Here is a 47860-nt window from a genome sequence, read left to right on the forward strand (position 1 = left end):
GGGGCGGGGAGGGAGGGTCGCCGTGCCGTAGGCGGGGCCTGCGGCGGGTTGGTCGGGGGACGAGGGCGGGGTGTTCTCCGGCGGGAGAGGTGTGCTCATCGCGCGAGTATCGCAGAGCGGCGACGGCCTGCCGCGACATCGAGACGTCCCGTCTCAACACGCCCCTCCCCCTCCCGCGGGATGCCGTTCGGGCACGCCGGACACGGCGTGTCGCGGACCGGAGCGGCACCTCGCGGAGGGAGGACGGTGCGCCTCAGCGCAGCGACTCGAGCACGGCCTCCAGCTCGTCGACGGCGAAGTCGATCTCGGCAGCGGTGACCACGAGCGGCGGCGCCAGGCGGATCGTCGAGCCGTGCGTGTCCTTGGCCAGCACTCCGCGGGCCATCAGGGCCTCGCAGACGGCGCGGCCCGAGGCGAGCCCCGGGTCGATGTCGATTCCCGCCCAGAGTCCCGCGCCGCGGACGGCGACCACTCCCCGGCCGATGAGCGCCTCGAGGCGGGCGTGCAGCTGGGCGCCGCGCTCGCGGGCGAGGGCCTGGTACTCGCCGGTCTCTAGCATCTCGACGACTGCGAGGCCGACGGCGGCGGCGAGCGGGTTGCCGCCGAAGGTGGAGCCGTGCTGGCCCGGCTGCAGGACGCCGAGCACGTCGGCGTCCGCGACCACGGCCGAGACGGGGACGATGCCGCCGCCGAGCGCCTTGCCGAGCAGGTAGACGTCGGGGACGACTCCGACCAGGTCGCAGGCGAAGGTGGCGCCGGTGCGGCCGAGGCCGGACTGGATCTCGTCGGCGATGAAGAGGACGTTGCGGCGCGCGGTGATCTCGCGGACGGCCGGGAGATAGTCGGCCGGCGGCACGACGATGCCCGCCTCGCCCTGGATCGGCTCGATCAGCACCGCCACGGTGTCGTCGTCGATCGCGGCCTCGAGGGCTTCCGCGTCCCCGAACGGGACCGTGCGGAATCCGGGCGTGAACGGAGCGAAGCCGTCGCGCGCCTCCGCGTCGTCGCTGAACGAGATGATCGTGGTCGTGCGGCCGTGGAAGTTGCCCGCCGCGACGACGATGTTCGCCCGGCCCGGAGCGACGCCCTTGACCCGGTAGCCCCAGGCGCGGGCGACCTTGATGCCCGACTCGACCGCCTCCGCGCCCGTGTTCATCGGCAGGACCATGTCCTTGCCGGCGAGCGCGGCGAGCGCCGTGACGAACGGGCCGAGGCGGTCGTTGTGGAACGCGCGGCTGGTGAGGGTGACGCGTCCGAGCTGCTCGCGGGCCGCCTCCAGCAGCACCGGGTGCGAGTGGCCGAAGTTCACGGCGGAGTAGGCGGCGAGGCAGTCGAGGTAGCGGACGCCCTCGACGTCGGTGATCCAGGCGCCGTCGCCGGTGGCCGCGACGACGGGCAGCGGGTGGTAGTTGTGGGCGGCGTGCTCCTCCTCCGCGGCGATGAGGGCGGCGGAGCGGGCGGTGTCGGTGTCGGTGATGCTCATGTCGTTCCTCCTGAGGGGACGATCGACTCTCCAGGAGTCGTCGCACTCGGCGTCGAGTGCGACGGATCGTGGACAGTGGAGGGTGGGTCGGCGCTGCGCGTCGCCGACCACGGGGAGTGGGTCAGCGGCGCAGCTCGAGCGTGCAGCACTTCACGCCGCCGCCGCCGAGCAGCAGCTCGGACAGGTCGACGCCGATCGGGTTGTAGCCGCGCTCGCGCAGCTGGCGCTCGAAGCCCGTCGCGCGGGAGGCGATGACGACGTTGAGGCCGTCGGAGAAGGAGTTGAGCCCGAGCACGGACGCGTCCTCCTCCGAGACGAGGATCGCGTCGGGGTAGAGCTCGCGGAGGGTGCGGTTGCCCTCCTCGCTGAACGCGCTCGGAAGGTAGGCGATGTTCGTGTCGTCGAGCACGGCGATCGCGGTGTCGAGGTGGTAGAACGACGGGTTCACGAGCTCGAGCGTGACGACCTCGCGGCCGAAGACGCGGGCGACCTCGGCGTGCGAGTCGGAGGCGGAGCGGAAGCCCGTGCCGGCGAGGATCCGCTCGCCGACGAGGAGGAAGTCGCCCTCGCCCTCGTTGACCTCCTCGGGGACGCGGACGTCGAGGCCGGCCGAGCGGAACCAGTCCATGTACGCCGGGCCCTCGGGCTGGCGCTCGGGGTAGGTGAAGGAGGCACCGTAGGCGATGCCGTCGATCACGAATCCGCCGTTGGCCGCGTAGACCATATCCGGCAGTCCGGCCTCGGGCTCGATCAGCTCGATCGTGAAGCCGAGGTCGGCGTAGGTGTCGTAGAGGGTCTGCCACTGCCGGACGGCGAGGGAGGTGTCGGTGGGGACCTGCGGGTCCATCCACGGATTGATGCGGTAGACGACGGTGAAGTGCTCGGGACGGCACATCAGGATCGTCTTCGCGACGGCGGTTCGGGCGGGTGCCTCGGCGAGCACGGCGGTATCGGTCATTCGAGTCCTCCTGCGAAAGGATGCGGATGAGCGGACCGGGTCCAGTGGCTCCGTGCCCCGCGCATGACGCAGCGGGATGGAGCACGCTCGCGCCCAGTCTTGCACGCGCCGATCGTGCGGTTCTCGCCGTGGAGCGCACGGAACGCGCGTGAAAGGCGGGTCCGGCGCGGGAAACCGCCGCGGCTCTCGCGCGGGGTGCTGTGATGCCGTCGCGGCTCCTTTCTCTCGCCCTCAGGCAGGGGCCTTCGAAGGGAGGTCGTTGCGCCTCTCGGGGAGAAGGCCTTCTCCCTCTCGCCTGTCATCGCGCTGATGACATCTGTCGAATCCGTCGAATTCCGCCCTGAATGGGGGACTTAGTGCAGCGATAAGCGGCATGGGACGATCCCTCCGGCCCGACAGTCGTCGGCCTTCTCGCTCCGACGAATCCGGATGCTCTCCTCCATGCGAACGAAGACCCTCAGCGTCTCCCTTTTCCTCGCCCTGCTCCTCTCCCTCTTCGTCGCGACCCCGGCCCAGGCCGCGGGCTCGCCGACTGCGCCGACGAACGTGACCGTGACCGACAACGACTGCACCGATGCGGTCACCGTCTCCTGGACGCCGTCCGCGTCAGCGACGGCCGGATATCGGATCCACGTGTACGGCCGCTACACGAACTACTACGACCAGGAGAACTACGGGAATTACTATTCAGTGAGACTCGTTGAGACGGGGAAGACCGCGTCCACCACGATCGACATTCCTCGGGGTCAGGACGAGTACCTCTTCCAGGTATCCAGCGTCTCTGATCTCCGGGCCCCTTTCATCGGCGGCTCCGACGGCGTTGCGCTTGCTGCATCGTCCACTCAGAGCGCGCCGAGCGAGACCTCGTTCCTCCACTTCTGGGACGTCCCGGCCCCAGGGGATCTGCGGGTCGCGGCGGACCCGTCCGCCTACCTCGCTACCGCCCGGTGGGAGCGGCCGTCTGCTCGCGGCGAAACCTGCAACTTCGACGGATACCACTACACGATCGACGATCTGGAGTCGTCAGACGACCCCTCTGACGAAGACCGCTTCGACGGGCACCTCGCATCGACGGACACAGCGTTTAACTTCCCGTACCTGCCCATCCATCGCTATGTCTTCTGCGTCTGGGCCTCGTCAGTGAGTGAGAGGAGCTACGAGTCGGAGTACGGCACATACTCCGACTCCCCCGCGTCCTGCGCCACATTCGGAGCCGAGATCTCCGCACCGAACTCGCCCAGCGGACGTGACGCCTACTCCACTGGAACGTCCATCACGATCGAGTGGAACGCACCGTACTACGACGGCGGCAGCCCCATCACGGGCTACAGAGTCAGCCGCAACGGCACCGACGCGGCCGGCAGCGGCCCCTGGTCGACCGTCGTCTCGGCCGACCGCCGCTCGCAGACCTTCACGAACCTCCGGCCCAATACGTCCTACTCCTTCACCGTCCAGGCCATCAACGCGCTCGGCAGCAGTTCCCCGACGACCTTCGTCCAGACCGCCGACCCGTATGTAGCTCCGTCCGCCCCCACCCGCGTCACCGGCTCAACAAACGACAGCGAGCGATCCGCGACCATCTCGTGGACACCTCCAACCTGGCCCGGCAACCCGGGCGTCACCGGCTACCGCGTCTCGCGCAACGGCGTGGACAACGCGGGAGCCGGACCGTGGTCGACGACCGTTGCCGCCACAGCCCGTTCCTTCACGTTCACGCATCTCGCTGCGGGCGCGGCCTACACGATGAGCGTCAGCGCGATCAACGCCGGAGGCGAGAGCGAGGCCATCTCGACCGTCGTGCGCATCGGCGGCACCGCCCTCACCGCCGCGACTCCGACCGTCACCGGCACCGCCGCGGTCGGCTCGACGCTCACGGCGAGCGCCGGCACCTGGGGTCCCTCCCCCGTCGCCCTCGCCTACCAGTGGCGCGCGAACGGCACCGCGATCAGCGGGGCGACCGGCACCACATACCGTCCGGTCGCGGGCGACGCGGGCAGGGTGATCACCGTCGCCGTCACGGGCTCGAAGTCGGGCTACGTCTCGACCACGCGGGTCTCCTCCGGGACCGCTGCCGTGACCGGCGGCGCGATCACCGCCGCGACGCCGACCATCAGCGGCACGGTGAAGGTCGGCTCGACCCTCACCGCGAAGCCCGGCACCTGGGGCCCCTCCCCCGTCGCCCTCGCCTACCAGTGGAAGGCGAACGGCACCGCTCTGAGCGGGGCGACGTCCGCGACGTACACGCCGACCGGCGCCACTCTCGGGAAGACGATCACCGTGACGGTCACGGGGTCGAAGTCCGGATTCACCGCCGTGACGAAGACCTCCGCGAAGACGAGCGCCGTGGTGGCGGGAACCCTCTCCGCCGCGACCCCGGCGATCACCGGCACCGCGAAGGTCGGCTCCACCCTGACCGCCAAGCCGGGCACGTGGGGTCCCTCGCCGGTGGCCCTCACATACCAGTGGAAGGCGAACGGCACCGCGATCTCCGGGGCGACCTCCGCCACCTACAAGCCGACCAGCGCCACGGTGGGGAAGAAGATCACGGTGACCGTCACCGGCAAGAAGGCCGACTACACGACGGCGACGCGCACCTCCGCCGCCACCGCAGCGGTCGTCAAGTAGGGGATCCGACCCGGGCCGCCGGGGGAGCCTGCTCGCGCGGACTCCTCCGGCGGCCCCGGGAATCCACCACCATCGTCCCCCGGACGGGGGCCCATCCCGCCGACACCCGCCCTCGCCCGGAGGCGGGCGGCGGCTAGCATTCAGACACCGTGTCCGCCGCGGCCTCCCGCGGATCCTGCCGAAAGGCCCGCCGTGCCCGCACGCCCCCTCGCCGCGATCGGCGTCTCCGCTCTCCTGCTGGCCGGCCTCGCCGCCGGTCCGGCCGTCGCCGCCCCCGATCTCCCGGGCGCGAGCGCCGCGCAGGAGGCGGCCGCCGAGGTCGTCCTCTCCGGCACCATCGCGCTCCGCGACGCCGATGAGGAGCACCCCGCCCCCGAGAACCCGTACTTCTACGTCCAGGTCGAGGACGCCGAGGGGGACGTGGTCGCCCAGGCGAACACGGGCGCGGACTTCTCCCTCCCCGTTCCCGGCGGCGAGCCCCTCACCGTCCGCGCGAACCTGATCGGCAGCGACGACTGGTACCCGACCTGGTTCGGCGACACCCCGGTCGCCGAGGCCGCGAGGACGACCCGGGGGACCGACGAGTCCGTCGCCATCTCCCTCCTGCGCACCGCCGAGCTGTCCGGATCGATCACCGCCGACGCGGTCCCCGGCGTCTCCTCCCCCTCCTTCGACGTGCAGGCCTGGTGGGTCGACGGAGGGACGTACTCGCTGCTCGACACCGTCCCCGTCACCGGAGCCCCCGGCGCCGCCCGCGCGTGGGACACGGGCGACCTCGCCCTGCCCGCCGGCGACTACCTCCTGCGCCTCGTGGAGCCGGGGTACCCCGCCTACGACGACCAGTACTTCTCGCGCCTGGCCCGCCTCGACGAGCGCGCGGTCGTCACCGTGCCGCCGGGCGGCCGCAGCGGCATCGACTTCTTCCCGTCGGCCTACTCCTCCGACGTCGCCCGCCTCGCCGGGACCGACCGGTACGCGACCGCCGTCGCGGTGACCGCCTCCGGATTCGCCGACGGCGCCCCCGTCGTCTACCTCGCCAGCGGAGCGAACTGGCCGGACGCGCTGAGCGCCGGCCCCGCCGCCGCGAAGCAGGGCGGCGCCCTCCTGCTCACCGACCCGAGCGTCCTGCCCGCCGTGGTGGCGACCGAGCTGCGCCGCCTCGCCCCGCAGCGGATCGTCGTGGTCGGCAGCGCCCTCTCCGTGAGCGAGTCGGTGCTCCAGCAGGTGAGGGCCCTCGGGATCCCGACCGAGCGCATCGAGGGCGTCGACCGCTACGACACCTCGCGCCGGATCGTCGAGGACGCCTTCCCGGACGGCAGCTACGAGAACGTCTTCGTCGCGACCGGCACCAACTTCCCGGACGCCCTCTCGGTCGCGCCGATCGCCGGCCGCCGCGCCGAGCCCGTCCTCCTCGTCGACGGCGCCCGCTCGCGCCTCGACCAGCCGACCCGTGACACCCTCGCCGGACTCGACCCCTCCTCCGTGCAGCTGCTCGGCGGTGCGCCGTCGATCTCGACCGCCGTCGAGGCAGACCTGCGCGCCGCGAAGATCGCCGGCACCGTGTCGCGCATCGCCGGGACGGACCGCCACGACACCAGCCGACGCCTCAACGACGTCTTCCCGCCGTCCGAGCTGGGCGACACCGTCTACCTCGCCACCGCCACCGGCTTCGCCGACGCGCTGGCCGTGGGCCCGGTCGCCGCGAAGCAGGGCGCCCCGCTCTACCTCAGCGAGCCGACCTGCCTGCCGCGCAGCACCCGTGTGAAGATGCAGGGCCACGACCTCGATCAGGTGCTGCTCCTCGGCAGCCCCCTGACCCTGTCGGCGCAGGTGCGCTCGCTGTCCGCCTGCTGAGACCCGAGACGCACCGCACCAGCCCTGGAGATCCATGAGCGCCACCGCCGACCGTCCCCTCCTCGTCGGCATCGAGACCGGGGGCACGAAGGTCGTCGCGGCGGTCGCCGACGCCGCTGATCCCGAGCAGATCCTCGCGACGACGACCCTGCCGACCCGCGGGCCCGCCGAGACTCTCGCCGATCTGGCCGGCTTCGTCAGCGGCCACGGAGTCGACGGCACCGTCGCCGCGGTCGGCGTCGCCTCCTTCGGCCCGCTCGACATCGACCCCGGCTCCCCGACCTACGGGCACCTCACCTCCACGCCGAAGCTCGGCTGGGAGGGCACCGACGTCCTCGGCCCGATCGGCGCGGCCGCACCGGGCGCCCGGCTCGCGCTGGTCACCGACGTCAACGGAGCCGCCCTGGGCGAGGCCCGCTGCGGCGCCGGAGCCGGAGTCGACGACTTCGTCTATCTGACGGTCGGCACCGGAGTCGGGGGCGGCGTGATCGCGGGCGGACGGCTCCTCGCCGGCAGCGGCTGGCCCGAGGTCGCGCACCTGCTGCCCCGCCGCCACCCCGAGGACGGCTTCGCCGGCACCTGCCCCTTCCACGGCGACTGCCTCGAGGGCCTGGTCGCCGGTCCCGCGATCTCGGCGCGCTGGGGCGTCGACGGCTCCCGCCTCGGCCCCGAGGAGGCGGCCGCGAACCTCCGCTTCAGCTCCTACTACCTCGCGCAGCTCGTCACGACGCTCGCCTACGTCACGGGCGTGCGGCTCGCGGTCCTCGGCGGAGGCGTGTCGAAGACGCCCGGGCTCGTCCCCGCGGTCGAGGCCGAGGTCGAGCGGCTGATGGGCGCGCCCGGAGCGACGGGGACGGGCGGCGGGCGGATCCGCATCGTGCGCCCGGCCCTCGGCGACGAGTCCGGGGTGCGCGGGGCGATCTCGCTGGCGGAGTCCCTGCTCGCCTGAGCTCTACCCTCGTCCCATGAGCGACCGACCCGTCGACCCCTCCGCCCCCGACTCCGGTCGCGACGAGACGGTGGAGGAGCGATCCGACCGCAACTGGAACGAGATCCTGCAGGAGCTGCGGGTCGTGCAGACCGGCACGCAGATCCTGGGCGGCTTCCTGCTGACGCTGTGCTTCCAGCAGCGCTTCGCCGACCTCGCGCCGCCCGACGTGGCGCTCTACCTCGTGCTCGTCCTGCTCGCCGCGTGCGTCACGATCCTGGCGCTGGCGCCCGTCATCGCCCACCGGCTGCTGTTCCAGCGGCGGAGGAAGGCCGAGCTGGTGCGGTTCGGCAACCGGGTGGTCACGGTGTGCCTCGCGGCGGGATCGCTGCTGTTCGTCGGAGTCGTGGGCTTCGTGTTCGACGTCGTGCTGGGCGGGCCGGCGGGCCTCTGGGCGGGCGGAGGCGTGCTGCTGCTGCTCGCGGTGGTCTGGGCGACCGCGCCGATCCTCCTGCGGAGGCGCTGAGGGCGGCGGAGTCTGCCCGCCCCTCCCCCGCGAGTCAACGGGGTACCCGGGTCCGCCGCGCTCTTCCTACCGTGGCCGCGAGGCGCGCACCGCGCCGACGCGAGAGGAGCACCATGACCGACCGGACCGAGCAGCCGCAGGAGAACCCGCAGAACCACGACCACGTCGACGACGCGGGCGTCGACAAGCCCTCGCAGGCCGAGGGCGACGACACCGAGGGATCGGCCGGCTGATCGCCGCCTCGATCCCCGTCCTCCCCGCGGTCGACAGCAGCGCGGCCGTCCTCGCCGACGGCTACCTCTTCGGGACGCGGCGCTTCGACGACGTGGGCGCGGACGCGTTCCGCACCCGGATCCTCGGACGGCCCGTGATCATGGCGCGCGGCATCGAGGCGGCGCGCTTCTTCTACGAGGGCGGGCGCTTCGACCGCGAGGGCGCGCTGCCCGGCTCGGTGCTGCACCTCCTGCAGGACGAGGGCAGCGTGCAGACCCTCGAGGACGAGCCGCACCGGCGGCGGAAGCGCATGTTCCTGGATCTGGTGGAGACGCCCGAGCAGCGGTCGAGGCTGGTCTCGGCCTTCGCGCGGGAGTGGCAGGCGTCCGCCGCCCGGCTGACGGGCGAGCGGGTCCGCCTCCAGGACGTCGCCGCGGAGGTCCTGGGCCGCGCGGTCCTGTCGTGGGCCGGCATCGAGGCCGACGAGGAGGAGGTGCTGCGGCGCACGGACGAGCTCCGGGCGATGATCGACAACGCCGGGCGCTTCGGCCCGCCCAACTGGGCCGCGCGACTCCGCCGCCGCTCGACCGAGCGGTGGGCGCGCGGCCTGATCGAGGCGAACCGGACGGCCGGACCCTCCCCGACTCCCCTGCACCGGATCGCGCACGAGAAGGAGGACGGCGGCCTCCTCCCCGTCGAGGTCGCCGCGGTGGAGCTGATCAACCTGCTGCGGCCCACGGTCGCGGTGGGGCGCTTCGTGGTGCTGGCGGCGCTCGCGCTGCACCGGCATCCGGAGTGGCGGGAGCGGCTCGCCGACCAGGAGGAGCGCGTCGCGTTCGCGAACGAGGTGCGGCGCTTCTACCCGTTCTTCCCGATGGTCGGAGGAAGGGCCCGCCGGGAGCTGGACTTCCGCGGCGAGACGCTTCCCGCAGGGCAGTGGATGCTGCTCGACCTCTACGCGACGGACCACGGCTCGCACTGGGAGGCGCCGGGCCGCTTCGATCCGGAGCGGTTCCGGTCACCGGTCGACCGCAACGGCTTCATCGCCCAGGGCGGCGGGCACTACGGAGGCGACCACCGGTGCCCGGGCGAGCCGGCGACCGTCGACCTGCTGTCCGCGGCGCTGGAGCTCCTGGCCGCGGGGCACCCGTACGACGTCGAGGACGGGCAGGATCTGCGCGTGAGCCTGCAGAGCTTCCCGACCGGGCCGGAGGACGGCTTCGTGGTGAGGTTCCGCTAGGGGCGGGCGGGCTCGGCTCGCGGCCTCGGCGGGCGGCCTCGGCGGAAGCGGTCCTCCTCCACAGGCCGCGGTTCCGCGCGCTCTCCCCGGATCCGCTCGGGCACTCCCCGCCCGCCTCGCCCGACGAGCACGCTCGGGGGATGCAGAAGCCGAGTCAGTCCTCCGGAGCGTCGAGCTCCTCGAGCGCCCGCAGCGCCTCGCGGGCGCGCTCGAGCCGATCGGCCTCGGGCTCGTCCCACCATGCCGGTCCGCGCTCGCCCAGCCCGTGCTTGGCGAGCCCGACCCTCCTGCGCGCCAGCGCCTCCGCCTCCGCGTCCTCGTGCATCCTGGCCGAGCGCACTCCCGAGCGCCCGCGCCCGAGGTGCGAGGTGAGGCCGGCGACCACGTCCTCCGGCAGAGAGGGGTCGGTGCGCCGCCATCGGCGGCCCTTCACCACGAGCCAGCGCTCGTCGTCCTCGTCGCTCACTCCGTCACCGCCGCCTCGGGTTGAGCCGGTCACCGGTGCTCGTGAGGTCCACCTGATCCGGCAGGAGGAGCGCCTCGATCCGCCCCGCGGCGGAGAGCCGCAGCAGGTCGTCGACGAGGGCGCGCGAGCCGCCGATCAGCGTCGAGTCGAAGTCGACCTCGCTCGCGAGGTACCAGGCCCGGTCCTCCGGCCAGAGCGCGAGCGGAGTCTGCACGACGAGCCCGGAGGCGTCGGCGAAGCCCGCCGAGCGCGCCCACGCGGTGTCCTCGAGCACCCTGACGTCGAGCGAGAGCAGAGGCCCCTCCCGCCCCGGCAGCTCTACCGTCGCCGCGGCGGCGGTCTCGGGGTGCTCCCAGCCGGTCGGCCGGGTGTCGCTCATCCACTCGGGCAGCTCGTCCGAGGCGTCCGAGCGGGAGATCAGGACTCGCGACCCGCCGCTCAGCACGCCGAACCCCTCCCAGAACACGGCCAGGCAGTCCTCGGGAGCGCTCGTGTGCTCCGCGAGCACGGCGGCGACGGCCGCGAGCTCGTCGAGCGGGAGCACTCCGAGGCGGGGCTCCGCGTACTCGTCGGGATGCTCGCCGGTGAGCGAGTCCCACTGCGCGAGCGGATGCAGGAGCGTCCCCTCCCGCTCGGCGACCTCGCGCCACCGCCGGGGCGGGTCGTCGGAGGGGTGCAGGATCCGCACAACCGCCTCGAACAGCGGAGGGACGATCCCCTCGAAGCGCCCGAACGGTCCGAGAGCACTCAGCATCGGGTCCGCCCGCGCGGCGTCCCGCTCGGCGCGCAGGGGCGCGTCCCGGGGTGTCGGCTCGACCATCGGCCCAGGCTAGCGCTGGACGGTCGCTCCGCTCAGGGCGGAGAGGGCCCGCTGCGGTCCCGTCTCGCGGGCGAGGGCCTCGGCGAGCGCCGTCAGCCGTTCCCGGGCGGGAGCGTCGAGTGCGAGCATCCGCCGCGCAGCCTCCGCGAGCTCTCCCCCGGAGGCCGCATTGGGGTCGAGCACGGCGGCGAACCCGGCGTCCTCGAGCGCGGCCGCCCCCGCGAACTGGTCCGTCGAGAACGGCAGGACGACGAGCGGCACGCCCGCGGTCATCGCCTCCGTGACGCTGTTGTTGCCGCCGTGGCTGACCGCGAGCGCGGCCCGGCGCAGGAGCGCGACCTGCGGCAGGAAGCCGCGGACCAGCCAGCCCTCGGGGACCTCGCCCAGGGCCGAGCGCTCGGTCGCGCCGGAGGCGAGAGCCACGCGGACGGGCCTGCCCCCGACCTCGATACCGGCCAGGGCCTCGACGACCCGGGCGAGCACGTCGTCGCGCACCGAGAGGAAGCTGCCGAAGCTCACGTAGACGACCGGATCCTCGGACGCGGCGAGCCACTCCTCGACCTCCCCGTCATCGGGCTCCTCGCGGACGGCGGAGCCGAGGAACGCGTGCGGCGGCAGCTGAGCGGTGCGGGCCGAGTCGTGGAGCTCGCCCGGGTAGTTGAGCAGCAGGACGTCGCCGCTCTCGGCGAAGGCGTCGGCGCTGGGCGCCGCCCCGGGGTCGAGGGTGGTGAGGGCGGCGTTCCACTCCGCGGTGAAGGAGTCGCGCACACGCTCGCAGAGGGCGCGGAGCGCATCGAGGTCGTCCGGCTCCGGAGCGAAGGCGTCCGGCCAGACCGGGGGGAAGCCGTAGACCTCGCCGGGCACCGTGAGCGCGCTGGGGTGGCCGAGCACGACGTCGCCGTAGGGCACGCGGAGTGCCTTCAGCGCCACGCGCGCGGTGAAGGCGAGGTGGTCGACCACGATCGCGTCGGGCTGCACCTCGTCGAGGATCACGCGCAGGCGCGCGGCGACGCCGGCCGGATCCCAGAGCAGGTCGGTGAGCCGCTCCCGCGCCTGGTAGGCGAGGGTCGGGACCATCCCGCGCCGGGTGGCGTCGAAGAAGCCGCGGAGGGACGCGCCCTCGTCGGGCGCCTGCTCCTCCGCGCGGATCGTGCCCGGGTTGGAGCCGCGCCCCAGCCGGAGCGCGATGTGCTCGAATCCGAAGCCGTCGACGATGGAGCGCGTCGCGTCGCCGGTGGCCACGACGACGCGCTCGCCCGCCTCCTGCCACGCCGTGCCGAGGGTCGCCAGCGGCAGCAGGTGCGACGCGTAGTCGGGGCTGATGATCAGCAGGGTCACGAGGCCCCCAGCACGAGCGGCGAGCGGAGAGGACGCTCCTGGTCCGCGGTCGCGTGCGCGTAGACGCCCGAGAGGGCATGAGCCATGGCCTGCACCGTGTAGCGCTCGGCGACCATCGCACGCCCGCGGGCCGCGGCGTGCTCGCCGAGAGGCCCTCCTGCGAGATCCAGTGCGGCGGCGGCGCCGGCGGCGAGCGCCGCGGGGTCGGCGGTGTCGACCAGGAAGCCGGTCTCCCCCTCCTCGACGTAGGTCGCGGGCCCGCCTGTCGCCGGAGCGACGACGACCAGTCCTGCGGAGAGCGCCTCGAGGAGGGCGATGCCGAACTCCTCCTTGACGCTCGCGCAGACGTAGGCGCCTCCCGGAGCAGAGAGCCCCGGTCGGCCGTGCCGGATCGCGCCGAGCCAGCGGGCCACGGTCCCGTTCGGGCGGTGGCCGGCCAGGAGCAGCCCGTCGGACGCGACGGCGCGGATGCGGTCGAGCTGCTCGCGCTCGTCGGGACTCGGGTCGGCGAGGTCGCCGCCGACCAGGAGCAGGTTGGCGCGCTCCCGGAGCGAGGGGTCGGACGCCCAGGCCTCGGCGAGCGCCGCCATCCCCTTCACCCGGTGCAGGCGGCCCACGCTGAGCAGCAGCGGGAGGCCGCGGCGGTGCTCGGGCAGCTCCTCCAGCAGGAGGTCGAGCGAGGCCAGGTCCCCGCCCTCGTCCAGCGCGACCGGCTCACCGGCGGCGGAGGCCCGTGCGGCCGCCTCGCCGCGCTCGACCAGGCCGACGTCGATCCCCTCCGGGACGATCGTGTGCCGCTCCGGGTGCGCGGTGATGTCGACGCCGATCAGCTCGCGGATGGTCGCGGCCAGCTCCTCCCGCGGGAAGAGGACGGTGTGCGCGGCGTCGGCGGCCAGGCGCTGCACCAGGCGCACGCGGAACCAGAAGTGCTCGGCGGCGTCGCGCTCGCCGAAGTCCGCGCGGGTGAGGGCGCCGGAGGCGTCCAGGCCCGCGATCAGGGCGTGCGGGTCCGGAGCGAGGGTGAACACGACGGGGATCTCGAGCTCCCGGGCGACCGCGGCCGCTGCGAGGGATCCGACGTCCGCCATCCGCAGGTGCAGCACGTCGACCCGGCCGGCCGCGCGCAGGATCCGGCGGATGCCGCGCTCGGCGGCGATGCGACGGCTCCACGCCTGAGGCATGGCCACGGGCGGCCCCACGAACGGGACCGGAGCGAAGCCGTGGCCGGAGTCGGGCAGCTCGCCGAGCGCGCGCTCGGCCTCGGCCGGGGTCCCGCGCGAGAGCGTGAGCACCCGGTCGATGCCCTCCTGCTCGACGAGCGAGTCGCCCAGGCGCACCAGCAGGGTCGCGATGCCGCCGTTGTCGCCCGCGCCCACCCGCGTCAGGGTGCCGTCGATGTCGGCGTGGACGAAGAGCTGCGCGACCGTCGGCCCGGCCTCCACGGCCGGTGCGGGGGCGAGGTCGCCGAGGGCGAGCCGGGCGAGGGGCCCGATCGGCGCCGCCTCCTCGGCCAGGCCGGTGAGCAGGAGCTCGGCGTCGTCGGAGCCGCGCTCGCCGAGCGCGTCCGTCGCGGCGGCCCGCGCCTCCAGCCCCTCCGCGCGATCGGCGGCCACGTGCAGGAGGGTGCGCTCGGCGATCGTGCCGGGCACGAGGCCCAGGGTCTCGACGAGCCGTGCCCGGGCCGCCGCTTCGCGCTCGCCGAGCAGCGCGCCCTCGAGCGCGACGGCGACGAGGTCGGGGGTCGAAGAGGCCCAGAGCAGGACGGTGCGCTGCGCGAGCATGCCGGAGAAGCCGCCGTCGCGGACCAGGCGCAGCAGCGGTCCGAGCGCAGCGGGGCGGGGCAGGCGCCCGCCGAAGGCCCAGGCGGCGTGCTCGCGGAGGTACGGGCGCTCGTCCTCGAGCAGCATCAGCAGCGCGAGGTCGGCCTCCTCGTCGAAGACCTGCGCGAGCGAGTGCACGGCCGCGATCGCGGTGAGCTGGTCCGAGGGGTCCAGAGCTGCGCGGGTGAGCAGGCGCACCGCGCGGCCGCCGCCGTCGCTCACCGCGGCGACCGTCAGCTCATCCGCCATCCGGACGGCCTCGAGCAGAGTGGGAGCGGCGCGCACGGCGTCGAGAGCGGTCTGCGTGGCCATGGTTCACCTGGTCTGTCGGAGTGGAGAGTGCGACGGAGCGCGACTCCCGACCGCTGGAGCGGCCCAGGAGGAGCGGACCGGTACCGAGCATGCCGCCTGGGCGGCTGGGATTTCGCCACTTGCGTCGGATCTCCTCCCGCGGTACGGCCTCCTGTCAAGGGGGTGATGGCCGCAGTTCGTCTGCGCAACGCGCGAGGATCCTCAGCCGCGGGTCCACTCCAGGAGCCGCTCGACCGGCCAGGTGGTCACGATCCGCTCCTCCGGGACGCCGAGCCGCTCCGCCCGCTCGGCCCCGTAGTCGAGCAGGCCCAGCTGGCCCGGAGCGTGCGCGTCGCTGTCGATCGAGAACAGGCAGCCCTCCTCGAGCGCGACCGCGATCAGCTCGTCCGGCGGGTCCTCGCGCTCGGGGCGGGCGTTGATCTCGACCGCGGTGGAGTGGTCGGCGCACGCGCGGAACACGGCCCGGGCGTCGAAGGTCGACGGCGGGCGGGTGCCGCGCTCGCCCGACACCAGCCGCCCCGTGACGTGGCCGAGGACGTCGGTCCGCGGATCCGAGGCCGCCGCGACCAGCCGGGCGGTCATCTCGCGGGAGGGCAGCCGCAGCTTCGAGTGGGCGCTCGCGACGACCACGTCGAGGCGTTCCAGCAGCTCGTCCGTCTGGTCGAGCGCGCCGTCCTCGAGGACGTCCACCTCGATCCCGCTGAGCAGGCGCAGTGGCCCGGTGTCGAGGCCCGCGAGATGGGCGAGCTGCTCCTCCAGCCGCTCCGCGCTGAGACCGTGGGCGACACGGAGCCGCGGCGAGTGGTCGGTGAGCGCCAGGTATTCGTGGCCGAGCGCGCGGGCCGCGTCCGCCATCGCGAGGACGGGCGTCGCCCCGTCGGACCACTCGCTGTGGCTGTGGAGATCGCCGCGCAGCCGTCCCCGCAGCGCGCTCGCGGGTGGAGGAGCCGAGCCGCGCAGCTCCGCGAGGTAGTCGGGCACCCGGCCCGACCGCGCCTGCTCGATCACCGTGAACGTCGTGTCGCCGATCCCGGAGGCCCGCCGCACGAGGGCGAGGTCGTCCCGCTCGGCGGACGCCATCCCCTCCAGCACCGCGGCCGCGCGGCGGAACGCCTTCGCCCGGTAGCGGGAGGCCCGCTCCCGCTCGAGCAGTGCTGCGATCTCCTCGAGTGCCGCGATCGGGTCCATGCGCCCGGTCTACCACGGCGCCCGCCGCGGCCTCACCCCCTCGACGGCGGCCTCGGCTCCGGCCCCCGGCCTCATCCCGCCTCGGCCCCGCCCCGGTCCCGGCCCCTCGACGCTGGGAACCGGCCGAGCCCCGTTGCCGACCGCAGCGATCGAGATATATCGTGACTCTCGTCCACTCGCGATGTATCGCGTTTAAGAAAGGCACTGCGGTGCAGGAGGAGGAGCTCATGTCCCTCGAGAAATGGCTCGTACAGGCCGGTGAGACGAAGGTCATCGACCTCGACGTCGTCCGCTCGGTCAAGGTCGCCCTCGTCGGCGGCCAGATCGACGTCATCGCCCACGACGAGCCGACCGCTCGCGTGGAGGTCCACAGCGTCGACGGCCGCCCGCTCAAGGTCTCGATGGACGGCGACCGCCTCGAGATCGACCACGTCCAGCTCCGCTGGGACACCATCGTCGACGTCGTGAAGGGCCTCGGCCGCCGCGGCGACCGCGCCGACATCAGCCTCCTCGTCCCCCGCGGCGTCGACCTGAAGTTCGACACCGTCTCGGCCGACGGCCTGGTCTCGGGCCTCCACAGCGACGCCCGCGTCTCGACGGTCGGCGGCGACATCGTCGTCGACGGCCTGCACGGCGACATCGAGGTGAACACCGTCCACGGCGAGCTCTCGGTCCGCAGCCACACCGGCCGCGTCACCGCGCGCACCGTCTCCGGCGACGTCACCGCGACCGGCGAGCTCACCCGCTTCACCGTCGACGGCGTCTCGGGCAGCGTGTTCGTCGACGCCGAGGGCACCCCCGACCGGATCCAGGCCAACACCGTCAGCGGCGACCTCACGATCCGCGTCGACGAGGGCCTCGGCGCCCGCTACCGCATCAACACCGTCTCGGGCACGCTCCAGCTCGACGGCTCCGTCGTCAAGGGCACCTTCGGCCGGGGCTTCACCTCGACCACGGGCTCGCTCGACTCGAAGTGGGTCGACGTCGCCGCCAACTCCGTCTCGGGAGACGTGGTCGTCGTCCGCCGGTCCGTCGCCGCGTCCTCCGCCTCGGTGGGCGAGGGCTGGGGCTCTCCCGGCACCGGCCCCGCCGACGACCGCCGCCCGATGGACGGGAGCTCGCTGTGAGCCCCGTCTTCGCGCACGGCCGCCTGCGCCTCTACCTGCTCAACCTCCTCGCCGAGTCGCCGCGCCACGGCTACGAGCTGATCCAGGCGCTCAGCGAGCGCTTCGGCGGCACCTACGCGCCCAGCGCCGGTACGGTCTACCCGCGCCTCGCGAAGCTCGAGGAGGAGGGACTCGTCACGAAGGAGGCCGACGGCCGCAAGACCGTCTACTCCATCACCGACGCCGGCCGCGCCGAGCTCGCGAACCGCGCGACCGACCTGGGCGACATCGAGGAGGAGCTCACCGACTCCGTCCGCCGGCTCGCCGACGAGGTCCGCCTCGGCGTCGCGGAGGCGATGAAGAGCCTCCGCGCCGACCTGGCCAGCGCCGCGCGCGACTCGCGGGAGCCCGGACGCCGACCGGAGCACTCCGCCGAGGAGCCGCGCCCGCAGGACACGTCCGGCACCCCCTCCGAGCAGCCCGCGCCGGAGCAGGCCGCACCGGCCTCGCCCGACGCGCGCACCGCCTCGCGGATCGCCCTGCGCGACGCCGAGGTGCTGCTCACCGAGTTCCGCGACGAGCTGCGCGCGGAGCTGCGCACCGCCGCCTCCTCGGGATCCGTGACGACCGCGAGCGTCGACGCCCTGCGCGCCGCGCTCGACGAGGCCCGCGCCTCGGTCCGCTCCACCCTGGGCTGAGCCCGGACACCTCAGCGCCGGGAGGGCGGGGATCCCGCCCGGGGTCCCCGCCCTCCCGGCGCTACTGCCGCCCGACCGCCAGCGCCTCCTCCTCCACGTCGAGGAACGCCAGAGCGCTCACCACCGCCGGCTCCTGGTACCGCCCCTCGGAGCGCGCACGGAGCACCGCCTCCCGCTCGGCCGCGATCATCACGCGCCGGAGCCGGTTGTAGGCCTGCGGGAGCGGCTCCACGCCCTCGCCCTCCGGAGGGTTCTCCAGGGCGTCGGCGAGGAACGTCGCATTCCGCCGCAGCCGGTCGAGCACGCGGTCCTCCACTCCGTCCTGCGGCTCCGCGTCGAGCCGGGCGAGGCCGGCGGCCTGCGCCTCGGCGAGCAGCATCTGCTTCTCGACGTGCTCCTGCATCTCGTTCGGGGCCGGCAGCTTCAGGGCGCGGACGAGCCGCGGGAGCGCGAGCCCCTCGACGAGCGTCCCCGCCACCACGATGAAGGCGAGGAACTGCAGGAACGCGCGCTGCGGCGTCTCCGCGGGCAGGAGGAACGCGGCGGCGAGGGTGACCACGCCGCGGATGCCCGCGAACGACACCCCGATCGCGGTCGGCCAGGTCCACCCGCGCTGCTGCAGCCGGCGCGGACCGTGCCGGAACAGCAGCGTCGTCATGCACATCCAGGCCACGCGGCTCCCGACCAGCGCCGCGAGCACGGCCGCGCCGATGCCGACCGTCTGCCAGACCCCGATGCCCGAGTCGGCCGTCGCCTCCACCACCGACGAGAGGCTCAGCCCGATGAAGAGGAACACCGCGTTCTCGAGCAGGAACTGGATCGTCCGCCAGTTGAGCGACTCCGCGATCCGCGCCTGCGCCGACTGGATGACCGGCGCCCGGTAGCCCAGGTAGAGCCCCGCGACCACGACCGCCAGCACCCCGGAGCCGTGCAGCAGCTGCGCCGGGATGAACGCGACGTAGGGCGTCACCAGCGAGAGGCTCGTGTCCAGCACGGACGACTGCACCTGCTTGCGCACGAACCCGAGCAGCACGGCGATGCCGATCCCGACTCCGCCGCCCACTGCCACGGCCAGCACGAAGTCGAGCGCGATGCGCCCGGGAGTGACCGTGCTGACGATCGCCAGGAGGGAGGCGTTCAGCGCCACCAGTGCGGTCGCGTCGTTGAGGAGGCTCTCGCCCTCGAGCACCGTGAGCATGCGCCGCGGCAGGCGGAGCCGCCCCGCGATCGCCGTGACCGCCACCGCGTCCGTGGGCGCCACGATCGCGCCGAACGCGAGGGCCGCGGCGACCGTGATCGCCGGGACGACCATCCAGGCCACCGCGCCGACCACCGCGACCGTGAAGACGACGAGCCCGACCGACAGCAGGAGGATGCTGTCGCCGCGGGCGCGGACGTCGAGGACGGAGGTGCGGATCGCCGCCGCGTAGAGCAGCGGCGGCAGGATCCCGAACAGCACCACGTCCGGCTCGACCACCACCTCCGGGATCCCGGGGACGAAGGAGGCGAGGGCCCCGACGGCGACGAGCGCCACGGGAGCGGACCAGTTCACCCGCCCCGACAGCCCGGTGACCAGGACGGTCACCACCACGAACGAGACGATCCAGACGATCGCGACGACGGGCTCCTCCATCGCGTCACTCCTCCCGGGCGTCCGCGCGCCACGGCCCCATTGTGGCCGCCCGGAGAGCAGCCCGGACAGCCGCCGGGACGGTGCGGCTAGCGGCCGGCCTCGTGGATGTCGCGCGCCTTGGTGACCTTCGCCGGGTCCACCGGGTTCATGCCGAGCACGATCTTGCCGCGCGAGTGCCGCTTCTCGAGGTCGTCGAAGGCGTCCTGCACCTGGTCGAAGGGGTAGAAGCCCGAGACGAGCACCCGCAGCTTCTGCTCGCCGACGAGGCCGACCAGCTCGCCGAGGATCTCGGTGTCGCGCTGGGCGGTCTCGGCGTCGGGCCAGACGGCGCGCAGCTCGATCTCCTTGCGGTCGTCGCTGGAGTGGAAGCGGCCCGCCGCGATGCCGAGCTCGTCGGCGAGGGCGTCGTTCTCCCCGCCGAAGTTGTCGAGGAACACCGTGACCCCGCCGGGCGCCGCGGCCCGGATGCGGTCGGCGATCCCGTCGCCGTAGACCACCGGCTTCACGCCGATCTGGCGGAGGTAGTCGAAGTTGCGCTCGCCGCAGGTGCCGATCACCGTCGCGCCGCGGAGCTTCGCCAGCTGGATCTCGAGGCTGCCCACTCCTCCGGCCGCGGCGGAGACGAGGACGGTGTCGTCCGGTCCGACGTGCGTGGCCTCGAGCGCACGCCACGCGGTCACTCCGGCGAGGAACAGCGCGCCGCCGACCTCCCAGCTCACGGAGGCGGGCTTGGCGACGAGGTTGCGGCGCGGCACCACGACGTGGGTCGCGTGCGAGCCGACGAGCGCGTGGCCGACCACGTCGCTGCGGAGCTTGATGTCGGTGACGCCCTCGCCGAGGGCGACGACGACGCCCGAGAAGTCGGTGCCCTGGCGCATCGGGAAGGCCGCGGAGTGGTCGGAGTCGAACTGGCCCTGCCGGATGAACGCCTCCATGTGGTTCACCCCGGCGGAGAGCACCTCGACCAGCACCTCGCCCGCCCCGGGCTTCGGCCGCTCGACCTCGACGATCTCGAGGACGTCCGCGTCGCCGAAACGGCTGTACTGGACGACGCGGGCGGCGGTGGGGCTCAGACGGGACATGCGCTCATCATCCGCCCCCGCCGCCCGAAGCCCCCGACCCCCGAACGGGGGCGTGCGACTCAGGAGGGGTCGCTCGGGCAGTACAGCTGGGTGCGCGGACCGGAGCGGTCGATGACGTGCTCGGACATCGGCCGACCGCAGAGCGGGCACGCCTGCCCCGCGGGCGCCTCCTGCTCGGGCTGGTCGTACGGGCCGAGCGGCGGCGGGCCGATCCAGGGGAACAGCCGCGCGTTGAAGCGCTGGTAGAGGGAGCCGGTCTTCTTCCGCGTCATATCCTTAGTGTACTAACCATCAGGGCACGATGAGAGGATGACGCCGTGGAAACCGACCCGCTCGCCCTCCAGAACCAGGTCTGCTTCTCCCTCGCCGTCGCGGCGCGCACCGTCATCGGGCTGTACCGCCCCGTGCTCGAACCGCTCGGACTCACGCACCCGCAGTACCTCGTGATGCTCGCGCTCTGGGAGCGCAGCCCCCGCTCGCTCGCCGACCTCGGCTCCGCCCTCCGCCTCGAGCCGGCCACGCTCAGCCCGCTCGTGAAGCGCCTGGAGGCGAGCGGCCACGTCACGCGGGCCCGGAGCAGCGACGACGAGCGCCGCCTCGACGTCGCGCTGACCCCCTCCGGAGCGGCCCTCCGCGAGCAGGCCCTGCAGGTTCCTCCGCAGATCGTGGAGCGGCTCGACGTCCCCCTCGAGGAGCTCACCGCGCTCCGCGACAGCCTCACCGGCCTGATCGGAGCCGCGACCCGCGACGGCCGCTGACCCCCCGCTCGGGGCGCCGGCCGCGAGCACGCCGGCCGCCGCTCCCCGCCGCACCGGGAAACTCCCGGTCACAGCGCGGGATCAGCCTCCGCTCGGCCCGCTCCCGGCCGTCTTGACTGCCCCCTCGTACGGAGTAGTGTCATCGCTCGTGACACACGAGGGCCCCCCGTCCGCCGCGGACGGATCGTCGGCCGACGCGACCGAGCTGCGCACCGCCAAGCACTTCTTCATCGGCGAGCCGCTCCCCAGCGACAAGCTCGAGGGACAGCTGCTGCAGAAGCGGCTCGCGCTCCCCATCTTCGCCAGCGACCCGCTCTCCTCCGTGGCCTACGCGCCGCAGGAGCTGCTGATGATCCTGCTGCTCGGCGGACTCTCCTTCCTCACCTTCGCCCCCTGGGTGGCCGCGTGCGTGGTCGTCCTCCTCGTCGTGGTGGTGCTGAGCTACCGCCAGCTGATCCGGGCGTACCCGTCCGGCGGCGGCGACTACGAGGTCGCCCGCACCAACCTGGGCGAGACGGCGGGCCTCACGGTCGCCGCCGCCCTCCTCGTGGACTACGTGCTCACCGTGGCCGTGTCGGTCGCCTCCGGAGTCGACAACATCATCTCCGCAGTACCCGAGCTGGCGCCGCTGCGGGTCGAGCTGGCCATCCTCTTCGTGGTGCTGCTGGCGGCCGTGAACCTCCGCGGCGTCTCGGAGTCGAGCCGCGCCTTCGCCGTCCCGACGTACCTCTTCGTCGCGAGCGTCTTCGTCATGGTCGTCGTCGGCCTGGTCCGCACCGCCTTCGGCGACACCCCGGTCGCGGAGTCGGCGGGCTTCACCGTGCAGGGCGAGCAGCTCACGCAGGCGGCCGTCGTCCTCCTGCTGCTGCGCTCCTTCGCGAGCGGCTGCGCGGCGCTCACGGGCGTCGAGGCCATCTCGAACGGTGTGCCCGCGTTCCGCGCCCCGAAGGTCAAGAACGCCCAGCGCACCCTCGTCGCGATGGGCACGATCGCGATCGTGCTCTTCGTCGGCCTGACCGCCCTCGCCCTGCTCTCGAACGTCCACTACGCCGAGAACGCCTGCCACCTGGTGGGCTTCGCCGACTGCGCCACGACCCCGCAGCGCTCCGTGATCGCGCAGGTCGCCGCCGCCACGTTCGGCAACAACACGATCCTGTTCTTCATCATCCAGGCCGCGACGGCCGCCGTCCTGCTCCTCGCGGCGAACACCGCGTTCAACGGCTTCCCGCTGCTGGGCTCCGTGCTGGCCCGCGACGGCTACGCGCCCAAGTCGCTGAACACCCGCGGCGACCGCCTCATCTACTCCAACGGAGTGATCATCCTGGCGCTCGTCGCCGCGATCATCCTGCTCGTCTACCAGGCCTCGCTCACGAGCCTCGTGCAGCTGTACATCATCGGCGTCTTCGTCTCGTTCACGCTCGGGCAGTCGGGCATGGTCAAGCACTGGGTCCGGATGATCCGCAACGGCGAGGGCTCGCGCACCGTCTACACGAGCCTGGCCATCAACCTGTTCGGCGCGACGCTGACGTTCGCGGTGCTCGTCGTCGTCACGATCACGAAGTTCACCCACGGCGCCTGGCTCGTCTACCTGGTGATGCCGATCCTCGGCGTCCTGATGGCCGGCGTCTACCGCTACTACCGCGACGTCGAGAAGGAGATCGAGGTCGACCCGACCACGACCTTCGGCGCCAACGGCGACCACGCGATCGTGCTGGTGGGCCGGATGAACAAGCCCACGCTGAAGGCGCTCGACTACGCCATCGCGGCGCGGCACGAGACGCTGGAGGCGGTGCACTCCTCCATCGACGACGCGCAGACCGCGCAGCTGAAGGCCGACTGGGCGCAGATGGACATCGAGGTGCCGCTGCGCTGCGTGGCCTCTCCCTATCGCGACATTTCGTACCCGCTGATCAAGTACATCAAGGCCCACCGCCTCGAGCACGGCTCCGAGATCACGACGGTCTACATGCCGCAGTACATCGTCGGGCACTGGTGGGAGGCGTTCCTCCACAACCACAAGTCGCGGCGGATCCGCCAGAAGCTCCTGCTGGTGCACGGAGTGACGGTGGCGCTGGTGCCGTGGCTGCTCGACTCGTCCGAGCTCATCTACGGGCGCCGCTCCCGGCCGATCCCCGGCCAGACGCGCCGCGGCGAGCCGGTGCGCCCGGTGACCCGCCGCCCGATCCCGCCCGCGTCCTCGCTCCCCCAGGGAGCCGCCGGCGAGGGCGCTCCGCGCATCCCGCAGCGCCCGGCCGCGCAGAACCGGCCGCGCTCGAAGCGGCGCTGAGGCGGCGGGAGCTGCCGGCAGCGGCCCGGAAACGGGTAGAGGGCCCGCGGCGTGTGCCGCGAGCCCCCGATTTCCCCTTAGTGCCTTCCCCCGAAGGCGGCCCGCCCCAACGGGCCGTGTCCGACGCTATCGGTGGGCTATGCACCGGCGCATCCTCCTCGCGACGGATGCCCGTGCTCCCTTGAGACGACAGGCTCGTCCTCCGTCGTCTCAGACGACGGCCCCGCGCACCCCTCGGCCGGTGAGCCACCAGACCGCCGCGACGGCGACCGCGGCCGCCGCGCCGCCGCCCACGAGCAGGATCGCCGCCCGCACCACGTGGGCCCGGTAGGCGGCGTCGAGCGGATCGATGCCCGCCCCCGCCAGCATGATCCCGGCAGGCACCACCGCGGCCGCGAGCACCACGGCCGCGGCCGCGATGCGCACCGGCTGCCGGCCGTCGGAGCGGAGCTTCCGGGGACGGCGACCGACGTACCAGACCACCGCGCCGATCCCGAGCCCGAGCAGCCCGAGCACACCGCTCGCGTACTGCGCCCACCGGAAGCCGGGGAAGGGCCCGAGCTCCTGCTGCAGCAGCGGGATCGCCGAGACGAAGAGGCCGCCCCGGTGGGTGAAGCCGTCCCACATCACGTGGCTGGCGGCTCCGATGGCGATGCCGGCGGCCGCGAAGACGAGCACGCGGATCCACGCGGCGGCCCCGCGGGGCGGCGAGCGCCGGGGACGCAGGCGCGAGCGGACCAGCGCGGGCGCGAGGTCGCGCCAGGCCGGAGCGACGACCGCGCTCCACAGCGCGAGGCCGAGCATCCCGAGCAGCAGGTCGACGGTGACGACGCCGAGGAGGGAGTGGGTGGACTCGCGGGCGACGGCGATCGGGAGGTACATGCCGATGTCCGGGACCATCGCGCCGATGGCCACGGCCGCGGCGGGGATCCGGCCGTTCGAGAACGCGAGCGCGACGACGGCGTGGCTCGGCGTGAAGGGCATGACACGCACGCTATCCCGGCGACGCGACCGGCGAGTGTCCGCGTCGCGAAGCGCGCGTCACCGATCGCGGTCCGGCTCCTGCGCTCCACTCCGGCTCGTCGGCCTCCCGGGGCCGGCGGTCAGTCCGAGGAACGTGATCCCCAGGACGAGGAACACCGGCCAGACCGGATTCCCGAGGACCGCGAAGACCGCTCCCGCCGCGAGGAACAGCGGACCAGTGACCGCGTTCCAGCGCCGGGACGCCTCCTCCGACGACATCCGACCCGAACCCTTCCCGTCCTGTGCGCGCACCATCCCTCCACGCTAGATCGCCTCCGCGGGGCCCGCCTCCCCCGTCCGGCGGAGCCGCGCGCTCGGGGAGCTCCGAGCGCGGCGACCGTAGAATCGTCCGGAAGTCCGGCCCTCCGGGCCCAGCGGCGACGGATCGGAGCGGGTGTGCGGAAGGCGTTCGCGATCCTCCGCCTGGCCCTCGCCGGGCTGGGCGCGGTCGGACTCGTCGGCGACTTCTTCTACACCCTGGGCTTCCGCGCGTTCCAGATCGACAACTTCTTCGCCTACTTCACGACGCAGTCGAACATGGCCGGGGTCGTGGTGCTGGGCCTGTCCGGCCTGGTCGCCCTTGCGCGCGAGCGGGAGCCGCGCTGGCTCAGCACGGTGCGGGCGCTCGTGCTCACCTACATGGTCGTGTCGGGGATCGTCTTCGGGCTGATCGCGGTGGAGGCCAACAACCGCGGCGTGCGGGTCGACGTGCCCTGGTCGAGCGCGCTCCTGCACTTCGTGATCCCGACGCTCGCGATCCTCGACTGGATCCTCGGACCCGGCCGCCGCCCGGTCGCCTGGCGCGGGGCGCTGACCGTGCTCGGCTTCCCGATCGTCTGGGGCGTCATCACCCTGGTCCGCGGGGCCCTCATCGGCTGGTACCCGTACTTCTTCCTCGACCCCGGCCAGGTCGACGGCCCCGTGATGTTCGTGCTCTACGACGTGATCGTGCTGAGCCTGATCTCCGGCATCGCCGCGTTCGTCCTCGCGCTCAGCCGGGTGCGGCCGCTCGGGGCGGCGCACGCGTCGGAGTGGCGGGGGCCGCTGGCGCGGCTCCGCGAGCTCGTCAGCCGGGGACGACGGCGAACGGCTCGAGCGCCGTCTGCGCGAGGGTGACCAGCTCGTCGTCGCTGAGGTCCTGCAGCGAGAGGGCCTGATCCGCTCCGACCAGCCCGACGAGCACCGCCTCGCCGGTCGACGGCTGAAGATTGAGCCACTCGGTGATGCCCGCCTCGGAGCCGACGAGCGACCAGCGCGCGGGGGCGCCGGCGTCCCAGAACGCCTCGTCGAAGCGCAGCCACAGCGTCTCGACGACGCCGGAGCCGAGGGCCGCGACGGCCGCGCGCTGCGCGAACGGGAGCGGCGGGTCGAAGGCGATCGCGTCCGTCTGGAGCACCCCGATCGGCACGGTGACCAGCACCCGGTCGGCTGTGAACGACTCGCCGGTGCCCAGGCGGATGCTGACGCCGGTCTCCGTGTAGCCGATGCCGCTCACCACGGCGCGCAGCGAGACCTCGACGTCGGCGAGCAAGGTGTCGACCAGGGGCGCGAGCCCGTCGGTCAGCAGCGCGTCGCCGGAGTCGTCGCTCAGCTCCTCCGCGGTCATGGCGGCGGAGGCGTCTCCCAGTCCGTACCAGGAGGAGAGCTCCTCGGGAGCGGCGCCGGTGCGTAGTGCGGTCGTCCCGGCGAGGTGCGCCGCCACGCGGGCGGCGTCGCCGTCGCCGGAGCCCGGCTCGGCCTCGGCAGGGTCGGGCTCTCCGGAGCCGGCGAACGACTCGGCGAGCGCCAGGTCCTCCGGCTGCTCCGCTCCCCACTCGAGAGCACGGGTCAGGGCGTCAGCGCCCGTGGTGCCGGTGTCGAGGGCCGCGCCGTCGGCGTCGCTCGAGCGGACGTCGGCGAGGTCGACCGCGGTCGTGACGACGCCCGCGTCCGCGATGCTCTCGCGCAGGGCGGCTCCCGCGCCGGTGAGGGCCCAGGCTCCGGTCTCGACGGCGATCGGCCAGCCGTCCGGAGTCGCGGTGGCGATGCGGCCGCCGGTGCGCTCGCGCGCCTCGACCACGGTGACGTCGAAGCCCGCGTCGGACAGGCGCCGTGCGGCGACCGCTCCGGCGAGGCCGGCCCCGACGATCGCGATCCGCTCGCCCTCGTCGGCGACGGCGCTGATCTCGGCGGCCGCGCGGACCCCGGAGCTCCAGGCGCCCTGGAGCGTGCCGGGCGCCTCCGTGTCGGTGGCCTCGCCCGCGAGGAAGACGCGGTCGAGGACCGCGGTGCCCAGGTCGGTGCGGTGCTGCGGCGTCGCGCCGACGGGCAGGTACGAGACGGAGCCGAGCGCGTACGGATCCTCGGCCCAGGCGGAGCGCACGAAGGCGGCCGGCGCGGGGACGGCGGTGGTGCTCGGCGTGGGCACGGGGGCCTTCGTGACGGAGCGGGTCGGCGTCGGACGCGACGGCGTGCAGCCCGCGAGAGCCAGGAGCCCGACTCCCGTGGCGGCTCCCGAGAGGAAGAGGCGGCGTCCGATCGTCATCCCGGACATCCTACGTTCTCGGCGTTCGACCGGGGCGGCGCGGGCGGCGCGGTGCTGACGCCACCCGGGCACGCGGCCCGCTCAGAGGTGCGGGGTGACGGCGGGACGGCGAGCGGATAGCGTCGGGGCAGCGCGGACCGGTCCGCGGTGACGGGGGACGCGGCATGGACACGACACGGACGCGGACCGCGACGACGACGGCCGGGGCCCCTCCCCGCAGTCCTCCTCCGACACGGCTCCGTCGAGCAGACCCGGGCGGTGCTCGCCCGCCGGACGGCGCAGTGGGAACGGGACGACCTCAGCAGCTGGGTCGTCCGGCTGCGGAGTCCCGAGGGCGGCGCGGACGGTGCGATCGGGATCGGCGGATGCACCCTCCTCACCGACACGGCCTGGAACGTCGCGTTCACCGTCCATCCGGACCACTGGGGCAGGGGGTACGCCCAGGAGGTCGCCTCCGCAGGGATCGCTCGGGCGCGGCGGCTCCGGCCGGAGCTCCCCGTGACCGCGGTCGTCGCGGAACGGAACGAGCGATCGCACCGCACGGTCGCTCGACTCGGTCTCGAACGGAGGTGGGCGGGCCCCGACGCGCACAGCCCTGACCCCGCGGCTCGCATCGTGCTCTACTCCGACCGCCTCCTCTCCGAGGACGAGATCGGCCGCCTCACGAGCTGAACGCGCCGCGTGACGCTGATCGCCGCAGGCAGCAGCGGAGCCGAGACGCCTGCGCGAGACCGCGACGTCTCGTTCCGGTGCGCCTCCTGGCCATCCTTCTTCCCGGCGGCCGGCGCTGCGCGCGAGTGGGTGGCGGCGCAGAACTCGCGCCGACCCCTCTGGCGATCGCGCTCAGCGGCCGCCCGCGAGTCGGGGCAGGAAGGGCGCGGAGGTACTCGCCGGACGGAGCATTCGAAGCCCGTCACCGCGAGGGGCGTTAGCGTCGTCGGATGGCGAGCATCACGTACCCCGCGCCCCTTCGCGCCGGAGGCCGGGTGGAGGTGCCCGCGCCCTCGATGGGAGTCCCCGAGCACCTGCACGACCGGCTGCAGGACGCCGCGCGCCGACTCGGCTCGGCGGGATACGACGTCCGGGTCCGGCCGCACGCCCTCCTCGGCGGACTCGCTCCGGCGTCCGCCGCGGATCGGGCGGCCGACCTGCACGACGCCTTCCGGAGCGGGGACGCGGTCCTTCCTCCGTGGGGCGGCGAGCTCGCCGTCGAGCTGCTGGAGAGGCTCGACTGGCACGCCCTCGCGGAGGCCCGGCCCTGGTTCGTCGGCTGGTCGGACGTCTCGACGCTGCTCCTGCCCCTGACGACGACGACCGGGCTCGCGACGATCCACGGCGCCAATCTGATGGACGAGCCGTGGGAGCTGCCGGTCGGGTTCCACCGCTGGACGGAGGTCGCCGGACTCGAGCCCGGAGCCGCGTTCACGCAGCACGCCGCGCCGCGACGCCGGAGCCGTCCGTGGGGTGCGTGGGCGGACGAGCCGCTCGACCGCGATCGGGCCTACGAGGAGCCGACCCGCTGGCGCTCGCTCGACGGGTCCGCGGACGCGGCGATGTCCGGCCGCTTGATCGGCGGATGCCTCGAGACGGTGTCCCTGCTCGCGGGCACGCCCTACGGCGACGTGCCGGGCTTCGCTCGCCGGCACGCGCCGGAGGGCACCGTCGTCTACCTGGAGGCGGCCGGGTCCGACTCCGTCTCGGTGCTCCGGATGCTCACCTCGCTCCGGCTCGCGGGCTGGTTCGAGCAGACGGCCGGCGTCCTGATCGGCCGGACCGAGGGCGCCTGGCTGCCCGAGCTGAGCCAGGAGGACGCGGTGCGGCGGGCGCTCGGCGACCTCGGCGTGCCGGTGATCCTCGACGTCGACACCGGGCACCAGCCGCCGCAGATGCCCCTGGTCAACGGCGCGCTCGCAGAGATCGCGCTGAGCGGGCCGACCGCCTCGATCACGCAGCGGCTCGTGCCCTGACGGCGCGTGCGGAGAGATCCCGTCGAGCAGTGCCACCTCGCGGCACGGCCGCCGCCGCTCCCGGCCCTCCTCCGCCCGCCGAGCGCAAGGCCGAGCGGCGGGGAGGCGCCGAGTGGTAGACCTGGGGGCATGAGCAACGACATCCGCGCACTCGCCGAGGGCGAGAGCTACCTCGCCTTCTTCCAGGGCGGGCCGTTCGACGGCCAGACCGAGAACCGCGTCAGCACCGAGGGGGGCTACGAGAAGGAGGTCGACGTCTACGCCGCCGTCGACGGCCAGGAGACGCACCTCGTCTACAACGCCGTCTCCGCGAAGGAGGTCGGCGAGGCGGTCCACGTGACCTACTCGATCGACACGCCCGACTCCGACCCGATCGAGGACCCGGAGGACCGTGGCGGCGGCTTCCAGTAGTCCGCACCACCCTTCGGATGCCGCTCCGGCGTCGCGCTCAGCGCGGCCGGGGCGGCATCGGCATGTGAGGACGCGCCACTCCGGGGACGACGCCTCCCGCCGCTCCTAGGATGATGGTTCCTCACTGTCTCGGCCGATTCAGGTCCGCGTTCCTCGGGAGCCGCCGTGTCCGATCCGCTGATCCACCCGATGCCCCTCCGCGGCGACTCCGCCCGGCACTGGCTGCGGGCCCGCCACGCCGAGGCCGGGCCCGACCCCGCCCTCGCCGTCACTGGGCAGGAAGCGGCCGCCGAGGGCGTGCTCCTTCGCCGGATCTGGCACACGGCCGGCACGATCGACTTCCGCCCGAGCCCCCGCGCCGACCCGGGGTCGGTGGTGCTCCTGCTCCCGCTCGAGGGCGCGTTCACCGTCGCCAGTCGGGAGGAGCGCGAGTTCGTCGGCCGCGGCACCCTCGCGGTGCTGCCCGCCCGATCGGGAGCGACGATCAGCACGAGCGCTCCCAGCTCCCGGCTCGTCCTGGTCGTGCGGCCCTCGGGCGACGCGGATCCGCCCGCCGGCCTCACCGTGGTCTCCTCCCCCGCGGCACCGGTGCTGGTCGCCGCCGCGAACGCCGTGCTCGACGCCGGGCTGCCCCTGAGCGCTGGGCTGCACGCGGCGCTGCAGGGGCTCGCCGCGGCCGTCGTTGCGGACTGACGGGAGCTGTCAACCCTCCCCGCCCCGGCCATCCGCTCGCAGGGACGTCCTCGAACATCGAGTGACGCCGATCGTCGGCGCCGGAAGGAGCACTCGCCATGGCCGAGATCACCGCCCACCACGGACTCTTCAAGGACACGGACCTGCACGTCGACGACACCGGCGGATCGGGCCGCCCCGTGGTCCTCATCCACGGCTGGCCCCTCTCGGGCGAGTCGTGGAAGGAGCAGGTCCCCGCGTTCGCCGAGGCCGGCTACCGCGTCGTCACCTACGACCGCCGCGGCTTCGGGCGCAGCGACAAGCCGCTCACCGGCTACAGCTACGACACGCTCACCGAGGACCTGCACACCCTCCTCACCGAGCTCGACCTGCAGGACGTCACCCTGGTCGGCTTCTCGATGGGCGGCGGCGAGGTCGCCCGCTACTTCACGAAGTACGGCGCCGATCGCCTGCACAGCGTCGTCTTCGCCTCGGCCGTCCCGCCGTACCTGATGAAGACGGACGACAACCCGGACGGCCCGCTCGAGAAGGCGCAGGCCGCGCAGATGACCGCGGGCCTCACGAAGAGCGAGGACGACTTCTACGACCAGTTCACCACCGACTTCTTCTCGGTCGACGGCGTGCTGAAGGTGACGGAGGAGCAGCGCCAGGAGGCGATCGCTCTGGCGAAGCAGTCGGCCAAGCACGCCGCCCTCGCCTGCATGACGGCGTTCGCGACCACCGACTTCCGCGAGGACCTGCCCAACGTGTCGGTGCCCGCGCTCGTCATCCACGGCGACGGCGACGGCACGGTTCCGTTCGAGGGCTCCGGCGCCCGCACCCACGCGGCGATCCCCGGCTCCGAGCTGCACGTCGTCCACGGCGCCCCGCACGGAGTGACCGTGAGCCACCCGGAGGAGTGGAACCGCGTCGTCCTGGAGTTCCTCGCGAAGTAGCGGCGGCACTCCCGCATGCTGGTCGAGCAGCCCCGCAGGGGCGTATCGAGACCCGTCGCACGGACACGGATCTCGATACGCGCCCTGTGCGCTGCTCGATCAGCAGGAACCGGTCACCCACGCGTGATGCTCGCTCAGCAGGAGCCGGAGCCCCCGCGTCAGCCCTTCTCCGCGCCCTCGGTCGTGTTCATGATCCGCCGCTGGAAGACGAAGAACAGCACGGCCACCGGGATCGACATCAGCACCGCGGCCGCGAGCTGCAGCGGGTACTGGTTGCCGGTGCCCAGCTGCTGCCCGCTCTGGAGGCGGCGCTGCGCTGGCTCCGCGACGACGGCGACCCGGACGGCGACGGGTTCCTCGAGTACGTCGACACCACGGGGCACGGGCTCGCCAACCAGGGCTGGAAGGACTCGGGCGACTCGATCCAGTGGCGCGACGGCACGCTCGCCGAGGGTCCGATCGCGCTCTGCGAGGTGCAGGCCTACGCCCACGAGGCCATGGCAGGCGGAGCGGCGCTGCTCGAGCACCTCGGCCGCGACGGCTCGGAGTGGCGCGAGGCGGCGTCGACGCTGAAGGCGCGCTTCGCGGAGGCGTTCTGGATCGACGACGCCGACGGCGGCTACCCGGCGATCGCGCTCGACGCGGCCGGGCGCCCGGTCGACACGATCACCAGCAACCTCGGCCACCTCCTCGGCACCGGCATCCTCTCCCCCGAGCACGCCGCCCGGGTCGCCGAGCTGCTGGTCTCCCCCGGGCTCGACTCGGGCTTCGGCCTGCGCACCCTGGACACCGGCTCGGGCGGCTACTGGCCGCTGTCGTACCACGGCGGCTCCGTCTGGGCCCACGACACCGCGATCGCCGTCACCGGGCTCGCCCGGGAGGGCTTCGGGGCGGAGGCGACGACCCTCTCGCGCGGACTGATCGCCGCGGCCGAGAGCTTCGGCTACCGGATGCCCGAGCTGCACTCGGGCGACCCCGCCGCCGAGGTGCACGCGCCGGTGCCGTACCCGGCGGCCTGCCGACCGCAGGCCTGGTCGGCGGCCGCCTCCGTCGCCGTGCTGTCGGTGGCGCTGGGGCTCGCTCCCGGAGGCGACACCCTGGTCGTCGCGCCGCTCTCGCCCGCGCTCGCCGGGCGGATCCGCGTGGACGGGATCCGCTACCGCGGCTCGGTAGTGCCGGTGGACTGGGACGGCAGGATCTGAGGCGCCGCGCCGCTCAGGGCGGACCGGCTCAGATCAGGCCGGCTCAGGGCAGGCGCGCTCAGGGCAGACGCGCCACGACCGCGCGCGCGATGCGCCGGCCCGAGCGGTTCGCCCCGATGGTGGAGGCCGTCGGGCCGTAGCCGGCGAAGAAGACGCGCGGATCCGTCAGCGAGGCGCCGTCGGCGACCGCGATGCCGCCCTCGCGCTCGCGCAGCCCGAGTGGAGCGAGGTGGCGCAGCTCCGGCCGGAAGCCCGTCGCCCAGATGATCGCGTCGGCGCGCGTGAAGGAGCCGTCCGGCCAGCGCACGCCCTCCTCCTCGATCGACGAGAACATCCCCCGCTCGTGCAGGAGCCCGCGCTCGATCCCGGCGACCACCCGGCGGGTGCGCTGCACGCCCGTGCCGCCGACGATGCTCGGGAGGGGCAGCCCGGCGCGGGCGGCGCGGTCCTGCTCGGCCACCGCCTCCACCGCCGACTCCATCGCCAGCTGCTCGCCGTCGTGGTAGACCACCGGTCGCCGCGTCGCCCACGTCAGCGAGCGCGCCACCCGCTCGAGCTCCAGCAGGAAGCCGATCGCCGAGGTGCCGCCGCCGACCACGAGCACCTGCTTCCCGGCGAAGTCCTCGGCGCGGACGTACTCGGTCGGGTCGATCTGCACGCCGCGGAAGCGGTCGCGCCCGGGGTAGTGCGGGACGAAGGGCGATCCCCAGGTGCCGGTCGCGTTGACGAGCAGGCTCGCGCGCTCGACCGCGCGGTCGGACTCGACGACGAGCGGCGACCCCGTGTCGTGCGGCGTCGCACTCGTGACGCGCCGCACCGACTCCGGACGGCGGATCTCGAGACCGAGCTCCTCCTCGTAGCGACCGTAGTACTCGCGGACCACGTCCCGTGCCGGTCGCCGGTGATCGGCCGTGCGGAACGAGAACCCCATCCGCTCCATGCCCGGGAGATCGTGCACGCGGTGCGCGGAGCCGAGCCGCAGGGCCTCCCAGCGGAACTGCCAGGCCCCGCCGGGCTCCGGACCGCGGTCGAGGACGATCAGGTCGCGCCCGGGGACGAGGCCGAGACGGCGCAGGTAGTAGGCCACGGACAGACCCGCCTGGCCCGCGCCGATCACCACGACGGGACGCGGTGGGGCGACGCTGTCCACGGTGCTCCTGACGCGGTCGAGGATGGGCGGCCGTCCGGCAGATCGAGGCCCGGGGTGGCGTGTCCCCCGTCTGCTAAACTACCGCGTAGATTTCAACTTTCCCTGTCTGCTCTTTTCCCCAGCCGGCTCACTGCCCGTCTGGCCTGTCATCGTGAGGGGGTCACCCATGGGGCGCGGCCGTCAGAAGGCGAAGAACACCAAGATCGCCCGTGAGCTGAAGTCGTTCAGCCCGGCGGTCGATTACAGCGCGCTCGAGCGCGAGCTCAGCCACCCGGACGAGCCGGACTACTCGAAGTGGATCGACGCCGAGGACGACGGCGACGACACGGACCTCGTCGAGGAGCCGCACCAGAAGCGTGCGTGACTCCTCCCGTGAATCGGGGCCGCTCCCTCGGGGCGGCCCCGTTTCGCGTGCGGACGGGATCCGGCGGGTGAGGAACCCGACCTGGAGTGCAGGTCGCTCGGCTGAGCACGTTCTCCCGCTTTCCGCCACTGAGTGCAGAATGTCGGTGCCCCCTGGGACACTGACCGGATGAGCACTTCCCCGCCCGCAAGGCTGCCCGTGTGGCAGTCGGAGCGTCGCGGGAACGACCTCGACGAGGCGCGCGACTTCTACGCCGGCTCGTACAACGGCTCCGGCTTCCGGGCCGAGCGCTCGGTCGTGCCGTTCGCGTTCCGCTACACGACGACCGGGCCCGGGCCTGTGAGCCTCCACTCCGCCTCCTTCCTCGGCCGGGTGCGCGGCACGGTGGCCCCGAGCGACGTCTACGTCGCCCTCTGGCTGACCGCGGGGCGCGCCTCCCTCGACCTGGGGCGCGACGAGCACCGCCTCGTCGTCGGACGCCCGGCCATGTTCCCGAGCGGCCGGCCCTTCGGCTTCGAGGCCCTCGAGTACCGCGACGCGCTCGTGCACTTCGAGGCCGCCCACCTCGAGGCGATCGCCGCCGAGCTGCACAGCACCGAGCCCGGCCCGCTGCGGTTCGCCCCCGTGGCGCGCGACACGACCGCCTGGTGGGCCGCGATCCGGCTCCTGCGCGACACCCTCGCCTCCCCGCACACGCCCACCGTGCTGCAGCGCGACGGCGTCGCCCGCATCGCCGCGCTCGCCGCCCTGCAGACCTTCGCCCACCGCATCGCCCCGCTGCCGGCCGTGCCGCCCTCGGTCAGCGCGCGGCGCCTCCGCCGGGCCGTCGAGTTCGTGCAGGCCAACGCCGACCTGCCCCTCGGAGTGGCCGACATCGCCGACGCGGCCGGGCTCACGGTCCGCGGCGTGCAGCTGGCGTTCCAGCGCGCCTTCGGCGAGACCCCGCGGCACTACCTGCGCGACGTCCGCCTCGAGCGCGCGCACGAGGAGCTCTCGGCCGGATCGATCGGCTCGCTGGTGGTCGGCGACGTCGCCGCACGCTGGGGGTTCATCAGCGGCGGCCGCTTCGCCCAGCACTACGCGACGCGGTTCGGCGAGCTCCCGAGCGAGACCCTCCGGCGCTAGTCCCGCCGATCCCCGACGGCGGTTCCGCCGAGGGGCGTTCGGGCGTACTGTCCGAGGACCGCCCGCTGCCCCGCGGGCCGCGTCGATGGAGCCGCGAATGTTCGAACCCGGAGGATCCGCGCGGCCTGTCGCGCGGGTCGGCTACGTCACCGCCGCCCTGCTGGTCGGCGCGATCCTGGTGGGCGGCGCGGTCGGCGCCGCCGTCGCCCTGGTCCTCTACCTGCCCGGCGTCCTCGCCGCCGACGGACCGCCCGGGCTGGTGAGCTTCGGCCTGCTCATGGGAGCGGCCTCCGGCGCGGGCATCGGAGTCGTCGGAGGCGCGGGAGCGGTCGCCGGCATGGTCGCGGTGCGCGTCGCGAGCCGCCGCGACGGCCCGTTCGTGCTCGGCACCAGCGCGGGCGCCGGCCTCGGCGTGCTGGTCGCCTCCGCGAACCTGCTCGTCAGCCGCGACGCCCCGACCTGGGCGACCGCCCTGCTCGCCACCGCGGCCGCCTGCGCCCTCTGCGCGGCGGGCTCGTGGCTGCTGACCCGGCACGAGCACTCCTGGGAGCGCGCGCACGCCGTACCGCGCTGATCCGCGGCGCCTCCGGGGATCAGCCCGCGTAGGACCCGACCAGGCGGACCGCTCCGCCGTCGACGCCCTTCGCGCCCTGCTCGAAGCCCTCGAACCCGCGCGTGGCCGTCGAGACGCGGCCCGCGACCCACGACGGGACGCCCGAGCGCTCGAGGCGCGCGATCACGCCGTCGGCCGCCTCCGCCGCGACCACGGCGAACATGCCTATGCCGAGGTTCCAGGTGCCCTCGGTGCTCTCGAGCGTCGCGCCGGACATCCCGGCGAGCGCGCGGAACACGTCGGACGGGCTCCAGCTCGCTCGCTCGACCTCGACCCAGGAGCTGCGCGGCAGCACCCGGGCGAGGTTCGCCGCGATCCCGCCGCCGGTGACGTGGCTGATGGAGTGGACGGCCGGGCCGAGCTCGGCGTCGTCGAGCAGGTCGAGGAGGGGCCGGGTGTAGAGGCGGGTCGGCTCCAGCAGCACCTCGCCGACCACGCCGCCCAGCTCCTCGGAGCGGTCGGTGAAGCCGATGCCGCGCTCGGCGAGGATGTGGCGCACGAGCGAGTAGCCGTTCGAGTGCAGTCCGGAGGAGGCCATCGCCACCACGACGTCGCCGTCGCGCACGCGGTCGGCGCCGCGCACCTGGTCGGCCTCGATCGCGCCGACCGCCGCGCCCGCCACGTCGTAGTCGTCGGGTCCGAGCAGGCCCGGGTGCTCGGCCGTCTCGCCGCCGACGAGCGCGGTGCCCGTCTCGGAGCAGGCGCGCGCGATGCCGGCGACGATGTCGGCGATGCGGGCCGGGACCACCTTGCCGCACGCGATGTAGTCGGTCATGAAGAACGGGCGGGCGCCGACCACGACGATGTCGTCGACGACCATGCCGACGAGGTCCTGCCCGATGGTGTCGTGCTTGTCGATCGCCTGGGCGAGCGCGACCTTGGTGCCGACGCCGTCGGTCGAGGTCGCGAGGAGGGGGACGCGGAAGTCGCGGAGGAAGGAGACGTCGTACAGGCCCGCGAAGCCGCCGACCCCGCCGAGGACCCGGCTGTCGTGCGTCGCCGACACCGCCGACTTCATCAGCTCGACGGCGAGGTCCCCCGCCGCCGTGTCGACTCCTGCGCGGGCGTAGCTGCTCGTCTCATCACTCACGCGACGACCCTACCGACTGCCCTCCCCCGCCGCGGCGCGGAGCCGGATCCCGGCCCGGGATCTCCGCCTCTCCGCAGCCGCGCACTCCTCTGAGGGCCCCTCTGCGGCAGCATCGGACGGGTGGAGCTGCAGCGTGCGGGACCGGCGGACGTCGACGCGGCGCGCGCCTTCCTCGCGGCCGCCGACCTCACGCTCGCCGGGATCGACTCCCCCTCCGTGCGCCTCTGGCTCGAGCGCGACCGGAGCGGTCGCGTCGTCGGCAGCACCGGCTGGGAGCCGAGTACCGACGGACGCCACGCTCTGATCCGCAGCGTGGCGGTGGCCTCGGACCGCCGAGCGTCCGGCGCGGGGAGCCGCCTCGCCCGCCACGCTCTCGCCGACGCCGCTCGGAGCGGTGCCCGACGCGCCTGGCTCTTCTCCCGCAGATCCGGCCCCTTCTGGCGGTCGCTCGGATTCGAGCCCGCCGATCGCGACGAGCTCGCGGCCGCCCTGGCCGGCACCCATCAGGTGCGGCTGTTCACCGAGTCGGGGCAGCTCGGCCGCGAGGTCGCCTGGTCGCGCGCGCTCTGGTCGGATGGCGACGACCGCCCGGCCGATCCGCCGGTCGACGCCGCCCTGAGTACCCCCACGACCACGGATCCGCCCACGGCGAACCATTAGGGGATGAGTCCCCCGCGTGCCAGGATGGACCGTCAAACCCCCCTGCTATCCCCTTGGGAGCCCCTCCGGCATGTGCGGAATCGTTGGGATCGTGTCCTCCGGACCGGTCAACCAGTCCATCTACGACAGCCTCTCCCTCCTGCAGCACCGCGGCCAGGACTCGACCGGCATCGCGACCGCCGACGGCAGCACCCTGCACATCAAGAAGGCCGCGGGACAGGTCCGCGAGGCGTTCCGCACCCGCGACATGCGCTCGCTGCTCGGATCCATGGGCCTCGGCCACGTGCGCTACGCGACGAAGGGCAACGCCGAGCGCGAGGAGGAGGCCCAGCCGTTCTACGTGAACGCGCCGTACGGCATCATCCTCGTCCACAACGGCAACCTCACGAACACGCGCGAGCTCACCGAGGAGCTCTTCCGCATCGACCGCCGCCACCTCAACACCACCTCCGACACGGAGCTGCTGGTCAACGTGCTGGCGAACGAGCTGCAGGCCTCGATGTCGGGCCGCGACCTCGACGCCGACGAGGTGTTCGACGCCGTCGCCCGCGTGCACGAGCGCGTCGAGGGCTCCTACGCCACCATCGCGCTGATCGCCGGCGTCGGGCTGCTGGCCTTCCGCGACCCCTTCGGCATCCGCCCGCTCATCGTCGGCCGCCGCAGCAACACCGGCGCGCCGGACGACTGGGTCGTCGCCTCCGAGTCGCTCGTGCTCGAGGCGCAGGGCTTCGAGATCGTCCGCGACGTCGCTCCCGGCGAGGCGGTCTTCATCACCCCCGACGGCCGGATGGCCAGCCGCCAGTGCGCGAAGGATCCGCGACTCATCCCGTGCTCGTTCGAGTACGTCTACCTCGCCCGCCCCGACTCCGTGATGTCCGGCATCTCGGTCTACGAGGCGCGCCTGCGCCTGGGCGACCGGCTCGCCGACACGATCGCGCAGTACACCCCGGGCGGAGCTATCGACGTCGTCATGCCGATCCCCGACTCCTCCCGCCCCGCCGCGATGCAGGTCGCGCAGAAGCTCGGGATCGAGTACCGCGAGGGCTTCTACAAGAACCGCTACGTCGGCCGGACGTTCATCATGCCCGGGCAGGCGGTCCGCAAGAAGTCGGTGCGTCAGAAGCTCAACGCGATGTCGAGCGAGTTCAAGGGCAAGAACGTCCTGATCGTCGACGACTCGATCGTCCGCGGCACCACCTCCAAGGAGATCGTCGACATGGCCCGCGCGGCCGGCGCGAACACGGTCACCTTCGCGTCCGCCGCGCCTCCCGTGCGCTACCCGCACGTGTACGGGATCAACATGCCCTCGCGCCAGGAGCTCGTGGCCCACAACCGCCGCATCCCCGAGATCTCGGAGGCGATCGGCGCCGACCAGCTGATCTACCAGGAGGTCGCCGACATGAAGGCGGCGATCCTCGAGGGCTCGGACGTCACCGACCTCGAGACCAGCTGCTTCACCGGCGAGTACGTCACGGGCACCGTCACCCCGGAGTACCTCGACTGGGTGGAGCGCACGCAGCTGAGCTGAGCTCTGCACAGCGCCGGGCGCGGCGCAACGGGTGCCGCGGATCCGTGCGCCGCTCCATGATCGGAGGGTGCGCGGCCCCGCGCGCATGCACCCGAGGAGTCCCCCGTGATCTACCGAATCCTTCCGTTCCTGCTCACCTTCGTGGCCAAGAAGATCTCGAAGTCGCAGAAGGCCAAGCGCGCCGCCGCCAAGCGCCCGACGTCCAGCGCGAGCAGCAGCCGCCGCTCCTCGTCGCGCCGGGGACGCTGACGCCGCGGTCCCGTCCGCGAGCGCGAGCCGCGGGCGGGACCCTCAGCGCAGGGCGGAGTGCAGCGGCCGCAGGGCGGCCCGCCTCCGCCGGCTAGACCCGGTCGGACCCCGTCTGCGGGTGGTCCTCGTCGGACGTCGTCCGCGCGTCGGGCAGGGCCTCCTCGGCCACGGGCTCCTCGGCCGCGTCCTCGCGCTCGACGATCCGCTCGGCGGTGGTCCGGACGACCTTCCGGCCGACGACCCGGTCGAGCAGCACCACGACGAGCCCCGCGAGAGCGCCGAACAGCGTCACGAAGAGCAGCAGGCTGAAGCCGAAGACCTGCCCGCGGGAGAAGCCCTGCGTCTCGGGCAGCGCGAAGGTCAGCACGAAGGCCGCGATCGCTCCGAGCCCGACGCCGAGGGTCAGGATGCGCCAGACGCGCGGGGAGCGGCGGACGTCGACCTCTTCGCGGGTGACCTCGGGGCGGGCGGGATCGCTCATGCCTCCATTCTCCCCCGCGCGGGCGAGGGCGAGGCACCGTGATCGCTCAGAGCGCGTGCACGAGCCGGCCCGCCTGCGCGCGCAGCTCGCGGACGACGGTGCGGACCGAGAGCCGCTCCGCCCGGTCCGGCCGCATCAGCGCGACGATGTGCCGCACGGAGTTCACTCCGCGGAGCGGCTTCACCACCACTCCCGCGCCGCCCGCCGTGTAGCGCGGGAGCACCGCGATGCCCAGGCCCGCCGCGACGAACGCCTCCGTCACGCGGGTCGACGCGAAGCGCTGCTCCACCCGCACCGCCTCGCCGGACGCGGTCTCGATGTCCTGCATCACGCGCTCGAACGGGAACCCGTCCGGGACGCCGATCCAGGTCTCGCCGACCAGGTCCGCCGCCGAGACCGTCGCCCGGTCCGCCAGGCGGTGCCCGACCGGCAGGCCGATGTCGAGGGGCTCGACCATCAGCTCCGCCATCGCGAGGCCGCGGCCGGCCCAGGCGCTTCTGCCGGTGGGCGAGTGGGCGAGCACGATGTCGAAGTCGGCGGTCAGGTCGGCGAACTCGTCGGTGCCGGGGTCCGCGTCCTCGCACTGCACGACGAGTCCCTCGACGCTGCGGAGCGCGACCAGCGCGTTCGGGAGGAGCATCTGGCCCGCAGTGGGGAAGGTCGCGATGGTGACCTCGCCGATCGGGTTGTTCTTGAACGTCTGCCAGACGGCGTCGGCCCGCTCGAGCGCGATCGCGATCTCGGTGGCGCTCCGGGCGAGCTCGCGTCCCGCCGCCGTGAGCACCACGCCGCGGCCGGAGCGCTCGATCAGCGGCACGCCGGCCTCGCGCTCGAGCACCTTGAGCTGCTGCGAGACCGCGGACGGCGTGCGGTGCGTCGCCTCCGCCACGGCCGTGATCGAGCGGCGCATCGAGAGCTCGCGGAGCAGTTCCAGCCGTCGCACGTCCATGTAGAGAAACTACACGTCAGGGCAAGAACAGTTCGATTGTCCTACGGAACACGGGGCCGGACACTGGACGTTGTACACAGCATCCCGGCGGATGGATCAGAAGCCGCCGCAACGAAAGGCAGAACACTCATGAGCATCGCAATCCTCGTCGTCCTCAGTGGCCTCGCCGCGTGGGGCACGGTGTCGACGGTGCTCGTCGCCAGCCGCGACGGCTACCGTCAGGTCCCCGCGCAGCACTGAGCCCCGCCGCTCCGCGACAGCACCTCATCGCGTTCCGACGCCGTCTCCCGACCGGGAGGCGGCGTTCTCGCGTCTCCGGGGGCTGCTGCCGCTCCTCGGGGAGCGCCCCCCCGCCACGGCTCCCGGGGGTCGACCATCGGCTCGCCCGCACACGACGACGGGCCCCCGACCGGAGTCGAGGGCCCGTCGTGCGCGCGGTGCGGCTACTTCGCGGCGGTGCGGCGGCGCAGGCGCGCGACCGTCATGCCCAGACCGAGCAGCAGAGCGGCGATCCCGGCGGCGAACGCGGGGGTCGCGTCCACTCCGGTCTCGGCGAGGTGGTGCGAGCCGGCGACCGGAGCAGTGGTCGGCGTCGGCGCGGGGCCCGTGGTGGGCGGCGTGGTCGGCGCGGGCGTCGGCTCCGTGGTCGGTCCGGGAGTCGGGGTGCCCGCTCCGGCGCCGGCCGCGACGGCGAAGCCGACGCTGATCTCGGTGCCGGTGGTGTCGAGCACGAACGTCGCGGTGTGCGCGCCGCCCGCCAGACTCTCGTCGATCGGGACCGAGAACGAGGCGCGACCGGTCGAGTCGTCGGTGACGGCCCGGGTCGGGTCGATCGTCGCGGTGCCGACGACGGTGCCGTCGACGCTCGCGGTCACGGTGGTGTCGGCCGCGGCTCCGGTGCTGAACAGGAGCGAGGAGAGGTCGACGGTCATCGTGTCGCCGACCGCGTACTCGCCCGAGTCCGGGACGTTGTCGGTCAGGCCGATCGTGCGCTGCACGGGGTCGGGGCTGACGGTGCCGAGGTCCTGGATGTAGCCGACGAAGGCGTCCAGGTCGATGCGGCCGGAGTCGGCCGTGCCGGTGCCCTCGGTGAAGGTGCTGAAGCCGTCGCCGCCGCTCGCGAGGAAGCTGCTGGTCACGACGGTGAAGGTCGCGGCCGGGTCGATCGGCTCGTTCTGGAAGAACACCTGCGAGATGCGCGAGCCCTCGGGCGCCGTGGCGTCGAAGACGTAGGTGAGGTCCTTCGAGGTGGAGAGGTTCAGCTGCGGGTGGCTGGAGCTGCCCACCCACTGCTCCTCGAGCAGGTCGGAGATCTGCTCGCCGGTCAGCTGCAGGGTCACCAGGGTGTTCGCGAAGGGCTGGGCGTCGGAGGCCTCGGCGTAGGTGACCACGCCGTCCGCGTCGCCGGGCTGGTCCGGAGTCGCGGTGTAGGAGAGGTCGTCGCGCAGGCCGCCCGCGTTCGAGAAGGCGATCTGCGTGCCGAGCTCACGGGTGGCCCACAGCTGGGCGTCCGAGACGAGGTTGCCGAGGGTCGACTCCGAGCCGCGGTTGGTCGTGGTGCCGTCCGGGCGGTAGGCGCGCGAGATGTCCTCGGTGATGGTGCCGACCTTCACGCTGCCCTCGCGGACGGCGACGGCCTGGGCGTCGGCGACGATGGTCTCGACCTCGGGGTCGGGCTCGAAGGCGCCGACGACGATCGTCTTGGCCGGGTCGTCGGAGGTCGGGTCGTCGACGACCTTCGTCAGCGGCACGACCTCGCTGGTGAGCGAGGTGAGCTGCTTGGTCGCCGGGTCGACGGTCAGGGACATGCGGCCGATGTTCTCGGCGTAGCTGCCGGTCTGCGACACGACGGTCGGGAAGGCCCGGCCCGCGTCGATGCCCGCGTCGTACTCCTGGTGGCTGTGGCCCGAGACGATCGCGTCGACGTTCGGGGCGACCGCGTCGACGATCGCGCCGAACTTGGGGTCCGCCTCCGGAGTGTTCAGCTCGGCCGCGTCGGCGTCGGCTCCCTCGTGCAGGAGCAGGACGACCACGTCGGCCTCGTCGTTGGCGGCGTCGCCGTCCTGGAGCTGCGCGGCGACCTCGTTGACGTTCTCGGCGATCGGCTCGATGGAGAGCGTCGAGATCGTGGCGGGGCTGACGAGCTTGCCGAGGTCCTCGGTGATCGCGCCGATGAAGGCGACGGAGACGCCGTCCTGCTCGGTGATCACGTACGGGGAGTAGGCGCGCTCGCCGGTCGCGGTGTCGTAGAGGTTCGCGTTCACGTAGGGGAACGCCGATGCGTCCACGACGCGGCCGTCGACGTCGGCGCGGCCCTGGTCGAACTCGTGGTTGCCCAGGGTGCTGACGTCGAGGCCCATCGCGTTGAGCGAGTCCAGCGTGGGGATGTCGCCCTGCACCTTCGACACGAAGGTCGAGGCGCCGATGTTGTCGCCGGCCGAGACGAACAGCGTGTTCGGGTTGGCGGCGCGGTAGGAGTCGACGGCCCCGGCGAGCACGGCGGCTCCGGCGACGGCGCGGTCGGCGGCGAGCCGCCCGTGGAAGTCGTTGATCGAGAGGATGTCGATGGCGACATCGCCCTCGGCCGCCGCGGCGGGCGTGGCGCCGAGGAGGGCCGCTCCGGCGACGGCGCCGACGGCGGTCGCGGAGAGGAGTCGGGTGAGGCCGCGTCGGCCCGGGGAAGTACTGCGCATCGTGAAGGGGACTCCAAGCATCGAGCGGTGGATCCGGAGAGGATTCGTGCCGCGTGAGGGGGTTATTCCCAGACAACCCGACGGCGGACCCCAGGTCAAACGTTCGGACGACGGCTCGCCGCCGCGTTTACGAGAAGTTAACTCGCCGACGCTCAGCCGACGCGCAGGATGGGGAGGAACGGCGTGAGGTCCGCGCGCACTCCGGAGGCGTGGATCCGCCCGCTCGCGAGACCCTCGCTCCACGGCAGCGAGCCGGTCGCGAGCGGCAGCCAGGTCGCCGCGTCCATCTCGATCACGTTCGGCGGAGTCCCGCGGGTGTGGCCCGGGCCCTCGACGCACTGGGCCGCGCCGAACGGCGGAACGCGCACCTCGACGCTGCGCCCGGGGACGTTCGTCTCGATGATCTGCAGGAGGAACCGCACCGCCGTCGCCGTCGTGTTCCGGTCCGCTCCTCCGGCGAGCGCCGCCCGCACCGCGGACTGCCCGCTCGCCTCGTCGATCCTGCCCTTGGCCATCCACCCATCCTGCCGCCGCCGCTCGCTCCCGGAGGCCTCCGCGGGGCTCCGCCCGGCGTGTCGGCGTCCGCAGCGCCGCCCTGCGGAGGAGGACGTCACAGGGACCAGCCCCGGCGCGGGGCGCCCTATCCTGTCAAGGTGAAGATCCTCGTCCTCGGTTCGGGTGCCCGTGAGCACGCCATCATCACGGCTCTCCTCGCGGAGGAGGAGCACCACGAGATCATCGCGGCGCCCGGCAACGCCGGCATCGCGCGCGACGTCGAGGTCATCCACTTCGACACGAACAGCCCCCGGCTGGTCAGCGACTTCGCGGTGGAGCAGGGCATCGAGCTCGTCGTCATCGGCCCCGAGGCGCCCCTGGTCGCCGGAGTCGCCGACGCGCTCCGCAAGCGCCGCATCCCCACCTTCGGCCCCGACCGGGCCGCCGCCGCACTCGAGGGCTCGAAGACCTTCGCGAAGCGCGTGATGGACATGGCCCGCGTGCCCACCGGCCGCGCGACCCGCGTCTCCACCCTGGTCGACGCCACCCGCGCCATCGACGAGTACGGACTCCCCTCGGTCGTCAAGGCCGACGGCCTCGCCGCGGGCAAGGGCGTCCTGGTGACGGAGTCGCGCAGCGCCGCGATCGCGCACGCCGAGTTCTGGCTGCAGTCCGGCGACGTCCTCATCGAGGAGTTCCTCGCCGGCCAGGAGGTCTCCCTCTTCCTCCTCTCCGACGGCCACGACGTCGTCCCCCTCTCCCCCGCGCAGGACTTCAAGCGCCTGAGCGACGGCGACGAGGGGCCGAACACCGGCGGCATGGGCGCCTACTCCCCGCTCCCCTGGCTCGCCGACCGCTGGGAGAGCGAGCGCGCCTTCGTCGACGAGGTGATCGACACGGTCGCCATCCCGACCATCCGCCAGCTCGAGCGCGAGCGCACCCCCTTCGTCGGACTCCTCTACTGCGGCCTCATCGTGACCGACGCGGGCCTGCGCGTGATCGAGTTCAACGCCCGCTTCGGAGACCCCGAGACCCAGGTCGTCCTCCCCCGCCTCGCCTCCCCGCTGTCCGCGCTGCTGCACGCGGCGGCCACCGGCGCGCTCGCCTCCGTCCCGTGGCCCGCGTTCACGGACGAGGTCGCCGTCACCGTCGTCCTCGCGAGCGAGGGCTACCCCGAGAACGCCGTCACCGGACGGACCATCACCGGACTCGACGCGGCGGCGGACGTCCCCGGCGTCACCATCGCCCACGCGGCGACCCAGCTGGTCGACGGGAGCTTCGTCGCCACCGGCGGCCGCGTGCTCAACGTCGTAGCGCGCGGCGCCGACTTCGCCGAGGCGCGGGAGCGGGCGTACCGCGCGCTCGACCTGATCCACCTCGACGGCGGGCTGTATCGGAGCGACATCGCGGCGAAGGTCGCGCAGTAGCGCGACCTCAGCGTGATGTCGGCCACGCCGCTCCCCGCGCGGCGTGGCGCGGTCGACTCAGAGATCGGCCGGGTACTCGGAGAGCGGGGCGCGGTCGGCGCGTCCAGAACGCTCGGCACGCGTTCCGGTCGACGCCTCGAGGGTGGCCGGGGTGGGGTGGATCCGCACTCGGACTCGGACCTCCGCGACACGGGCTCGCGGCGGAGGTCGGTCGCCTCGCGGGGGGGCGGGTCAGGCCAGGGTGCGGAGGGCCTCGGCGAGGTGGGGGTGCGCGAAGGTGAAGCCGGCGTCCTCGAGGCGGGCGGGCACGACCCAGCGGGACTTGAGCAGGAGCTCGGACTCGGTGCGGAGCAGGAGCGTCGCGGGCTCGAGGACGAAGCGCGGAGCCGGCACGCCGATCCGGCGGCCCACGGCGGCGCGGAGCAGCCGGGAGAGCTCGGTGTTGTCGCTCGGATTCGGCGACGCGAGATTCACCGGCCCGTCGAGGGTCGACTCCTCGAGGAAGCGGATCGACCGGTGGACGTCCTCCACGTGGATCCAGCTGAAGTGCTGACGGCCGCGGGTGCGCCGGTGCTCGTGGTGCACACCGGCCTCGCGGCGCGCGCGCGTCGAGGGCCACGGTCCGTCGAACTGCGGACCGCCGAGGCCGAGCCGCGCCAGCCGCAGCAGGATCGCCGTCGCCGGACCGTCTCCGAGCACGATGGACATCCGCAGCGCCACGCGCCGCACGCCGGGCGTCTCCCCGGCGAAGAACTCCGACTCCCACGCCCGCGCCACGTCGACCGAGAAGCCCTCGCCGAGCACGCCCTCGTCCTCGGTGTTCGCCCGCTCCTCCTCGTGCCGGTAGATCGTGGCCGTGCTCGCGTTCATCCAGGCCGGCGGAGGAGTCGCGGCCGCCGCGACCGCGCGGTGCAGCTCCGCGGTGGTCGCCACGCGCGAGCGGAGGATCTCGGCGCGGTTCGCCGCGGTGTACCGGCAGTCGACGCTCTTGCCGGCCAGGTTCACCAGGAGGCGCGCACCGTCGAGGACCCGGGTGATGCCGGCGGTGTCGCCCCAGCGCGCGTCCGGCCCGGAGCGGCCGATCCTCCGCACCGTCCAGCCGTCGGCCGTGAAGCGGCGGGTGAGGTCCGTCCCGAGGAATCCGCTCGCACCGGCGAGGACGACGACGGGGTCAGCGGTGCTGCTCATCGCCCCATCGTGCCGCACGGCGCCGGAGTCACGGGGAGGACTCGTCGCAGGCGCGCTGCCGGTATGCGAGGTGGGTCTCGATCAGCCGCCGAGCGACCCCGCACCACGGAGCAGCCGCGCCGCGGCGAGCGCCCCGGCCAGCCGCTCGGCGAACCCCGGCGGCACCTCGGCGGGCAGCGCGTCGACCGGCCACCAGGCCACGTCGTCGCTCTCGTCGCTGACCGTCACCGGAGCGTCCGGATCGGCGATCGCACCGTAGCCCACGTCCCAGTGGCGGGAGCAGCGGCCGAAGCCGTCGCCGAGCGCGTGCCGGTCGAGGTCGAGGGGCAGGACGCCGAGCTGCTGCAGCCGTGCCGCTCCGCTCTCCTCCTGCGCCTCGCGGAGGGCCGCGTCGGCCGTGGAGTCGTCGCCGGGCTCGACATGACCGCCGAGCTGCACCCAGAACCGGCCCTTGCGGTGGAAGCAGAGCAGCACCTGCGCCAGATTCGGCGAGAGCACGAAGCAGCTCGCCGTGACGTGCTCGGGGCCGCCGTCGCGCTCGAGCGCCGGCTCGCCGCGCTGCTCGAGGAACGCCAGGTACTCGTCCCGCAGGTCCGCGAGCGCGCCCGCGTCCCACTCCCGCAGCTCGCCCGCCAGCCGCGCCCCTCGCTCCCCCGTCACGCGATGGACCCTACCTCCCCTCCGCGAGCTGCCACTCCGGTGCGCGACACGGCGTGCGTGGCGTAACGGAGCGGCAGCTTCCGGGGAGGGAGCAGGGACGGGAGCGTCAGACGGAGAGGCCGGAGAGGCCCTCGCGGTCGACGCGGCGGTGGAAGCGCATGCCGGCGAGACCGCCGAGCACGGCGCCGACCAGCGCGACGACCAGGGCGGCGAGCGCCGTCACGACCGCCGCGGCCGTGGCGTCGCCGGCGTCGAGCGGGATCGTCGGGAAGCCGCTCACCGCGGAGAGCGCCTGGCTGCCGCCGGTGATCGCCGAGACGATGCCCACGACGATCGCGACGACGACCGCCCAGGCCCACACTCCGACGCCCTGCTTCGCTCCGCTGAAGCGGGCCATGCGGCCTGCCACGTAGCCGCCGCAGTAGTAGGCGACGAGGAGGATGACCAGCAGTGCGATCGCGCCCGCCCAGCCGAACGCGGCGGGGTCGGCCGCGAGGTCGCCGGTGACGTCCTGGGTGCCGATGACGGCGGCCCCGATCGCGGTGACGAGGGCGGTCAGGAGGACGGCGAGTCCGGTGGCGGCGAGCCAGCCGAAGAAGGCGCAGCCGATCTTGAAGCCGCCGAAGCGGTCGCGCTCGCGCTGGTGGATGTCCTTGCGCGCGGCCGCACGGGCCTGCTTCGCCTCGGCGGAGTCGGGGTCGACGGGCGCGCGGTGCTCGGGGGCCGAGTGCGCCGAGGCGGAACGGTCCGAGGAGGCGGAACGGTCCGGAGTCGCGGAGCGGTCCGTCGCCGCAGCCGCTCCCGTATCCCCCGCGGAGTCGATGCGCGCCGTGCCGCCCGCCGCCGAGCCCTCTGCCCGTCGCGGCAGTCCGCCGTCAGCCGGATCCCTGTCTGTCGTGCTCATGTCGAACCTCCTGGCCGAGCGCCCCGAAGAAGGGCGACACGCTCAGTCAAGACCCAGGGAGCCCTCGGTGTCGCGGGCTTGACGACACGACGGAGCGGTCCGGGCCTCAACCCCCTGCGCCCCCCCCCCCCCCCCCCCCTTCCTGGAGACACCGACCCACGACACCAGAGGGGCAAGCATGACTCCGGAATCCC

44 protein-coding genes and 2 pseudogenes are annotated in these 47860 nt (G+C 73.6%); 23 read left to right on the top strand and 23 right to left on the bottom strand.

The features are described 5' to 3' along the window. Window positions 1–253: 253 nt before the first annotated feature. Window positions 254–1483: an ornithine--oxo-acid transaminase gene (gene rocD, locus C5C53_RS14440; protein WP_181127777.1), complete on the bottom strand. Its 1230-nt coding sequence runs from the start codon at window positions 1481–1483 to the stop codon at window positions 254–256. Between the two features lie 121 nt (window positions 1484–1604). After that, window positions 1605–2441 (bottom strand): dimethylargininase, encoded by an 837-nt coding sequence (ddaH, locus tag C5C53_RS14445; protein WP_104267856.1) that lies wholly within the window; start codon window positions 2439–2441, stop codon window positions 1605–1607. Between the two features lie 441 nt (window positions 2442–2882). Between ddaH and C5C53_RS14450 the strand changes: the two genes are divergently transcribed. From C5C53_RS14450 to C5C53_RS14470, 5 genes are all read left to right on the top strand, one after another. After that, a complete protein-coding gene (locus C5C53_RS14450; protein ID WP_181127778.1) occupies window positions 2883–5066 on the top strand; it encodes a fibronectin type III domain-containing protein in 2184 nt (727 codons plus the stop codon). Window positions 5067–5258: 192 nt separating this feature from the next. Continuing rightward, a complete protein-coding gene (locus tag C5C53_RS14455; protein ID WP_104267858.1) occupies window positions 5259–6920 on the top strand; it encodes a cell wall-binding repeat-containing protein in 1662 nt (553 codons plus the stop codon). Window positions 6921–6954: 34 nt separating this feature from the next. After that, on the top strand, window positions 6955–7869 hold the full coding sequence (locus C5C53_RS14460; protein WP_104267859.1) for an ROK family protein: 915 nt from the start codon (window positions 6955–6957) through the stop codon (window positions 7867–7869). 16 nt (window positions 7870–7885) lie between these two features. Continuing rightward, on the top strand, window positions 7886–8374 hold the full coding sequence (locus tag C5C53_RS14465) for a DUF6328 family protein (protein ID WP_104226834.1): 489 nt from the start codon (window positions 7886–7888) through the stop codon (window positions 8372–8374). 325 nt (window positions 8375–8699) lie between these two features. Continuing rightward, entirely contained in the window at window positions 8700–9827 is a 1128-nt protein-coding gene (locus C5C53_RS14470; RefSeq protein WP_104267860.1) for a cytochrome P450, read from the top strand. A gap of 154 nt (window positions 9828–9981) precedes the next feature. Here C5C53_RS14470 and C5C53_RS14475 read toward each other — a convergent pair whose 3' ends face one another. The 5 genes from C5C53_RS14475 to C5C53_RS14495 all read right to left on the bottom strand — a co-directional run bounded on the left by C5C53_RS14475 (window position 9982) and on the right by C5C53_RS14495 (window position 15771). Continuing rightward, window positions 9982–10293 (bottom strand): biopolymer transporter Tol, encoded by a 312-nt coding sequence (locus C5C53_RS14475; RefSeq protein ID WP_104256066.1) that lies wholly within the window; start codon window positions 10291–10293, stop codon window positions 9982–9984. 4 nt (window positions 10294–10297) lie between these two features. Beyond that, on the bottom strand, window positions 10298–11113 hold the full coding sequence (locus tag C5C53_RS14480; protein ID WP_104250807.1) for a hypothetical protein: 816 nt from the start codon (window positions 11111–11113) through the stop codon (window positions 10298–10300). A gap of 9 nt (window positions 11114–11122) precedes the next feature. Beyond that, on the bottom strand, window positions 11123–12451 hold the full coding sequence (locus C5C53_RS14485) for a glycosyltransferase (protein WP_104250806.1): 1329 nt from the start codon (window positions 12449–12451) through the stop codon (window positions 11123–11125). Further along, window positions 12448–14583, bottom strand: coding sequence for a glycosyltransferase (locus tag C5C53_RS14490; RefSeq protein WP_104267861.1), 2136 nt, complete (start codon window positions 14581–14583; stop codon window positions 12448–12450). The genes C5C53_RS14485 and C5C53_RS14490 overlap by 4 nt, the downstream gene beginning before the upstream one ends. A 201-nt stretch (window positions 14584–14784) precedes the next feature. After that, window positions 14785–15771, bottom strand: coding sequence for a PHP domain-containing protein (locus C5C53_RS14495; protein ID WP_104226828.1), 987 nt, complete (start codon window positions 15769–15771; stop codon window positions 14785–14787). 227 nt (window positions 15772–15998) lie between these two features. Here C5C53_RS14495 and C5C53_RS14500 point away from each other — a divergent pair, with 227 nt between their 5' ends. Both C5C53_RS14500 and C5C53_RS14505 read left to right on the top strand, forming a co-directional pair. Then, window positions 15999–16898 carry a hypothetical protein gene (locus tag C5C53_RS14500; protein ID WP_244230533.1) on the top strand — a complete coding sequence of 300 codons (900 nt, stop codon included), beginning with the start codon at window positions 15999–16001 and terminating at the stop codon, window positions 16896–16898. Further along, window positions 16895–17575, top strand: coding sequence for a PadR family transcriptional regulator (locus tag C5C53_RS14505; RefSeq protein WP_104267862.1), 681 nt, complete (start codon window positions 16895–16897; stop codon window positions 17573–17575). The genes C5C53_RS14500 and C5C53_RS14505 overlap by 4 nt, the downstream gene beginning before the upstream one ends. A 61-nt stretch (window positions 17576–17636) precedes the next feature. Here C5C53_RS14505 and C5C53_RS14510 read toward each other — a convergent pair whose 3' ends face one another. The 3 genes from C5C53_RS14510 to C5C53_RS14520 form a co-directional block, all read right to left on the bottom strand. Beyond that, on the bottom strand, window positions 17637–19208 hold the full coding sequence (locus tag C5C53_RS14510; protein ID WP_104223748.1) for a sodium:proton antiporter: 1572 nt from the start codon (window positions 19206–19208) through the stop codon (window positions 17637–17639). 86 nt (window positions 19209–19294) lie between these two features. Then, window positions 19295–20290 carry an NADP-dependent oxidoreductase gene (locus tag C5C53_RS14515; protein WP_104223749.1) on the bottom strand — a complete coding sequence of 332 codons (996 nt, stop codon included), beginning with the start codon at window positions 20288–20290 and terminating at the stop codon, window positions 19295–19297. Window positions 20291–20349: 59 nt separating this feature from the next. After that, on the bottom strand, window positions 20350–20562 hold the full coding sequence (locus C5C53_RS14520; RefSeq protein ID WP_104223750.1) for a hypothetical protein: 213 nt from the start codon (window positions 20560–20562) through the stop codon (window positions 20350–20352). 45 nt (window positions 20563–20607) lie between these two features. On the opposite strand from C5C53_RS14520, the gene C5C53_RS14525 reads away from it, so the two are divergent. Continuing rightward, complete coding sequence (locus tag C5C53_RS14525) at window positions 20608–21048, top strand: MarR family winged helix-turn-helix transcriptional regulator (RefSeq protein WP_104223751.1); 441 nt, start codon at window positions 20608–20610, stop codon at window positions 21046–21048. Between the two features lie 148 nt (window positions 21049–21196). Beyond that, the gene (locus tag C5C53_RS14530) at window positions 21197–23335 is read left to right on the top strand and encodes an APC family permease (protein ID WP_374952928.1); all 2139 of its coding nucleotides are present in this window, start codon (window positions 21197–21199) and stop codon (window positions 23333–23335) included. A gap of 210 nt (window positions 23336–23545) precedes the next feature. Here the strand turns inward: C5C53_RS14530 and C5C53_RS14535 are convergent, their stop codons facing one another. Together C5C53_RS14535 and C5C53_RS14540 are read right to left on the bottom strand one after the other, a co-directional pair. Then, window positions 23546–24319: a DUF4184 family protein gene (locus tag C5C53_RS14535; protein ID WP_104267863.1), complete on the bottom strand. Its 774-nt coding sequence runs from the start codon at window positions 24317–24319 to the stop codon at window positions 23546–23548. Window positions 24320–24376: 57 nt separating this feature from the next. Beyond that, window positions 24377–24613: an SdpI family protein gene (locus C5C53_RS14540; RefSeq protein ID WP_104353577.1), complete on the bottom strand. Its 237-nt coding sequence runs from the start codon at window positions 24611–24613 to the stop codon at window positions 24377–24379. 141 nt (window positions 24614–24754) lie between these two features. Between C5C53_RS14540 and C5C53_RS14545 the strand changes: the two genes are divergently transcribed. Beyond that, on the top strand, window positions 24755–25474 hold the full coding sequence (locus tag C5C53_RS14545) for a Pr6Pr family membrane protein (protein ID WP_104233845.1): 720 nt from the start codon (window positions 24755–24757) through the stop codon (window positions 25472–25474). On the opposite strand, the gene C5C53_RS14550 is transcribed toward C5C53_RS14545, so the two are convergent. Further along, window positions 25425–26882 (bottom strand): NAD(P)/FAD-dependent oxidoreductase, encoded by a 1458-nt coding sequence (locus C5C53_RS14550; protein ID WP_181127779.1) that lies wholly within the window; start codon window positions 26880–26882, stop codon window positions 25425–25427. The genes C5C53_RS14545 and C5C53_RS14550 overlap by 50 nt on opposite strands. 147 nt (window positions 26883–27029) lie before the next feature. Between C5C53_RS14550 and C5C53_RS14555 the strand changes: the two genes are divergently transcribed. The 5 genes from C5C53_RS14555 (at window position 27030) to C5C53_RS14575 (ending at window position 30888) form a co-directional block, all read left to right on the top strand. Beyond that, window positions 27030–27554, top strand: coding sequence for a GNAT family N-acetyltransferase (locus C5C53_RS14555; RefSeq protein WP_104267865.1), 525 nt, complete (start codon window positions 27030–27032; stop codon window positions 27552–27554). Between the two features lie 269 nt (window positions 27555–27823). Beyond that, the gene (locus C5C53_RS14560) at window positions 27824–28849 is read left to right on the top strand and encodes a S66 peptidase family protein (RefSeq protein WP_104267866.1); all 1026 of its coding nucleotides are present in this window, start codon (window positions 27824–27826) and stop codon (window positions 28847–28849) included. A 129-nt stretch (window positions 28850–28978) separates the two neighbouring features. After that, entirely contained in the window at window positions 28979–29260 is a 282-nt protein-coding gene (locus tag C5C53_RS14565) for an oligoribonuclease (protein ID WP_104223758.1), read from the top strand. A 165-nt stretch (window positions 29261–29425) separates the two neighbouring features. Further along, window positions 29426–29953 (top strand): hypothetical protein, encoded by a 528-nt coding sequence (locus C5C53_RS14570; protein ID WP_104267867.1) that lies wholly within the window; start codon window positions 29426–29428, stop codon window positions 29951–29953. 98 nt (window positions 29954–30051) lie between these two features. Beyond that, window positions 30052–30888 carry an alpha/beta fold hydrolase gene (locus tag C5C53_RS14575; RefSeq protein ID WP_104223760.1) on the top strand — a complete coding sequence of 279 codons (837 nt, stop codon included), beginning with the start codon at window positions 30052–30054 and terminating at the stop codon, window positions 30886–30888. Between the two features lie 158 nt (window positions 30889–31046). Here C5C53_RS14575 and C5C53_RS14580 read toward each other — a convergent pair. Further along, window positions 31047–31193: pseudogene (locus tag C5C53_RS14580) on the bottom strand (carbohydrate ABC transporter permease); the annotation flags it as partial. On the opposite strand from C5C53_RS14580, the pseudogene C5C53_RS14585 reads away from it, so the two are divergent. Then, a pseudogene (locus C5C53_RS14585) lies at window positions 31176–32090 on the top strand (amylo-alpha-1,6-glucosidase); the annotation flags it as partial. The pseudogenes C5C53_RS14580 and C5C53_RS14585 overlap by 18 nt on opposite strands. A 58-nt stretch (window positions 32091–32148) precedes the next feature. Here C5C53_RS14585 and C5C53_RS14590 read toward each other — a convergent pair. Continuing rightward, a complete protein-coding gene (locus C5C53_RS14590) occupies window positions 32149–33240 on the bottom strand; it encodes an FAD-dependent oxidoreductase (protein WP_104233838.1) in 1092 nt (363 codons plus the stop codon). Between the two features lie 166 nt (window positions 33241–33406). On the opposite strand from C5C53_RS14590, the gene C5C53_RS14595 reads away from it, so the two are divergent. The 3 genes from C5C53_RS14595 to C5C53_RS14605 all read left to right on the top strand — a co-directional run bounded on the left by C5C53_RS14595 (window position 33407) and on the right by C5C53_RS14605 (window position 35303). Continuing rightward, the gene (locus C5C53_RS14595) at window positions 33407–33604 is read left to right on the top strand and encodes a DUF3073 domain-containing protein (RefSeq protein WP_097167615.1); all 198 of its coding nucleotides are present in this window, start codon (window positions 33407–33409) and stop codon (window positions 33602–33604) included. Between the two features lie 168 nt (window positions 33605–33772). Next, window positions 33773–34729 (top strand): AraC family transcriptional regulator, encoded by a 957-nt coding sequence (locus C5C53_RS14600; protein ID WP_104267868.1) that lies wholly within the window; start codon window positions 33773–33775, stop codon window positions 34727–34729. A gap of 97 nt (window positions 34730–34826) precedes the next feature. Further along, window positions 34827–35303 carry a hypothetical protein gene (locus C5C53_RS14605; protein WP_104257887.1) on the top strand — a complete coding sequence of 159 codons (477 nt, stop codon included), beginning with the start codon at window positions 34827–34829 and terminating at the stop codon, window positions 35301–35303. A 19-nt stretch (window positions 35304–35322) separates the two neighbouring features. Here the strand turns inward: C5C53_RS14605 and purM are convergent, their stop codons facing one another. After that, entirely contained in the window at window positions 35323–36432 is a 1110-nt protein-coding gene (gene purM / locus C5C53_RS14610) for a phosphoribosylformylglycinamidine cyclo-ligase (protein WP_104267869.1), read from the bottom strand. A 120-nt stretch (window positions 36433–36552) separates the two neighbouring features. Between purM and C5C53_RS14615 the strand changes: the two genes are divergently transcribed. The 3 genes from C5C53_RS14615 to C5C53_RS17195 all read left to right on the top strand — a co-directional run bounded on the left by C5C53_RS14615 (window position 36553) and on the right by C5C53_RS17195 (window position 38869). Continuing rightward, entirely contained in the window at window positions 36553–37092 is a 540-nt protein-coding gene (locus tag C5C53_RS14615) for a GNAT family N-acetyltransferase (protein ID WP_104267870.1), read from the top strand. A gap of 70 nt (window positions 37093–37162) precedes the next feature. Further along, window positions 37163–38620 (top strand): amidophosphoribosyltransferase, encoded by a 1458-nt coding sequence (purF, locus tag C5C53_RS14620; protein WP_104223766.1) that lies wholly within the window; start codon window positions 37163–37165, stop codon window positions 38618–38620. Between the two features lie 105 nt (window positions 38621–38725). Next, window positions 38726–38869 carry a hypothetical protein gene (locus C5C53_RS17195; RefSeq protein WP_181028791.1) on the top strand — a complete coding sequence of 48 codons (144 nt, stop codon included), beginning with the start codon at window positions 38726–38728 and terminating at the stop codon, window positions 38867–38869. A gap of 91 nt (window positions 38870–38960) precedes the next feature. Here the strand turns inward: C5C53_RS17195 and C5C53_RS14625 are convergent, their stop codons facing one another. From C5C53_RS14625 to C5C53_RS14640, 4 genes are all read right to left on the bottom strand, one after another. After that, window positions 38961–39350, bottom strand: coding sequence for a hypothetical protein (locus C5C53_RS14625; RefSeq protein WP_104267871.1), 390 nt, complete (start codon window positions 39348–39350; stop codon window positions 38961–38963). Window positions 39351–39396: 46 nt separating this feature from the next. Continuing rightward, entirely contained in the window at window positions 39397–40299 is a 903-nt protein-coding gene (locus C5C53_RS14630; RefSeq protein ID WP_104257884.1) for a LysR family transcriptional regulator, read from the bottom strand. A 443-nt stretch (window positions 40300–40742) separates the two neighbouring features. After that, window positions 40743–42992 carry a bifunctional UDP-sugar hydrolase/5'-nucleotidase gene (locus tag C5C53_RS14635; protein ID WP_181127781.1) on the bottom strand — a complete coding sequence of 750 codons (2250 nt, stop codon included), beginning with the start codon at window positions 42990–42992 and terminating at the stop codon, window positions 40743–40745. Window positions 42993–43144: 152 nt separating this feature from the next. Continuing rightward, window positions 43145–43507: a sterol carrier family protein gene (locus tag C5C53_RS14640; RefSeq protein ID WP_104223770.1), complete on the bottom strand. Its 363-nt coding sequence runs from the start codon at window positions 43505–43507 to the stop codon at window positions 43145–43147. Window positions 43508–43645: 138 nt separating this feature from the next. Here C5C53_RS14640 and purD point away from each other — a divergent pair, with 138 nt between their 5' ends. Then, entirely contained in the window at window positions 43646–44914 is a 1269-nt protein-coding gene (purD, locus tag C5C53_RS14645; RefSeq protein ID WP_104223771.1) for a phosphoribosylamine--glycine ligase, read from the top strand. Between the two features lie 231 nt (window positions 44915–45145). Here purD and C5C53_RS14650 read toward each other — a convergent pair whose 3' ends face one another. The 3 genes from C5C53_RS14650 to C5C53_RS17200 all read right to left on the bottom strand — a co-directional run bounded on the left by C5C53_RS14650 (window position 45146) and on the right by C5C53_RS17200 (window position 47666). Then, window positions 45146–46102 carry an epimerase gene (locus C5C53_RS14650; RefSeq protein ID WP_104267873.1) on the bottom strand — a complete coding sequence of 319 codons (957 nt, stop codon included), beginning with the start codon at window positions 46100–46102 and terminating at the stop codon, window positions 45146–45148. An 81-nt stretch (window positions 46103–46183) separates the two neighbouring features. Beyond that, window positions 46184–46762, bottom strand: a complete 579-nt coding sequence (locus C5C53_RS14655) for an NUDIX hydrolase (protein WP_258063517.1) — start codon at window positions 46760–46762, stop codon at window positions 46184–46186. Window positions 46763–46868: 106 nt separating this feature from the next. Beyond that, on the bottom strand, window positions 46869–47666 hold the full coding sequence (locus C5C53_RS17200) for a hypothetical protein (protein WP_181065536.1): 798 nt from the start codon (window positions 47664–47666) through the stop codon (window positions 46869–46871). Between the last annotated feature and the right edge of the window lie 194 nt (window positions 47667–47860).

Source organism: Rathayibacter sp. AY1E3, assembly GCF_002932235.1.
Taxonomy (GTDB): domain Bacteria; phylum Actinomycetota; class Actinomycetes; order Actinomycetales; family Microbacteriaceae; genus Rathayibacter.

Coding starts and splice junctions, on each gene's coding strand:
- C5C53_RS14550 (WP_181127779.1), bottom strand. CDS start 26,882: ATGACGATCGGACGCCGCCTCTTCCTCTCGGGAGCCGCCACGGGAGTC.
- C5C53_RS14540 (WP_104353577.1), bottom strand. CDS start 24,613: ATGGTGCGCGCACAGGACGGGAAGGGTTCGGGTCGGATGTCGTCGGAG.
- C5C53_RS14595 (WP_097167615.1), top strand. CDS start 33,407: ATGGGGCGCGGCCGTCAGAAGGCGAAGAACACCAAGATCGCCCGTGAG.
- C5C53_RS14565 (WP_104223758.1), top strand. CDS start 28,979: ATGAGCAACGACATCCGCGCACTCGCCGAGGGCGAGAGCTACCTCGCC.
- C5C53_RS14495 (WP_104226828.1), bottom strand. CDS start 15,771: ATGGACCCGATCGCGGCACTCGAGGAGATCGCAGCACTGCTCGAGCGG.
- C5C53_RS14500 (WP_244230533.1), top strand. CDS start 15,999: ATGTCCCTCGAGAAATGGCTCGTACAGGCCGGTGAGACGAAGGTCATC.
- C5C53_RS14460 (WP_104267859.1), top strand. CDS start 6,955: ATGAGCGCCACCGCCGACCGTCCCCTCCTCGTCGGCATCGAGACCGGG.
- C5C53_RS14600 (WP_104267868.1), top strand. CDS start 33,773: ATGAGCACTTCCCCGCCCGCAAGGCTGCCCGTGTGGCAGTCGGAGCGT.
- C5C53_RS14575 (WP_104223760.1), top strand. CDS start 30,052: ATGGCCGAGATCACCGCCCACCACGGACTCTTCAAGGACACGGACCTG.
- purF (WP_104223766.1), top strand. CDS start 37,163: ATGTGCGGAATCGTTGGGATCGTGTCCTCCGGACCGGTCAACCAGTCC.
- C5C53_RS14490 (WP_104267861.1), bottom strand. CDS start 14,583: ATGGCCACGCAGACCGCTCTCGACGCCGTGCGCGCCGCTCCCACTCTG.
- rocD (WP_181127777.1), bottom strand. CDS start 1,483: ATGAGCATCACCGACACCGACACCGCCCGCTCCGCCGCCCTCATCGCC.
- C5C53_RS14630 (WP_104257884.1), bottom strand. CDS start 40,299: ATGGACGTGCGACGGCTGGAACTGCTCCGCGAGCTCTCGATGCGCCGC.
- C5C53_RS14640 (WP_104223770.1), bottom strand. CDS start 43,507: ATGGCCAAGGGCAGGATCGACGAGGCGAGCGGGCAGTCCGCGGTGCGG.
- C5C53_RS14605 (WP_104257887.1), top strand. CDS start 34,827: ATGTTCGAACCCGGAGGATCCGCGCGGCCTGTCGCGCGGGTCGGCTAC.
- C5C53_RS14480 (WP_104250807.1), bottom strand. CDS start 11,113: ATGGTCGAGCCGACACCCCGGGACGCGCCCCTGCGCGCCGAGCGGGAC.
- C5C53_RS14635 (WP_181127781.1), bottom strand. CDS start 42,992: ATGCGCAGTACTTCCCCGGGCCGACGCGGCCTCACCCGACTCCTCTCC.
- C5C53_RS14535 (WP_104267863.1), bottom strand. CDS start 24,319: ATGCCCTTCACGCCGAGCCACGCCGTCGTCGCGCTCGCGTTCTCGAAC.
- C5C53_RS14560 (WP_104267866.1), top strand. CDS start 27,824: ATGGCGAGCATCACGTACCCCGCGCCCCTTCGCGCCGGAGGCCGGGTG.
- C5C53_RS14625 (WP_104267871.1), bottom strand. CDS start 39,350: ATGAGCGATCCCGCCCGCCCCGAGGTCACCCGCGAAGAGGTCGACGTC.
- C5C53_RS14510 (WP_104223748.1), bottom strand. CDS start 19,208: ATGGAGGAGCCCGTCGTCGCGATCGTCTGGATCGTCTCGTTCGTGGTG.
- ddaH (WP_104267856.1), bottom strand. CDS start 2,441: ATGACCGATACCGCCGTGCTCGCCGAGGCACCCGCCCGAACCGCCGTC.
- C5C53_RS14515 (WP_104223749.1), bottom strand. CDS start 20,290: ATGTCCCGTCTGAGCCCCACCGCCGCCCGCGTCGTCCAGTACAGCCGT.
- C5C53_RS17200 (WP_181065536.1), bottom strand. CDS start 47,666: ATGAGCACGACAGACAGGGATCCGGCTGACGGCGGACTGCCGCGACGG.
- C5C53_RS14520 (WP_104223750.1), bottom strand. CDS start 20,562: ATGACGCGGAAGAAGACCGGCTCCCTCTACCAGCGCTTCAACGCGCGG.
- C5C53_RS14465 (WP_104226834.1), top strand. CDS start 7,886: ATGAGCGACCGACCCGTCGACCCCTCCGCCCCCGACTCCGGTCGCGAC.
- C5C53_RS14450 (WP_181127778.1), top strand. CDS start 2,883: ATGCGAACGAAGACCCTCAGCGTCTCCCTTTTCCTCGCCCTGCTCCTC.
- C5C53_RS14650 (WP_104267873.1), bottom strand. CDS start 46,102: ATGAGCAGCACCGCTGACCCCGTCGTCGTCCTCGCCGGTGCGAGCGGA.